The sequence below is a fragment of the Pseudomonas guariconensis genome (assembly GCF_040822035.1).
Lineage (GTDB): Bacteria > Pseudomonadota > Gammaproteobacteria > Pseudomonadales > Pseudomonadaceae > Aquipseudomonas > Aquipseudomonas guariconensis.
This window is the reverse complement of record NZ_CP162012.1, coordinates 2028749-2078138: the sequence shown is the minus strand read 5'-3', so window position 1 is coordinate 2078138 and position 49390 is coordinate 2028749. Positions and strand designations below refer to the sequence as shown.

Sequence of the window (49390 nt, the reverse complement as noted above, 5' to 3'; positions counted from 1 at the left end):
CCTGTCGCCGATGTTGCCCAGCGTCTGGGCATGTCCGTTCACAGTCTCTACGCTTGGATCAAGCTCTACAGCAAACCCCAAGATCAGCGTCAGCAAGACGATGACCAGCAAGCCGAACTGCGCAAGCTGCGTGCTGAACTCAAGCGCGTGACGGAAGAGCGAGACATCTTAAAGAAGGCCGCCGCGTACTTTGCCAAGGAGTGCGGCTGAAGTACGCCTTCATCAAGAAGCACTCGACGGATTACCCGGTGCGGCGCCTTTGCCAAACCCTCAAGGTGCACCCCAGCGGCTACTACGCTTGGTTGGCCGAGCCTCAATCTGCCCGAGCAAAGGAAGATCAACGCCTGCTTGGCTTGATCAAGCATGCCTGGTTAGAAAGCGGAGGAGTGTATGGCTATCGCAAGATTCACGATGACCTGCGAGAGCTGGGAGAGATCTGTGGGCGAAATCGAGTCGGACGTTTGATGCAGGCAGAGGGGCTGCGTTCACAAACGGGTTATCGACGGCGCCCAGGGTTTTATGGCGGAAAGCCAACCGTCGCCTCGCCTAACCACCTTGCGCGGCAGTTCAAGGTCAGTGAGCCGAACAAGGTCTGGGTGACAGACATCACTTACATCCGCACCTATGAAGGATGGCTATACCTGGCAGTAGTGCTGGATCTGTTTTCTCGCCAAGTGATTGGCTGGTCAATGAAGCCCAGGATGGGCAGCGACCTGGCGATCGACGCGATGTTGATGGCCGTGTGGCGCCGCAAGCCACAGCAGCAAGTGATGATTCATTCAGATCAGGGCAGTCAATTCAGTAGCTCAGATTGGCAAAGCTTCTTGAAGGCAAACAACGTGATTAGCAGCATGAGTCGGCGAGGAAACTGCCATGATAACGCCGTAGCCGAGAGCTTTTTCCAGCTTTTGAAGCGGGAGCGAATCCGACGAAAGATCTACGCAACGCGTGACGAAGCCCGAAGTGATATTTTCGATTACATCGAGATGTTCTATAACCCAAAACGTCGACACAGCAGTGCTATGCAGCTGTCGCCAGTAGAGTATGAGAAACGCTATTTTCTGAGCTTGGAGAGTGTCTAGGAAAGCAGGGGCGATTCAGCTATCGGATGTAACAGGACATGGCGAAACGCCTGCCAAGGACCTTGTCTACACGATTGAAGCCTTCGAAAAGCTCTCTCCGACCAGAAACAAGATTGTGCATTGGCAGTGGGGTTTGAATGAAGGTGATGACGCCACGCTAACTGACCTAATCAAGCCAAAATCCCCCGATAAATCCAATGCAGTCATGTCTTTGGCTGATATTCGCGACAACTGCATGATGCTGATGCGCATTTATCAGGCTCTAGTGTTTGGCATTGAGGTGGTGACAGGGCGGATGACCAGAGAGCAGATTCTTGCATTCCGCGAAGGCACATCTCCCGAAAAGCTCTTTCGACCGTAAGTCGTGAAATGGGTCGGTCATCCGTTTCCTCTAAAACGGCGAGACCGGCCTCAATCATCGCTTTCGAGACGACAATGTCCTCAGGCTGAAACCCCATCCCTGTCGAAGTGAGAAAGACTCGCTCCATACGCCTCTCCTGCGGCCTGGCCGCATCAGTCGTTGCTGTTCTGCTCCGCCCAGTTGGTGCGGAACTCTTCATCCAGGGCGAACACCACGGCCTCGAGCTCGTCGCGATCGATAGCGGTCGGGTGCCGGGCCAGGTACTCGCTCACCATGCCTGCGGTGATCGGTGCTGGCGCGGCCATCATGCCGACGTACTGCCGTGACCTGCTGATCGCGTTGTAGGCGTCGAGCAGCTGGTCAGTGATCGGATCAATCTCCGGGGCTGGTGGAACCGCGGCTACGCCGCTTAGGCGCTCGCGTTTCCAGCGCTTTTTCTCGTTCTCTTCGCCCGCCCAGTCGCGGCCCCATCGGTAGACGGCGAGGGCTTTCCCACCGACTCCTTGATGCGCTCCTCGACGCGGTTGGCTATGTCGACTCCGGTGCGCAGAGCCAGGAAGTAGACGCTGGGCATCTGCTCGATCAAGGCTTTGCCGAGCTCAGGGGTGTATGGCGCCGGCTCGCCAGGGCGATCGGCCACGTCCACGCCCTGCCAGTCCTTGATCAGATGGTGCGCCACCAGGTCCATGTAGAGCTCGTCATCGACCTCGATCTCAGCCTGGGGGATCTGCGCAACGCTGAACTGCTTGGTGCCGACGCCGGCTTGAGAGTCGATCGCCGCCAGGTGTCGGTTGATCAGCGCGCGGTGCGATCGGTACACCGGGTCGGCGGCGGAGCCAACCAGGATCTTAGCGCCCGGGGCGAACTCCACCCAGCGCTGGCCGTGGAGGTCCAGCTCGGGCTTGCGAGCAATGGTGAATCCCATGTTCTTCCTCTGCGGTAAAAGGCCCGACACGCACCGTATGGCGTGCCGGGCAATGATTACGCCGTGACGGTGATCGCCGCTGTGCCTTTCTTGGTGCCATCCACGGTGCTGGTGGCGGTGATGGTCGCAGTGCCGGCGGCCACACCGGTCACGACGCCGGAGGCGCTGACAGTGGCCTTGCTCACATCGGAGCTGGACCAGGTAACGGTCTGGGTCGCGCCGACCGGAGCCACGGTGGCGGCCAGGTTGGTGTTCGCGGCCACTGCCACGCTGGCGGTCGATGGGGCCACGGTCACACCAGTAGGCGCCGGCGGTGCCGGACGGCGGGTGATGGTCGGCGACACGCGGCGGGCGGTGTAGGTCAGCTCCACCTGGATGATGTCGGTGGCTCCGCCATCCGGCCAGGAGCCGCTGATTTCCATCTCCGGGATTAGGAAGTCGTAGGCGCCGTCGGCATTGCCCAGGGTGAACTCGAAGCTGATCGCGTCGCCGGTCTGCTGCTTCTTCCACAGTTCGTAGGCCGTCTTGGCCCAGCTCAGGGTGATGCTGCCCGACGGCGTGAAGGTGGTCGGGATGATATTGCCGGCAAAGGGGTTTCCGTTGCCGATACAGCGCTGGGTCTGGACGGCATTGTCGAACTGCAGGTTGAAGGTGTCGACGCAAACGTTGTTGTCGCCGACCTGCACCCCGTTCAGCTTGAGGCCGGAGACGTCCTTGAAGCCGTAGCGCCGCTGGAAGGCCTCGGCCACCGGCGTCAGGATGAAGTTGGTGTCGTCGTCCTTGTCCTGCCAGCCGGTCGCAGCGAAGGTAGTGGTCACCTCGATCTCGCCGTCGTTCGGCACCTGGATGTTCATGGTGGCGACCTGGGCGCCGGTGGCCTTGCCGGCGATGCCGACGTCCGCGGCGTAGTAGCCCAGGCTAAAGCTGATGCGGTCGTTACCCATGGTCAGGACGTTGTTGTCCCAGTCCTTGCCGAAGCAGGAGGCCATGAACTCATCCAGCGCGCCGAAGCGCATCTTGGTGCCGACATCGCCGGCCACGTCCACGGTGGTCTGCGCGGTACCCTGCGACATGCGGTCTTCGCCGATCTCGTTGTTCTCGGCAGTGTTGTAGGTGGGCCCGACACCGAAGCTGGTACGCGTCAGCACGTTCCAGGGGCCCGGCGGTGTGGTGCCTGGCGTGACTTCACGAATCCAGGCGGTTGCAACCTTGGCACCACTCGACATGGCGTGTTTCTCCTATCAATAGGCGTAAAAAAACCGCCATGTGGCGGTGCGGGATGGTTGTTTGGCTCAGTAGGCCCGGTATGGGACGCTGACGTTGACCTGGTACCAGCCGTGGCCGTCATCGCCGACGACCCTCGGGGATGCCTCGAAGAAGTCGAACGGCCCTTCGGGAGCGCTGTAGTACTGGAACTGGGTAACCAGCGTGTCCACGGCCCTGGTGATTGCCAGGGTGCCGCTGTAGCTGGGTACGAACAGCTGGATGACGACGATGCCGGTCTGGCGCACGCATGGGCCGATTCCGACCTCTGGCGTACTGCCCAGGCCGGGGATATCCGCCAGGCGAGCCCAGATACTGCGCCCAGAAGGATCAAATGGCTTAGGCGGGTTCGGGTAATCCACTGCATCCGCAGGAATCCCGGCCCATTGCGCCATGCGCCCGATGATGATGGCGCGGATTTGTTCGAAGGTCATGAATAGGCCTGCGAGACGCCATTGAACGACACCGCATAGACGCCGCCAGGCGCCTGGGTCGAATGGCCGTCCTCTAGTTTCTCGGCATAGGGTAAGTTCGTCTGGATGTAGATGACCGTGAAAGGCTCAAGACCAGATAGCTGACGCTGCCCTTCTGCTATCGTTTCCGATCCAACCTTGTCGATTTTGGTCGTCTGGGTGTAGACAGGCGCCCCGATGCTGACGATGTGACTACCCCTGAACCTGCCTCCAGAGTATCCGGGTGGCGGTGGGCTCTTCCAGAGATCAGGATTGCCCACAGGCGAACGCAGAACGATCTCTCCAAGCATCGCCATGGCTATCGCCCTTGATCGCTGTGTCAGCGCATCCTCAACCACGCCGGCAAATGCACTTGGTGGCGTGCTCCACCCTCTCCCCTTGGCCATGGGTCACTTCCTCAGCTGGATCTCGTAATGCGCCTTGGCCGGGTCTATGCCTGGGCTGACGATGCGGTACGTCGACGGCAGGCCGGTGATCAGGTCGGTAACGGTGATCTGGTGGCCCACTGCAGGCTTGTCGGTGACCTCGCTGGCCAGGCAGATCAGCAGCACATCACCCACCAGGATGTTCAGGCCGTCGATGCGCCGGCTGTCGTAGCTGTCGAGCACGCCGCGCCCGGTGTAGGTCACTGGCTGGGCCGTGGTGGTCTCGTTTACCGGGTCCCAGACGCCGTGCCCCATGTAGGTGCCGGTGAACGTCGATACCGCATCGGCCAGGTCCTCGTCGAAGGCCTCGGCCAGGTCTGCCTGGATTTCGTCGCGCAAGCCCATGGCTATCCCCTTTTCACAGCAAAGGCGAACGGATTGCTGCGCCAGGGCGTCAGCAGCGCCAACGCCAGCTGCACACAGGCCGGCTGGGCGACGGTGCTGGTCTTGTCGATCGAGCCGAAGGTCTTGCTGGTCGATACCGATCCGGCCTTGACCGTCTTCGCCTCGAGCGAGCCCTCGGTCTGCTGCTGGTAAAGCTTTCCTTGGGAGGCGCATTTGGCCAGCCGCGCGCCTGCCTGCTTCACATCGTCAGGGATGTTGTCCATGTCGATGCCAACCAGGTTGAGCGCAGTCAGGTAGGCATTCGCCTCGAAGACCGCATCGTCCTTCAGCTCTGGGGCTGCCCAGTCAGGCCCAAGGATGGCGTCTACGTCGGCCACAGTGATGTAGGTAGCCATCCGGCCTCCGCTGAAATGAGAGGGGCCAAGGCCCCGGGATTACTGCTGGCCGAGTTCGTCTACCAGCTTCTGCAGCGACTCTTTCGAGGCGTTGGCGCGGTAGGTGACGCCGGCCTCTGTCAGTTTGGCTTTGAGCTGCTCCACCTCTGGGTCACTGGCCGCAGCCTGCTTCAAGGCAGCGATTTCAGCGCGGAGATGCTCGTTCTCCTCCTGCAACTTGCCGGCCTTCTCAACCTCGCCATCGCGCTCACGTTGCAGGCTGGAGACGCCGGCATTAACTGCTTCGAGCACTTCAAAGAGGCGCGATGCGGTCTCGCCCAGGTCACCCGAAGGGCGCTCCAAGCTCTGGACCGCGAATGATTCGACGATCACGCCGATGGAGTCGAGCTCAGCGGTCAAGCGATCGACAACGTCCTGGCTCAAACTGCCGGCCTCGACGACCACTGCCAGGGCCTGAAGCTCGGGGCGGATGGTTACCTCGGGAACGTCCTTGGCAGCGCCTTTGCGACCCTCCGCCACGTTGGCGTCGACAATGACCAGGCCGTTCTCTCGGGCCAGTTCCTTGACGTTCTCCTGGTACTGGTGGAACGGACCAGGCAGGTACCAGATGTTGTTTCTGCTCATGCACATATCCTCAGCAGGCCAGGCCATAGGCCCAGCCCGCCATCAGGGTTTACTTGGAAGCGTCACCGATCAGAGCAACACCGGCGGTGTGCTTGATGCTGGTGGCGGTCTTGTCCCAGTTGGTGCCGGTGGCAATCTCGGCATCGGTCGGGGATTTGCCGCCGTTGGTTTGATCCCAGGTGTAGCCCTTGAGGCCCAGGCCGAAGTCGTAGTCCACCTGCAAGGTGGTTTCGATGCGCTCCTTGCCGTTGGTGGTCGACACGTTGCTGACCATGTTGCGGCCGTCGTGCACCAGCGCGGCGCCCTGAACCAGGGACAGGATGATTTCCTTGTTCGGGGTGCCGGCCTGCATCAGCGCCGGGGCATCGGTGACCACCGAGACCTTGCCGAGGATGTCGACAACGCGGACATTGCCGGCCTGGAACAGCTGCTCGGAGTTGGTCAGGGCCTGGCCGATCAGCTTGTGGTAGGTGGTGCCCTGCATCACCTGGGTTACCAGGTTCTGGCTGGCGTCACCGAACTTGGCGTGGGCGTTGTTCAGACCGACCTGAGTGATGCCGGCGGTTGCCGAAACATCGTTGACGGCGGCGGCCTGGGCAGTGATCGCAGCAACCAGCGCGGCGATTGCGGTGTTCAGCTGGTCCTTCAGCAGGATCTCAGCGAACGCACGGGATGCCACCTCGACACCCTGGGCGGTCGGGCGCTCCAGCCAGGTCATCTGCGACGGCTCGTAGCGAACGGGGCCGAAGCCGCCGGCCACCTTCACCGAGGTGTTTTTCAGCTCGGTCAGGTCGGTGATCGGCGCCGCGCCGTTGGCTGCGTAACGATCCACGCGGCGCTGGGCTGCAGCCAGGGTTTGGAAGAACGACTCTTGGAGGAAGTCGCCGGTGAAGCCGTCCGGGGACAGCACGATGGCGCCGCGGCTGGCGGCGTTGAACGCAACGAGCATCTGATCCAGCGTCTCGATGGTCGCCGGCATGATGTACTCGTTGAAAACCTGCATTTGCGACAGGGACATAGGTGTTTTTCCTTACGATTGAGGGAGGTCTGGGAACCGGCTGGCGATTGCCGCCGTGCGTTCCGCTTTGTTACCGCCGAAATTGCCTTTTGCGGCCCCGCCGCCCTTTCCAGCACCCCCGGCCCCGCCGCCAGATGCCTTGCTACCAGCGATCAGCGGGCCGAAGGCCGGATCGTTGGTGAATTCTGCTTTCAGCTCATCCAGCGTTGCCGCCGAGAGCTTGCCGGCAGCGTCCAGCACGACAACGGTGGGTTTGCCGTCGCGCTGTTCAACGCTCAGCCGGCGTTCGATGTGAGGAAGCAATGCCTTGGCGCTGCCTGGCACGGCCAGAGCAGTCGCGATCTCGGTGGCGGTGCGGCCCACGGTCAGATCCCGGATCTGAGCTTGAAGGTTGGCGCGTTCGCTTTCGAGAGTGCCGGTCAGTTCAGCTTCGCGGCGGTTGTACTTCTCGGACCAGGACTTTTCGAGCTCCTCGACGTTGCCCGACTTGCGGGCAGCCTCTTCGGCCTCGGAACGCGCCTTTTCTTCGGCCTCACGGCGGGCTTTCTCGGCAGCCTTCTTCTCGCCCAAGAGCTCCTCCACCTTGGCCTTCAGGCCGGTGACATCCTCTTGCTGCGGCAGCCCCTCGATGCCCAGGACGAACTTGCCGTCCTTCTCGACGTACAGGCCCTGGATGGATTCTTCGACGCCTTCGAGGCTGTCCAGTTGGAATTTCAAGGTCATTGCTGTCTCCCAGAGACGTTGAGCAGGCCCTGCCCGCACAAATAAAACTTGATTTATATGTACGTCGTAGCTATATTGCAGTCACAACAAAGCACTACAGGGGGTTGATTGATGAGTTCTGTACAGTTCATTCATGGCGATAACGGAGAGGCTGTTTTTGCTGTGCTGCCTATCGAGATGTACCGCTCTCTCCTCGCAGGCGGTGTGGCATCAGAGGCTTCTGCCTCATCACATCCGCTATTGAATGAGGATCAAACGATGATCAAATTGCCTTACGGTGGCCCAGACGGTTACCTCCACATTCCGGACCTTCTGAAATACTTGAAGGATCATGGAATCAAGCACCTAGCCATCAACCAACGTGCTCAGACCCTGGATAAATTTCCGCCTGAACAAGCGATGACGCTCGACCCAATCATCCGCCGCCAATTTCTTGGGGACCTTCGCTACAGAAACACGATGCAAGCAACTACCGAGGTGGTAGATGCTCTAGTCGCATCGGGGCACTTCCGGCGCGTTAAGAAGCGCTATGAAGGCGTGTTTGGCCGCTCTGTGAATGCACTGGAAGTAGTCGAGTAAGAAGTACGTACGCCGGCCTCAATCGAGGCCGGCTCTTTGGAATGCCATCGGCTCCCGCTCTCGCAGCTGCTTGAGGGTCAGGGTCCGGCCGTCGTCATCGACAAACCGGTCGATGGTGAGCTCGCCCTTGCTGAACAGCTTGTAGCGAGCTGGGCCGAGCACATCCTCTTGGAACGCTGCCGGCTGGCGTGCAAGCCATTCGCCGTAGGTGGTCTTGCTGCTGACCTGCTCGGCGCCGTCAGGGCCTACCGCTGGGCGAGTCGATCCGGGAATATCCCGGGCAAACTCGTCGTTGAGCACCGGTATCTCGGTGGTCCGGCAGTTCCAGTGGAATGGCGGCGACGGCGCGGACATGGGCACCACCGTACCATCCAGCGCACGACAGAGCGGCGTGGTTCTGCCGTCCAGGGTGGCAACCCGGCGCTTTCCTTTCAGGATGTCTTCGTTGTCGGCCATGACTTGCGACCTCGCCGAACTGGCGATGTGGTTGGTCATGGTCCGCACCAGTGCACCAGCCTGGTCGCGCTGCTGCACACCGAGCGATGTGAGCCGGCGGGTGATCTGGCCAGTTGTCTCTCCCAGCGCCGAGCCCATGCGAATCTCGCTAATGATCTCGGCGCTCTTCTTGGTGCCGTACTGGTCGAGCGCGCCGGCGATGCTGATGCGCTGTCGCCCCTTGCCGACCTCCAGATCAAGCGGATCGGCCAGCGCTGCGGCGGACACCTGCTCGATGCTGGGCTTGTTCAGCTGCACCACGGTCTTCACGACCTTGCCCAGCAGGGTCATGTTGAACTCGGCCTCGTACCCAGCGAATTCCGTCAGGTCGAGCACGGCCTGCTGCTTCATTTCGCCGTATACACCCGCCAGCTCGCCCTGTAGCTCCTGAATCTGCTTCTCGTACCGTTGGGTGCCGTAACGGCTCAATCCCTCTGATACTCGCGATTTGGCGGTGCTTATGGCCTTCGTGATGAACTTGGCCAGGCGCTTGAGGCTTCCCCCGGCGTAGCGCTGCACGTGCGCCTGGTGGCGAGTCGCTGCGTCGGAAAGGTAGCCGTCACTGCTCATCCTCACCGCCTCCGGTATCGTTGCCGGTCACTGGCGGCTGCTCGGCCAGCTCATCGTCGATCAGCTCGTCGGTTCGGTCAGCCTCAAGCACGCCGCCCTGGCGCAGATTGGTGCGCAGGTCGGACTTCGCGATGATGCCCTGCTGCCAGAGCTGGACCTGGGCCAGGATGTCCTGAGCGGTCATCGTCTCATCGAAGAACGACTGATTGAGCCAGAAGACCGTCCCGGCCTCATCCGGCTCACCCATCATGAAGCGCTCTGCGTCGAGGATGGCCCGCTTCAGGGCCTCGGACACGTTGCCGGCGATGGTGCCCAGCACGCTGTTGTCCGAACTGTAGCGGATGCGCACCGCCTCGGCCGTCTCGGCGCCGCCGGCCTTCTGGACGATGCGCGCGCCGATCATCAGCATCTGCTCTTCCTTGTCCTTCAGCAGCGTGCGAGCCAGTTGGCTTTCGGCCGCTTGGACAAGCTTTGCGTCACCGGACTTGCCGAGGTTGAACCCGCGGGTAGAGCCGATGTGGATGCCGTTGGGGTTCAGCTTGGCGAAATCGTCCGCGTTGATATCGGTGGTGATGAACAGCGTTGGCTGGCTGCTGATGAAACCGCTCTCCTCCACCGTGGCACTGTTGCCGTAGTGCAGGATGTTCACATCGGCCAGGTCTTCCAGGGGCGACTTGTCGACGCTGGCGTCGTTGTCCTCAGCCCCGTAGAAGCTGAACAGGATGTGATCGAAGGGCTTGCCGTTTTTGTCGAGTGGCTGCGTCTCGGTGTAGGTCTTGCCGTCCTTGGCGTAGAGGCGCTGGACGTACTTTCCATCTACCAGCAGCAGCACCCGGTACTGCTCTTCCTTGATGCGGCCGAGGTTCTCCTGACTGAACTCGGACACGCATTCCAGCAGACAGACGTAGACCAGGCGCAGCACGCCATCAATGACTTGCTCTTCCCAGTCGATGATCGAGGTCGCGCCGTAGTGGTGGATCAGTGCACGCCGGCCCTGCATGTCAGCCATGGAGGACACACCTTCAACTGGCGGGAAGTCCACCAGGAAGCCGCCACGCCCAGTGTCCAGGCACTCACCCACGGAACGCTTGGAAAGCTGCTCCAGGCTCGTGCCGTCGCCACTGGCGTTCTCCTTCAGGTACGCCACGCCGGCGGGCAGTTGCAGTTCGGCTGTCTTGCGGAACACCGCACCCAGCAGGCCGGTACGCGTACGCCCGGTGATGTTCAGGAACATCGCTCGCTTCTTGTACTGCTTGTACCGCGCCAGGTTCTCCGGTGATTTGTTCTCCGGGTCCGGCATCGGCAGGTATTCGTCGTGCTTTCGCACCTCGCGGGCGCCGGCCACGCAGCGCTTGACCAGCTGCCAGCCGGGCAAGGCCTCCGAGTACTCTGCCCGGGGAATGAAGTTCGGCATGGGTGGCCTCAGAAAGTGAACGTGATTGGTACGTGGGTAACCGGCCTGCTGATCGGGTAGTCGTGGTGGATGAAGTAGCCACCCGCGTCGTTCGCGTGGTCCACACCGGATTTCTTGTCGGGCTCTCCGTTGGCAGCCCATACCTGCTGCTCCAGGCCGTCTGCATAGGTTGGGCAGCGTAGCGGGTTGATCAGGTAACGCCGCTCGCCATTCGCGTTGCAGAACATCGCGTTCATGGCGTTGATGCGGTCTTTCACTGGCGGGTTGGCGTCGGGCGCTATCACGGCAAAGCCAGCCTGCCGCAGGATGGCGATGTCCGTCTCACTGGCGTTCACTGACTTGCGCGACCCTCCCGAGGCGTCGGGGTAGATCCTGATTTCGCAGGTCTTCTCGTAGTCCCGGCCGTTGTGCCGCCAGTAGCGCTCCTTGATGCGCCGGATCATGTCCGGGGTATCAAAGCCGTCGATCAGCTCATCCACGGCCCTGGGCTTTCCGTCAGCCCGTTTGACATGGACGATCGCCGCCATCTTGCCGACGTTGAAGTCCATGCCGATGAACAGGGGCTCTCCAGGCTCTACGGTGTCGAAGCAGGAATTCAGCTTCCGATCGTAGGCGTGGTAGATCGACCCGGAGTTCAGGTTGACGAACTGGCCGTTTAGGTAGGCCAGGATCAGCTGAGCCGGGTACGACTCCATCAGCGACGGGATGTAGTCTGGCGGCAGGTTCAGCTCGTTGTCGAACGTGCTGGCTTGCACCAGGCCGTACATGCCCTGCAGGGCCGGCTTCTCGCGCAACTGTTTCACGAACTGCTGGTAGACGAACTTGAACCCCTCAGGGGTCGTCGTCACATCCACGCCGTTCTTCAACCCGGCCACGTTGTAGCGCATCCGGGCAATGATCTTGCGCCAGGCGTGCTCAGCCTTCAGCGCGGGCAGAACATCGAGCTCGTCGACCAGGGCGTGGCCGATCTTGAAGCCCACAATCGTCTGCGGCTTCTCCATCGAGCGGCAGATAGTCGTGCTGCGGTACTGGCCGCCGCTGTAGAACTCGACCTCCTTGTCGCTCTCCTTCGTCTTAACCTTCAGGCCCCAGTCGAAGGCGACCTCCTCGATGGTCGGAAAGAAGATGTCGCGGATCTGCGGGTACGTCGGGGCGAAGTAGCCGGAGTCGATCCGGGGCCACTCCCACACGTGCTTGCACAGCGCCGCGCAGCCTACCCAGGTCTTGCCTGAGCCAAATCCGGCAACGAATCCGCGGAACTTGTTCTCCATCCGGAGGAAGCTGGCCTGGGGCACGTTAAGTGACGGCATCAGGCTTCCTCGCATCCACCACATCAACCTGCACCCGGGTGGGCGGCACGTTGTCGTGTGGATTCTCGTTCTTGGTCTGGCGGTTCACGTAGACATCGCCGACCTCTTTGGCCGCCTGCTCGAGTAGCTGCGCAGTCAGGGCCATGTTCTTCATGTTCTCGGCCTTCTCGGCCATCCGCCCAAGCACGCGCAGCCGGAATGCCCGGTTGGCAATGGGAATCTCGGCCGTCTCCTCGCGGAAACGCTTGCGGGTGTCTTCGAACAGGGTCACCCAGCGCTTGGCCAGGTCACGCCCCGCGCGCTTGGTCGGGTCGTGCGCCTCACACTTCTGCCGGGTAACCTCAAGGCCGAATTCTTCTCGGACGGCTGCCGCGACTTGCGAGGGGGTATCGAAACAGGCCAGGGCCTGAACGATGAAGGCTTTCACCTCGTTGCTCAGGGCCGCCATAGGTTTTCATCCGTCGTGGGTCTGTCAGGGGTCAGGCAGACTTGAGCAGACAGGTTCCGCAGGCCCTCGAAATGTTGATCTTGGCCACCTCAGGCGGCCGGCTTGCAGCGTCGATTAGCTGCTGTACGTCATGCCCGGCACCGTAGCGCCTCACCACGCCGACGAACTCTTCGACGTCATGGCCGCGCAGGTAGAGCTTGGGCAGCCCCTCCTGGGTGAACTTGGGTGCGCCGTGCTGATCTGTCGCCTGGGCGATGTGGTAAAGCTCATGCTCAACCAAGGCGCAGAACTCTGCGTCGGTGCACTCGGCGCAGTAGTCAGCGGCCAGGGTGATCAGGTAGGCCGGCTCCTCACCGAACCACTCCCGCATCTGCTGCTCTTGACGGGCCTTCTGCCACCCACCGGCGCGGATCATCAGCTGTTCGGCCTGGCCCAACACCGAGCGGCCCTTCTTGTTGAAGGCAGACGAGGCCCACATCACACCGATGTTGGCGTCGATGAGGTGGGAGTGCTCGGGGTTGTGAATGCTGCCAGTGTCGGCGAGGATCTCGCTCTGGACCCAATCCCACAGTTCGGGAGCAGGCTTGAGGATCAGGAATGGCGATTCGAGCAGGTCGGCCGGAGGCATTGGCCTTTTCAAAATGATCACCTGCAACTTGAATTGGATAAGACCTACCAGTACTTGAGCAAAAGCCCCGAGGAGGTTTCGACATGAAGCAGCGGTTTACAGTCGTCAATTCCAGGCCACTGGAGGGCATCAAATCGCGTGATCCCTCCGAGCCACCGCACTGGAAAGTTCGTGGCTATCGAATCCTAGACACGCGAACTGACAAGAGACTGCCAGAGCTATATCCCAATCGTGCTGATGCCCAGGAGGAATGCGACAGGCGGAATTCCAAATAAGGTCACTCCCGCGCCACGAAACGGCGCATCTCGAATTTGTGGCGCCCTACCCGGGCTGGAACACGTGACCGCGCCGGGCGACCGCATACAGGACGATCCCCAGCTTGAGGATCACGCCGTACAGGGTGGGAACATGGCCGTTCATGGCCAGGACGAAGGCGCCGAACGCGCCGATGGCCACCAGGTAGAACGCGACGGCGAGCAGCGGGTGATCCATCGGGCGAATCCGCCGCAGGTAGTCGCACGCTGCGATCACCACCAGCACGCTGAGGAAGGCATTGGCGCCAATCAGGACTTGAATCAGGGTTGAGCTCATTAGGTAGCCCCCTTGGCTCCGAACTGACTCACCACCGACTTCAGGACTGGGATGATGTTCATTGCCAGTAGGCCTATGAGGAAGGCCACGCCGTATTGGGTTTCTCCGCTTGTGCCAAGGCCGAAGTAGCTGATGGCTAGCGGGGTGCAGAAGACTGCCGATGCGAAGCCGGTGAAGAAGGCGGCGACCGCCTGGCCCCGGGTAAGGCCTCGCAGGAAGGTCAGCGAGAGGATTGCTCCTGCGAAGCCGCCAATGATCACGCCGTACTTCACCAGCAGGACGCCGGCAGTCGTGCTTGCTGGTTCGGCCATGAGTGGTTCCTAAAAAATGACCCGATTTAGACCCTTATTAGGGCGCGGGCAAGTAAAAACGGTACACAGAGAGTCAGTTACATGGCCAACAGGCTCTATGCCAGGCATCGGCCGGTATGATTACCTAGGCACAAAAAAGCCCGCACAGGGCGGGCAAAGAGGGATCGTGCTTTTTTAAATCTGGTGGCTGTAGAACAGCGAGTATGACTCGATACCGTCGTTGGGCTGCTTAATGCCAGCGTTGGAGTAGTGAATCGCTCGGATACCAACCTTCTGCGTCTCGCCGATCTTCAAGCCCGCACCGATGCGGTCTTCGAAGTTGAAGGCCGAACCAAAGTCCTGGTCACCCGCGGAGGTGCCGGAAAACACCGCAACGCCAATACCCGCCTCAACAAATGGCTTCACATTGCCGCTACCGAACTCATAGACGAACACAGGAGCGAATGAGAGCGAGTGAGCGCCGCCGGAAGCATCTCCGGCCTCCCAATAGGTATACCCAGCATCCCAGTAACCGGTTAGACGGCCCGCGCTGGACTCAAACCAGCTTCTGTCCCAGTTAAAGCCAACGCCTACGCGCGCTGTAATGCCACCTTGACTTGTCGCGCCCAGCGCCCCGGAAAGCTCAGCTGCTCCGGCGGACGCAGCGACAAGGGACAGGGCTGCAGCAGCTAGAACGGTTTTCATAATCACGGTCTTCCATGTTTGTTTAGTTAGCAACCTATCAGAATCATAGTGCTATCAAAACGTTCCGTGTTACAAAAAAAATTTCTATCCGACCTCGCTCGGCGGGTTCCGCCAGGACTCTTGAGGCCCTCTTCGGGCAATAAAAAACCCGGCACGATGGCCGGGTTCTGTTCGTCAATCCTCAATACACGCAGGAATGACAGGATGAGCAAATAATGTTGCATCGTTGCACGGGTGTCAAGCGGCATCTGCCATCAAAACGCCTTCCTCCTGAAGTATCTTACTAGACGCGGCCAATGCCTCGACCACCATCTCGTCCAGCACCTTCTCGATACCCTTCTTCCAGCGCCAGTACGTGGTCCGGTTCAGGCCCTGGCCATCCCAGGTGTTGATGTCGTAGAACTCGGCCGGCAGCACGATCATGTCGGTGGAGCGCTTCACGTACTGCTCGCGGCGCGCCTGCCCGGCGTCCTCCGGCATCTCGCCGCCAGCCAGGCGCTGGACCACGCCAGCGTGCAGCGAATCGAACTCTGCGCGTTCCCGCGCTGCCCGGCTGGCCACCTCATGCCCCGACTTGGCCTGCACGCCCTTCACCGGCGGAATGGCCCAGGCGGTGACCGCCTTGTACCGGAACAGGTTCGGCGCCTGGGTCGCAATCAGCGGTACCAGCTTGCCGATCGCATCCACCTTCTTGGCCTTGTGGGTCGAGAACCTGGCCGTCAGGGCATTCCAGTGCCGCGGGATCAGCTTGCTGTGCAGCCGGGCGTGCACCCAGCAGTCCACCAGCATCGCCGCATCCTTCCCGGTGATCTCGCCCTTCAGCTTCGAAGCCTGGACCTTCGGCTCGAAGTCGCCGCCACCCACAACGCTCATGGTCTCTGTCGAAAGGGCGCGAACCACTGCCGCCAACACGCTCTGGTACTTCATGGTTTACCCCCTGCCCGCTTGGCCTTTCTCAAAATGAATTCTTCGTAGTACCGCTTGCGGCGAACCGAGGCCGCCCAGGACAACGCCACGCCACCCACCACCATCAGGGCGGCCAAAATCAGGAATCCCCATGCTGGTGTCATGCTGCGACCCTCCGTAGGTCTTTGAGCTTCTGCCTGTACAGGGCCTTGATGGCCTGCAGGTCTTCGATTGTCAGGCGCTGGGGCTTATGAGGCCCTTCGAGCCATTCCACCTGGTCGGCGCCGATGCGCTTCACCAGGCGAATGCGGTACTCGACCGCGTTACCCGACAGGTTTCGGTTGCACTTCACGCACTGCCGGTGGACGTTGAGCGGCTCGAACCGCAGCTCCGGGCAGGCACCAACCGACCGGTAATGGCCGGCATCCCAGCGGCTGCCGGTGATGAGGTCGTGGTCACTCGGCAGCGAGTCGCAACTGATACACGGCAGGCCGGCGTCACGCTCGCGGATGTAGGCGTTGAACGCGGTCTGGGCCTCGGCCATGTGCTCACGGCGTGTCTTCAGCTTCTCCCGGCGATCCTGAAGCTCCTGGCGCTTCTGCTTGGTGATGGCCTTGGCCGCGACCTTCTGCAGCTTCGGATCCTTGGCCATGGCCTTGGCGCAGGCGATGCTGCACACCTTCTGCGTGGTCATGGTCGGTTTGAAGGGCTTACCGCAACCTGGCGCCTTGCACTTCTTCGGCTTGATCTCCTTGGCCAGGGTCATGCCGCCACCTCGTTCAGCAGGTCACTGAACTCGACACCCTGCGGCGCGTAGTCCCAGACCATGCCGCCAGCCGTCTTTTGCTTTTTCCTGGCCGCCGCGCAAATGCAAGGTTTGCTCACGCCCGTGTGGCGCACCGCAGACTCCAGCGAAGGGAACCACATGCCCATCCCATGCTTTGCTGACTGAACCGGCACAGCACAGTCGCTGAGCCCTGTAGCCGCCGCGTGCGCCATGTTTTCCTGATGGGTGCACCACTCGAGGTTGTCTGGATGCGGATTGCTCTTGTCTCCATCCTTGTGATTGATGCAGGGCAAGTCGTCCGGGTTTGGAACAAACACCTCGGCAACCAGACGATGGATCAGGTAAGCCTTTGCCTTGCCGTCTACCTTGAGGATGATCCTCGGATAGTCATTGGACTTGGCACGCTGAATCAGGCGCTCTGGATAGCTTTTAGCAACACCGGAGCGAGTCGAGGACACATGGGCCATTCGCTTAACTCTGCCGAGTGAAGACACCATGTAGCGCCCTGCCAGGGTTTTACTCTCCAGCCAAATCTCACTCATGCCGCGGCCTCCCACTGCTCAGGCATTTGCCCCTCCGGCTCACTCCAGCGAACACCGCGCTCGGAGCCAAACACGTACATGCACTCGATCACATCGCCCAGTTCGGCGACGGTCATCCGACGGGTGCTGATACCCAGCATGACGACGCCTCCGTTGATGCCGGAGGCCATTCGCACCTCCTGCCGGGCAGCAGCAGTCATCAGTGCCTTCCAATCCTCGCTGTCGAGCTTCTGCATGACACCGTTCACCGGCCATTCGACCTGGTGAGAGATGTCGGCCAACATTGCCCATAGCTTGGCGTTCTGCTCCAGGGTTCGGCGGGACTTGACCGGGCGGACGATGATCTCAACGGCGCCCGACGTGGAAAGCTCAGTGGCAAAGAGGTAGGCCAATCGGCACACATCACGCACACGCGCCGGGCCGGAGGACCAGAAGTGGCGAGGCTTGGTCACGGCCTCGGATAGCTTGGCTTGGCTGTTGACGCTGATCTTCTCCGTCATGCCGGCACCTCCTGCAGTTGCTTCTCCGCGGCGCGCAACCTGGCGGTGAGCTGGCTGATCTCGTCCAGCAGCCCCAGTGCAACCTCCTCTACCGTCGTTTCGCCGAGGAACTCGTCCAGGTCATCCGTGTGACGCTCGAGGGCATCACTGCCGGCGCGCCAGTAGGCGACTACGGACCACAGCAGGGGCTGGAGCTTTTTCTTGTCGATGGTCATGGCGCCACCTTCAGGCCGGCTTTCTCCAGCGCATGGATCGTGTAAGAAGGGGTTTTCGAGCACATTGGGTCGGTCACCTTGGCTGCCTTTTCGGCATCGAACACGGTCATGCCGCCACCACAGGCTGCGTAGTCGGCAACCCAGTGCGATGGCGCACCCAGTTCCACCACCACGGCCTCGCGGCTGACCTGCCAGAACAGCCAGTAGCACTGAGCGGCATAGTTCAGGTACTCGCCATCCTCGCCTTTGGCCAGATGACCGGGGAACAGACCACCCTCAGAGCTGAGCGCAAACTTCTCGAACTGCTCGCGCACGCTGTCGCGCATCTTGCTGGTGTCCATCAGTTCTTCTCCCTGGCTTCGAGCATGGCGTCCGCAAAGTTGTAAGCCGCTGCGGAGTACTGCGGCATGGTTGTGTGGTTATGGCGATTGCCTTGGGCATCGGTGTAACCCCAGCCGCCGGAGATGATCATGGCGTTCAGTGCGGTCATCGCGATCTCATCACGCAGGCGCACCAGGTCATCTGGTGTACCGGCCGCGATTGCTTTTGCTGGTCTGGACATCACACCCCCTCCCCGGCCGGCTGCCCGGCGCGCTTGAATTCAACGTGATACCCGCGCTTCTGGCTGCCATCGGCCATCACGACCCGGCGGTCGGCGCCCTTAGTCATGCGGACAATTTCCCGGCCTTCCACAACCTGTGCAAAGCCCTCGCTCTTGAGCTGGGCGACTGTGATTTCTTGTGCAGGGGTCATTTGCACTCCTCCAGCGCCGCTTCCAGTCCGCGCTGCTCGCCAACGATCCGCACGCAGACCAGGGCAAAGGTTCGGCCCATATCCGTTGCGAACCAGTAGCCAGCCAGAAGAGCCGAGACCATGGCCGCCGCCCAGATGAACTCCTTGAGAGCGCGCATCAGATGGCCTCCTTGCCACGGTGCGATTCCCACTCGAACGGGACAACGATCATTCCGCCCTCGCGCAGGCGATCGACGCAGCGCTCGCCCATAGCAACCGGCAACTGCTCGGGGCCCAGGTTGGAAATGACCACCGTGGGCTTCACCTGCTCGTAGCGGCCGTTGATGATCGCGAACAGGGTCGTCAGCTCGAAGTCGCTCGGCTGCTCCTTGCTCACGCCGACTTCGTCCAGCACCAGCAGGGAAGGCTCGATCAGGCTGGCCAGGATGCTCGCCTCGGTCGCCTCGCTGGAGCGGTCGTAGGTCGCGCGGATGGCTTGCAGGATCGACCCGACCGTCCGGTACACCGCCGAGTGCGACGTGTTTCGCATCAGGTCGTTGGCCATGGCGGCTCCCAGGTGGGTCTTGCCGGTTCCAGGCTTACCCAGCAGCACCATGCAGCGCCCGTTCTCGGCGATCTGGTCGAAGGTCTTCACGTAGTGTCGGCAGAAGCGCAGCGCCTCGGCCTGGCCCTTGTGCTCGGCCTTGTAGTTCGCCAGAGAGCGATCAGCGAAGCGTTTCGGGATCAGCGAGTCGCCCAGCTTGCGGGAGATCGCCAGGCGCACGTTAAGGGCCTGCTCGGCCTCGGCGCGAGCCTCACGCCCCTCCTTGGCAATGCGAGCGCATTCAGGGCAGTGGCTGCGCAGAGCCTTGCCCAACAGCATGGTGACCTTCTGCTCGAAGGGGCCATGCTTCTCGCACTCGGCTGGCTGGATGCGGGCAACGACTGCGCCCTGATCGATCTGGACGACTTTTTCAGAGCGCATAGCTTCCGTCCTCCCGCTGTTTCAGGCCTGAGGTGTAGTCGCGATCAGCGAAGCCGTGGTGACGACTGGTTGGCAGGTGGTGGACGTTGTCAGCAGGAACCTCGACCTCGTCCTCCCAGCGCTTCCCGTTGAGCCAGGTGGCCGCGTGGGGGATGAACTGGCCGTTGTCCTTCGTCCAGCCGGGCAACTGCCGGTGCTTGGCCAGGGCGGTGACGATGGTGTCGAACAGCTCCGCAGTGAGCTTGAGCTTTGCCCAGGCCTTCTCGGCCTTGTCCTTCCCAACCTTGCGCGGATACAGCTTCCAGAAGCGCGCGAACAGCTCGGCGGAATCGACCGGCGCGGGCGACGGGGTGAGGGAATCAGGAATCAGGAATCCGGAATCAAGAGAGAGGGAATCAGCAGGGAAAGAACTGTGCGAGTCTGGTGCTTGCACGGTGCTTTCCTCATGCTTTCCCTGGCATGCGTCTACTACGGGCATTTCAGGGATGGTGCTCTTGGCTTCCTTGACGTGTGGGTTCTGGTGCTTCGACCAGTTGATGACCTGAATAGCCTTCACGTCTCCCACGGTGTAGCGCTTGATGAACCCCAAATGATCCAGGTCATCGAGCATGCGGTCGATGTCGACATTGTCAGCAGGGAACAGGGCCATCTTCAGGCGGCGCGGGCGATCTTCCAGGCGCCCCTCACGATCTGCCTCGGTCCACAGACCGATGAACAGCAGGCGAGTGGCAAAGTCCAACTCTGCCAGGTGTTCGTTCGAGAAGAACCCTGGCTTGATGTTTCTTGAGCGGGCCATCATTGGGCCTCCAGGTTGTACTGTGCCCATAGGCCGGCCACCCAGGTGACGCCCTTGGGGGTAAATTTGGCTTGATTGAAGGCATGGCCGCTGTCGCTGGTACCGGTCTTGACACTGAACCGGCCAGCATCGATGTGCTGCTGATAGGCCTGCCACTCTCCACCCATGCGGTACATGATCTTTTTGTCGATCAGGAACTCGCGGAAGCGGGCCTCATTAGCCCTCAGCAGCTTGGCGGTTTGGCGGAAGCCCTTGAGACCAGTCGACTGGACGTACTTGTCGACGAACTCAGCCTTGGGCGCGGCGATGGCCAGGGCCTGCTGGGCAAGCTGCTTCTGCTCCATTTCGTCGGCCCAGGCTCGGGCGGCGGCTACTGGGTCGGCGAAGTTTGGTAGCGTGGCAATCACGCGCGGCGACTCGGCAGCATTGAGCCGATCAAGCACGTTGCGGCGGACGGCCTTCGACTCGCGCATCGAGATCAGCATGCACTGATCCTTGGTCAGCATCAGGCCCTCGGACGCCGGGCCGCGGGCATTCCTTACTACGAAAGTTTCGTAGTATTCGCCGTCGAGCTCATCCTTGCAGCGAGCGGTGAAGTCGGCGCGCCGAACCTCAGTTTCGCCGTTCTGCTTCCTGGCCTCGTTGACCAGTACGAGCAGATCGAAGCTGCTCATCGTGCGCGCCACGAAATCGTGGTTCGCATTTTGTGGCGCGAGGGCCACGGTATTGCTTTGGATGGTCTGGTGCATATATGATGACCTCACACAAGCGTTACGAATGCAGTACAAGAAACCGGGCGGCCACCCGGTTTTTTTGCGCCTGCGTTTTAGGTGTCACTTTTGAGGCCCTCTTTCGGGACCAATTGGACTACCTGTGCTTTGGGCCTGCCGAGACGAGCAGGTCCACCCATGGCCAGGAACTCGATTGCTAAAGCCTCGAGCGCCTGGTCAATGCTCAAGCCCTTCTTCAGGGCAAAAGCACTAATCTTTCTCTTCGCACCATCACTCAGGTGCTCGTAGTCAATTTCAGCCACGTGACCTCCATAGGGCCTCTAGGCCGCGCTAGACTGCTTATCGTCCTTGCTGAGAGCCTCGATCGCGCCGTTCTCTACCGCCCACTCGATCATCAGGTACAGGTAGGTGGCGTGCTGTTCTTCGGCACGCTCTGCCGCCCTGGCCAGGATGCGGTCCAGGGTCTTGTTGAAACGGACCTTCCGAGGCGTATCACGCTTATGGGACTGGTCTGCGTACATTCGGGCACTGCTCCTTGCGGTTGAAATTGGTTAGGCGGCGGTCTTAGTTGTCTTGGAGTTGCGGAGATAGGCCCAGTCGATATCTGGCCGCATCTCTTCGCAGATCACTTCCCCAGCGGTTTCACGCTCGATGCTGATGGCGAGGGCGGCCCCTGGACGTCGATACCCGTAAGCAACCTGCTTGAGCTGCCCCACGGTGGTTCCGCAGTGGGCTGCAAAGCTCTCCAGTTCGCGCTTTTCGAGAGGCTTGATGTAGTCGTGCAGATTCATGGTGCACCTCCTATTGCCACCAGATTAGCAACTGCTAATGAGGCAATCAATAGCAAACCGTAATTTACTGATTGCTAACAGAAGGCGATGATTGCGGGATGGATATCAATAAGCTCAGGGTTGCAGCTCTGAAGGCCGTAATGGCTGGGGCCAGCCAGAAAGAATTCGCCGATCAGTACGGTCTCGATGCCTCGTACCTTTCCCAGATTCTCAATGGGCACAGGAACCTAGGCGAGAAGGCCGCGCTTAAGCTCGAGGAAAAGATTGGGCTGGATTCCGGGACGCTTGTGTCCCCTGCGCCGACAATCGATATGGATCCTGTTGCTCCGCAAGATCACCCTACTGCACCAACGTCTGCAGCCGACCTGGTCAAGCAAATGCTGGCCAAAAGCGGGAAAGGGATCTCAGAGGAAACTCGCCAGCGCTTGCTGGCGGCGGCTGAGGATCCGGCGCCGTCAAATGTGATTACCGCAGACTTTTCTCGCCGTGGCTTGGTTGGCGATGAAATACGGATAGCCCACTACGACGTGAGTGGCGCTATGGGTGATGGCGAGGTAGCTCACGACTTCCCGGAGATGCTGAAGGATATTCGTGTGAGCCCCACCCATCTGAGAGAGCTGGGCGTCGAGTTCAAAGAGCCCTACCACCTGAAGCTCATCACCGGCCGAGGCCAGTCGATGGCCCCAACGATCAGAAACCGCGACCCGTTGATCGTCGATGTGAGTATTCGAGAATTCGTGGGGGACGGGATCTACTTCTTCTCCTACCAGGGTCACCAGTACATCAAGCGCCTGCAAAAAAAGGGTCGCGACCATTTCAAGATGGTTTCAGACAATACGAATCATCCGCCAGAAGATATTCGCGTTGATGAGACCTACATCCAGGCCCGTGTACTACTGGTCTGGAACGCGCACCTGGTATAGCCATGCTCCTCACCAAGCCAAACCAAGACCTCCACCGCGACCTCCAAGGCCTTGCCTCAGACCTGAAATGGTCGGCTGTCGAGCTGATGCGGATTGCTGTGCGCCTGAGCGAGGCCGGGAACGAGGCCGACGCCCAGGCAGTGATCAGGATCTGCCAGGTGATGCAGGCTGGGGAGGATCGGTTGGTGGGGTATGGGGATGAGGTGATGGCGGGAAGGATTGAGCGGAAACCATTGCCCTAGATGGCTTTGAGGCGCCATTAGCTTCCTTCGTTGACCCGATAGCTACCGCTCGTTCGAACCAGTGGCGCCTTCAGCTGCCTAACCTATAGTCACTGTGCGCGCCACAAAATCGTTAGCTATGGTTTCGTGGCGCGGATTTCAGTTGACTTAGGTGGCGCTGGGTAGATAATCACCGTCCGGGTTCTATGCTAGAAGCATGGTGCCGCCTTCGGTGGCATTTTTGGCCTAGGAAAGGGCCGAACCATTGGAATCTTAGGAGGAGACTATGTCTGCAAGAAATACGAACTTGTTCGAGGCGTACATTTCGTCCAGCAAGCGATCGTTGACTGCCGATCAATTCATTGACTTGGCTCGGCGCGATCGGGACGAGATTAAGTCAGTAAAATTTGTCCCGCCAAAAATCGGTTCCGAAGGGTTTGGAAGATTCGACGTAGAGCTTTCGTCTACCAGTTATGAGGTGGCGTTTGACTGACCAAGAGCAGGAGCTCATTGCTCCCGACAAGGCTCAGCAAGCAAAAGAGCTTATGCAGGCTCTTACCAAAATGGCTGAGGCGAACACCAAGGAACAAGAGGTCAAGCAGGCAGAGCTTGGCGTCAAACAGCAAGAAATCGAGTCGAATGAAAGGATCGCTCTTGCAGCCATTGAGGCTCAGAAATCCTTTCATTCCGACCGTTGGAATAAATTCAATAGCCACCTAATCCACAGATACATTTTCATCTGCGTGATTGCTGTGATCATGGCTGCGTTCGCCGGATTTGCCATCAATATTGGGGCAAAAGATCTAGTGATGGACATGGCCAAACTGGTTGGCTCTATGGCAGTGGGCACCTTTGGTGGCTACCACTGGGGCAAGTCCAAGTCCAAAAGTGGTAGCCAGGACCAATCAGATTAGCGCTTCAGAAATGCTTAAGCCCGCCTCGGCGGTTTTTTTCATGCCTAGCAAGCCGTCATCATCTGCCCTACAATCCGACCAAGCTGAAGGATCAGCCCCCATCGCAGAGAGCCCGCCACTGAGCGGGCTTTTTGTTGGTGAGGCCTTCCTCCGCCCAGGTTGTAACCGGGGACCTAAAGCTTGAAGTCGGCTGGCCGAAACAGCCGATAGCATTTAGCCACACTCAAGGAAAAGAGTAATGAAGACCCCGCTCCTACTGCTCCTTGCAATCGGCCTTACCGGTTGCGCGAGTACAAAGATCGATGTCCGCAACGAGGCCGAGGCCGCCAAATTCAATCCGACCGACACGGCTCGCATCCGCCTATTCACTGGCGATAGCATTCGTGGGGGATTCGCTGTCGGACATAGCTGTGAATCCTTTTTCAACAAGGCCAATGAGGACGCGTCCAAAGCGTCAATCGGATGGAAAGACGCCCATGTCGACACCCCCGGCCTTTATCCTTGGCGCGAGTCTGATTCCCGCAATTTTGTAATTGGCATTCCACCGTCCAAGGCATCCCGCAGGATCAACGACACCACGCAGCAGTACGATGAACACGTAGTTCCGGCCAACAAGCCCATTATCATCGATCTCTACTACTGGAACAGCGCTGCCTCTTGCAGAGCCAAGCCGGTCACTTTCACCCCGGAGCCTGGGCGCGACTACGAATTCAATGTGGAGATGTACAAAATCAGCACCTTCAGTGCCGGTTGCGTTATCAAAGCCCGCAGACTTGAGGTCATCGACGGAGCCACCATGGAGCTGCCGCTGCTCCCCAACTTCTGTGTCTTCGGCCCCACTGGTGGTCGCACGGTGAGCTTGCAAGATCAGCTGGAGCAGACGCTCAAAAACGCTGAAGCGAGCAAGTGAAGTAAGCCCGCCATGAGCGGGCTTTTTCATGCCTTCACGCTTTTTTCACGACCAACCTTGCACAGTAAAGGCTCATCCGATTTCCCTTTAGCCCGCATAGCAGTGCGGGCTTTTCTTTGGGCGCCATACGCTCTCACCCGTACATCCGTAGCGCATCATTCGCCGTTCGGATCAGCACCAACCACTCTTGAAAGTCGATCAGGCCCCGATGCCTGAGGTCAGCAGCTGCGTTAATGGCTGTGGAGTAACGCTCTTCGCTTAGCGGGACCCCTGCATAGGTTTCTTTCCATGCTTCTAGAGCATTCGGTCTTTCCTGCTGCTCCTGCTTACTCAGCGACTCGAAATCCTGCTTCATCAACGCGCCCTAACCTTTAGATTAATCGTTTCAGCAATTATACCTATGGCTAGGATGGAAAGATTCAACTACGCGACGAGCGTGACTTACAGCAGGTATTTTTTATGCGTCCGTGATGGCTGATGGCCAGAGTGGTAGGATGGCGGCTTTCTTTCGGAGGGATCCAAGTGAAAATCGCCGTTCATACTCTCGCACTCACCCTGGCGCTAGTGATAGCAAATACTGCTTTAGCAGACGTACCAGAAAAAGACGTGATGAAGTGCGCAGCCCTTGCTAACCCTGTTGAGCGCCTGTCGTGTTTCGACGCGCTAGCGGAGAGCAAAGGGCTCACCACAAAGACAGTGGAGACCCCTGCTGCAGGCAAGGGCAAATGGTCTACCTCCACTACCACCGACCCCTTAACAGACAAGTCGATCTATATCGCTATGCTTGATGCGAGTAGTGGCAGGGGGCGCCTCGGCGAACAGATAGGCCTAGTCGTTCGGTGCGCAAAAAACAAAACCGAGCTATACATCAATTGGAATTCGTTCCTGGGTACCGACTCGGCACGAGTTACACATCGAGTTGGCAAATTGAAGGCAGAGACGCACACTTGGGATGTATCCACAGACCACACCTCGTCCTTCTACCCAGGATCACCAGTCGCCACGCTCAAGGAAATGACCAAAAACACTTCCTTCGTAGCAAACGTGACGCCCTACAGCGAGAGCCCTGTTACCGCAACCTTCGACGTTTCAGGTGCCGAGGCAGCATTCTCCGACATCAGGAAAGGTTGTTCTTGGTAATGCATCTAGCTTCCGAAGAGCCGCATCGCAAGGCCCAGCCCTGACGAGCGATTCAGAAGAGTCTATGAAGCCCGCCGTTGAGCGGGCTTTTTTGTGCCCTTCAGAATGGCGGATCCTCAGCGCTCGCCTCGCCTTCCTCACCGCCCTCATCCCGCTCAATCACCTGGTCGCCATCTTCCGGCCTCTCCCATTGCAGGATCACCGATCCGTCATCGCAGAAGGTCATGTCCAGGCCGTCCGTTTCGGATAGCAGTTCCATGATCGCATCCCAGTCCTGATCGCTGTCCGTGTCCAGGCGGTGGATCAGCACCCTCCTCCCCAGCTGCGCCAGCGGCGAGTTGATCATTGCTGATACGCGCAGGCCCAGGCGCTCCAGGCTTGTGAGTTCTACGCGCGCTCCGCTCTGCCGGTCCTCGAGTACTGCAGCCATTTCCTACCTCCATTACTGTATATCCGTACAGCCTCAAGCGAAGCATAGCCAAGCGATTACAAAAATGTAACCCCAATTTGAACGCCGCCAGCTGCGAACAAGATGACTGCCGAGAAAGAAATTTAGCATTTGCTATTGACGTGTAATTTAGCGATTGCTAATTTTACACCCATCGAGGCGCTACACAGCCCCTCGGGAGGCCCTCAAGCCTCACCGCTCTTTATCACTGATGGGAACCTCGCGGATCGATCCCCGGTAACGGGAAGCCCCATGCGGGCATCGCTGAAAGGCGAACAGCGCGAGCAATAAATTCGATCCCCATGCCAGCTCTGGAACTGGCCAGCTCGAAGTCAGGCGGAACGTCAGCACGGCAGGAACATAGGCCGGGCCACGGAAAGCGGATGGAGGGTTGAGCTGCAAACGCTCCCTGCCAGGTAGCCCTCAGAACGGGCTGATGCACTGGTACAGCGGGCCACGCCGGGGAACCGGTGGAGGCTGCAGCAATCAAGCAATCGCCCAGGCAACCGTGGCGAGTAACGGAGCCAGCAGGATTTCCTCGATGCCCTTCTCACGAGGGGTATCAGGGAAATCAACCGCCCTGGAGGGCAAGGCAATGAGTAGGCCACACTATTTGTTCGAGCTGGATGATCCAGAAGCAACTGACGCTGATTACGAGGATGGAACAGGTCCAGGCAAATACAAGGTGTATGGATGGCGAGGCGAAGTTATCGACGTGGTGGACACGGTTGATGAGGCGGAAGCTCTTGTTGCTGCGAATTGCTGAACACCAGCGCCCCGTCCGCATGACGTTAACTGCCCGATGCCCTGCTCCCCATCTCAGGATTCATCGGGAGCAACTCTGAACCACAGTTGATCGCGTGGAATTGACGCGATAGGTCCGAGAGCGTGCGCAACACGCCACGTCTATCGCCCCGGTTTGCCCCGGAGAGTTGCTCCCGATGCACCCCGCATCCCCTTCTTGAGTGCCGCTGCGATTCCAGCGTGCGATCACCGGAGGATTGAGCCATGAAGTAAGCCAACGCCACACCTCGTGAGGCGCAGTAAGCCTGAAGGCTGCGCCCAATACCTGACAGGCAGCGGCAAGCAGGGCCGACGATGTGACCGCGCATCAGCCTCCGGGCAGGCCCAACCGAAACGACGACATGTACCGCAGGCGAGTCCGAGGGCATCAGCTGGCCAGACTCGACGCATCCCGGGCAGCGCCGGGCGCCTGCATCCCCTTCCCTCACTTCGACCGCATTGGCAGGCGCCAGGCCACCTTTCACGGTGGGTTTGGTCACCCGCGCCTGGCTCCTGGCCAATGCGGCCGCACAACCAATCTGGAGGACGCTATGGGCGCACTTCGAGCAGCACAATGGCGGTATGACCATGCTGAGCCGGATGACGACTCGGCGCATCAGGAAGCGGCGCAGAACTGGATCGAGAGCAAGGCCGAGGAGCTGGTAGGCGGCTGCGACGTTCTGATCCCGCAGCGCTTTGGTGGCCCGGTAGGGGTGCGCCAAGAGCAGTTCGTGGCCAAGGTCGCCGAGCACCTTCGGTCGCTGCAGGAAGCCGAGCAGGACGACATCACCGCCCTTGCCCAGCTTCTTCTACAGGCCCTGACCGGCGGCCCGGTGAAAAGCATGGTCGAGGACATCGTCGGCCAGAGCAATCACGTCAACGGCAAGCTGTACGAGATCGCGGAGGCGATGCTTGAGCAATACGTCGACCAGGGCCTGAGCTACGACGCCGACGAGGCAACGCTATGAACCCTCACAGCATCGCTACCAGCGCCATCGAGGCCGCGATCGAAACGATGCTTCTGCCGGGTTCTGGCCCAGTGGAGGATGCCAAGGCAGAGACACTGGTCGTCGCCTACTTCTCCATCCTCGTCATCAACTCCGACGAGTTCAAACACTACTGCGAGCGCATCCGGCGAATTGCCGATCGGCGCAAGGAGGCTGCATGACCACACCGATCTACCCGTCGCTCATCGACGACCAAGTGGCCGAAGTTCAGGAATCCATGGCTCTGCCAGAGGGGCGAATCCTGATGCTGTTCAAAGGGCCAACCCTGTGGGATGCCAAGCAGGCTGCCAAAGATTCGTTCATCGAAAACCCTGAGGCGTGGCATTGCCGCTCGTACCTCTGCGGTGAATGGACTGTCGGCTATCAGGTGCGCACATGAGAGACATTGAACGCACCGTAGAAATCGGCTGGCAGGCTGAAAGCGCTGAGCGTCGAGCCAAGAACCGCCAAGGCAGCGCCGAGATCCTCGCCGAGCGTGGCGTCCATTTCGAAACCAAGAACATGGGCGCACACCTGATCGTTTCGCACGAAGGCAAGGTCGCTGACTTCTGGCCAGGCACCGGCAAGTACATCCCGCGCGGCGGCGGCAGGCCGGGTCGCGGCGTTTTCAATCTGTTGAAGCTGCTGGGCGTCAAGCCATGACTACCCGCCAGCAAGCCCGCCGCTGGGCATTCTGGCGCGGCAGCTTCACCACCCTATTCATCTGCACCGCCTGGATGCTTGCGAGCGCCTGGGCTGGCTCCATCACTTCCTGAATCACACGCACCCGAGCACGGCGGGCCTTCGGGATAACCGTACCCCTTCGGGAGCGTAAGCGGCGAGAGCGCGCAACCCATCCACCGCAGCCAGGGCCTGGAGCGTACCTCCGTGCCTGGGTGACCTGGCGATTCTCCCCTTTCAACTGACGGCGCCGGCCTGGCGCGAGGTTTTCTAATGTCCGCAGAACAGAAACTGATCGCGATCGAAGAGATCAGCGAGGCGAACGCCCCGGCCATCTACGTGGCCGGCGGCCTGAAGCAATTCATCGACCTGGTGAAGGCCGAGGTCGAAGGCGAAGTGCCCGACCTGACCACCCGCAAGGGCCGCGAACGCATTGCCAGCCTGGCCGCCAAGGTCAGCAAGTCGAAGACCGCCGTCGAGAAGCCTGGCCGCGACTACCTGCGCCGGCTGAAGGAAATGCCGAAGGTGGTCGAGGCTGAGCTGCGCGAGTTCGTGACCACGATGGACGCGCTGCGGGACGAGACGCGCCGGCCGCTCACCGAATGGGAGGCCGCCGAGGACGCCCGCATTGATCGCCACAACGACGCCATCAACCACATGAAGGACCTGGGCACCGAGCTGGGCTTGCTGGATGCCGAGCAGCTGCAGGCACGAATCACCGAGCTGTCAGCATTCCAATTGGGCGAAGCTTGGGAGGAATTCGAGGCTGAGGCCGCCCGGGCCAAAGAGTCGTCAATGAACGCCCTACAGGCAGCGCTGGCTGCCCGGCAGAAGTACGACGCCGAGCAAGCCGAACTTGCCCGCCTGCGCCGCGAAGCAGAAGAGCGCGCCGAGCAAGACCGCATCAGGCTGGCACAAGAGGCTGCGGTTGAAGCCGAGCGCCAGCGCGTGGCCCAGCAGCAGCAAGCAGAACGCGAAGCCGCAGCCCGCCGAGAGCAGGAACTACTTGACCAGGCCGCTGCGCAAGAGCGCGAAGCTGAAAACCAGCGCCTCCAGCTCAAGTTGCAGGCCGAGCAAGCCGAGCGCGCCAGGCTTCAGGCCGAGGCCGACCGTGTTGCCGCCGAGCAGCGTGCTGAGCAAGAGCGCCAGGCTGCCGTCCGGCGGGCTGAAGAAGCTGCCGAGCAGGCTCGACAGGAGGAACGGCGCCGGGCCGATGCAGCAGCAGCCGAGATCGTGCGCCAGCAGGAAGCTCGCGAACGAGACGAAGCTCACCGCCGAGCCATCAACCGTGCCGCCCTGGACGCCTTTGTGGCTGGCGGCATGACCGAAGAGTGCGCCAAGCAGGCGATCACCCTGATCGCACAGCGCAAGATCCCGAACATCGCCATTTCCTACTGAGGTCGCCATGAACCAAGCAGTAGCCATCATCTCGCAGGACATTTACGCGCAGCGGAATCAGTTCGCCAACGTGCTGACTGACCGTTCGCTGAACTTCGAGCGCGAGGCCGAATTCGCCATCCAGGTGATCACCTCGAGCGAGTACGCCACCAAGGTCGCCATGCAGAACCGGCAGTCGGTGGCCAATGCGATCACCAACATCGCCGCCATCGGTATCAGCTTGAACCCGGCCAAGAAGCAGGCGTACTTGGTCCCGCGAGACGGCCGCATCTGCTTGGACATCAGCTACATCGGCTTGATGGACCTGGCCATGTCGACCGGCGCCATACGCTGGGCCCAGGCTGAACTGGTCTACGCCGCCGACGCTTTCAGCCTGAACGGCTTCGACAAGCCGCCGACCCATTCCTACAACCCGTTCGCAAAGGATCGCGGCGAGGTGATCGGCGTGTACGTGGTGGTCAAGACCGCCGACGGCGATTACCTGACCGAAACGATGAGCATCGAGGATGTGAACGCCATCCGAGACAGGTCAAGCGCCTGGAAAGCCTGGGTCAGCAAGAACAAATCCTGCCCGTGGGTCACCGACCCGGGCGAGATGGCTAAGAAGACCGTGGTGAAACGCGGTTACAAGTACTGGCCGAAGACTGAGCGACTGGAGCAGGCGATTCACCACTTGAACACGGATGGCGGTGAGGGGCTGGCCAGCGTGACCGGATCGGCACCCACTGACCCGGAGATGGTGAACAACTGGATCGCCTTGGCACAGAAGGCCGGCAGCCTGGAAGCGCTGACCGATGTGTACCAGCAGGGAACCGCGGCCATGAAACAGGCGAAGGATGCGACCGGCCACGCCCGCTTTAAGGCCGAGGTCACCAAGCGCGCCGACGCCATCAAGGCAGAGGCGGCGCCCATCGAGGGCGAATCTGAGGAGGTGTTAGATGGAGCAGCGTAGCGCTGAATGGTTCGCAGCACGCCTTGGCTGCGTCACCGCGAGTCGAGTGAAGGATGTGATGGCCAGCGGCCGGGGCGGCGCACCATCTGCCACCCGGAAAAACTACATGATGGAGCTTCTGTGCGAGCGCCTCACCGGCCAGTCTGGCGGCGCCGACCTTTCCCGCAATGCTGCCGTGCAGCGCGGCGTCGAGCTTGAACCGTTTGCCTGTATGGCCTACGAGGCCGACAAAGGCCTGATGGTGGTCGAAACCGGCCTGGTCATGCATCCGACAATTGCTGGCTTTGGTGCGTCACCGGATGGTTTGGTAGGCGACGATGGCGTGCTGGAGATCAAGTGCCCAAACACTGCGACCCACATCGCCACCATGCAATCTGAGCGTCACGACCCGCAGTACGAGTGGCAAATGCTGGCCCAGATGGCCTGCACCGGCAGGGCCTGGGCAGACTTCGTCAGCTACGACGACCGCTTGCCAGAACCGCTTCAGTACGTTTGCCACCGCTTTGAGCGCGACTTCAAGCGCATCCGCGAGATGGAGTCAGAGATCAAGGCGTTTCTGGAAGAGCTCAGCGACCTGGAAAAGGAGATGCGCGAGCGAATGAAGGAGGCAGCATGAACCAATCAATCGATCTGGAGGCCGCAAAAGCGGCCTTCTTCGCATCTGGCGGTCAGCTGGTTGTGCTGGAGGGCTTCGAATACGTGCCATTTCGGCAGCGCAAGCACCCCGAACCAAAGCCAAAGCGGGCCAAGCCAATCAAGCAGGAGCGCGGCGGCGAGCGCAAAAGCCGCGCCAAGGCCCGCACAGCCAAGATCGAAGAGCTCGCCAAGACCATGACCTGTGGTGAGGTCGCAGAGCTCCTGGGCGAAGCCAAGACCGCTCTATGGGGCGTAGCGGCGCGGGGAGGATTCAGATTCTTCAACCCGCCTAAGTCAGCCAGACCGGCGAAGGTAAATTCCGAACCGAGCCAGGAGGATCGCGACCTGGCCGACAAGATCATTGCCCTGCGTGATGCTGGCAAGTCCAGATGCCGGACCACGGTTGAGCTGGGTATTGGCAACTGTCGGCTCGTGCGGATCCTGGATGAGTTTGGCATTGATTTCCCGCTACAGCGGAATCGGGGGTAGGCATGATCGCCACCATGTCTCAGCCTGTGCCAGCCGTGAAGTACGCGGCGGCCATGGCCAGGTCCACTGGTCAGCCTTGGGGCGTATACCGAGGAAACAAGCGTCTACTGGTGGTCATGCCGTCTGGCACGACGAAAAAAACGCCCATTGAGGTGTGCCACCCATGAGACGCATCCAGAAACTCACGCAGCAGCGTCGCCGCCAGCTGCACATACACATCCCGCCCAGCGGAATCATGGAGGTGCCGTATGGCGATGTCACCGCAAGAGCGCGACCGGCGCCGGCGCGAGAAGGCCGAGCGCCTACAGGAAGAAGACCTGCGCTTGAAGGTTCGACCAGGGACTAAGCAGGCCCTGCTGGAACTGATGGAATGGGCCGGGATCGAGGAACAGGGCGAGGCGATGACGCTGATGATTCATCACCTGCACGGGCTGGGCCCAAGCGGCGCGCTGCCGCTGCTGACACCTCCGCGCCACGAAATCACGGTGTCACCATCTGTGGCGCGAAGACTTGAATTGGCCTACCAGCGAGAGTCACTCAAACTGACTCAAGACGGCTGACCGACTTCCTTGGTCTTGAGCCAGAAACGATCACCGCTACGGCTGTATTCCCTGCTCCATTCATCTTTGCAAACTCGGCATTTGAGCCGTAACTTTTCACCGATTGCATCCCGCCCAGCTAGCACCTCAAAGCTTCCAAGATCATCGCTAGAGTCATAGGACTCCATTGATTTTCCACAGCAGCTGTTTGGAAAGGCCATTTTCACTCCTTGTGTCCGGCCCCATGCCGGTCACCCGTAATACCCCAACCCAAACCAAATTGCCACTAGGCCAATCTCGCCCTGCCTCGGTGAGCACAAACAAAAAAGGCACCTGCAATGCAGATGCCTTCGTGCCGGATTATGAGGGGAGAGGGCCCCTCTCCGACTCGGTGATTTAACACCAAACAATCCTAAATTGCCACCATGCCGCCATCAGCACGGAGGGCGGCGCATGCATGGAGAAAGCCATGAGCTACTTCTACAAGACCGAATCGCCGAAAGTCCTGGCCGCTGTGCGCGCCTGGGACGAGAAGAAAGCGGCCTGGAATGCCCAGCGCGAGAAGCTGGGCCAAGCCTTCGGCGCCGATGCATCGCCGATGTACAGCGGCTCCCGCAACTACGTCGGCGGCATCAAGCTGAGCGCCAGCCGCGACCTGGATGTGCACTGGTGCCGGCCTGATGAATACGGATATCGCTCTCTGCGCAGGGCGCCCAAGCATGCCAAGGGCACGGACAAAGAGGTGCGTGCTGCCGAAAAAGCTGAGCACCAGCGCCTAGAAGACCTCTGGAAAGCACATTGCCCGGACGATATCGACCGGGACGAAATGTGGGAGGCTATCGGCGTCGAGCGCGGCGGCATCTGGCTCAGTGGAGGGGTGTGCTTCACCTATGGCGATACCGTGTACCTGAACCTGGGCAGCAAGGCGGCTGACGGCGATGTCGACGGCCTGGTTGAGATTGTCAGCAGTGAGTACGAGGCGGCACGCCAGCGTGTACTCAACGCTCGCAAGGCGGCCTAACCAAGGAGGAAGTCATGATCGAAGCCACCGAGAAGCAGCTCAACCTGCTCTGGCACACCTTGGGCCTGGTCGCCGAGCGCTCTGACCGCCGCAGTATCAGCCGTAACTACTTCCTGACCAGCCCTGGCTACGACGACGCGAACAACCTGGATGTGCTGGTGACTGCCGGCTTGATGACTTGCGGCAAGCCACCGGCCTTCTGCTCTCAGGACGAGGTGGTGTATAGCGCCACGGAAGAGGGCAAACAGTTCGCCCTGGACAAGCTGCCACCGCCCCCTCCACCGGCCAAGCGAACCAGGTTCGACGAGTACTTGGACGAGTGCGAGTGCTATGACGGCTTCGCTCATTTCCTCGGCATCAACCTACCGCTCTATCAGCAGCGCGGCGAGTGGCGAGATCGCGAATACCGGATGGTCCGATACCCCCGTGGGAGCGTGTACCGCCAGTACCGGCGCCATTACAGCTTCGTTCAGTGGTCGCCCTACGAGACGCTTGAGGTTGCCGGCGAGTGGGCTCCGACGATGAAGGAAGCCAAAGCGAGCTACAAGGCGGCACTCAAGGAGTTCCGCGCCAAGCCCAAGATGCCGCTCAACGACTTCGATCGCCTCTACTCCGCCTGACCCTCCCGCTCTGGCCGCCAGCGCCTTCCCCTATTCAACGATAACGCCGACCCGGCGAGGAACACATGACAACAGCAATCGACCTGTTCGCCGGCCTCGGCGGATGGAGCACCGGCGCGCGCGCCGCAGGCGTCCAGGTTCTCTGGGCGGCAAACCACTGGCCCGTGGCCGTTGAATGGCACAGCGCCAACCACCCTGAAACACAGCACGTCTGCCAGGACCTGCACCAGGCCCGCTGGGAGCAGGTTCCGGCACACGACATCCTGCTGGCTTCGCCCTGCTGCCAGGGCCACGCCAAAGCCCGAGGCAAGAAGTCGGGCAACCCTGAGCATGACGCCTCACGCTCGACGGCCTGGGCGCCGGTAGCGGCCCTTGAGTTCCACCGGCCGCAAGCAGCAATTATCGAGAACGTACCGGAGTTCACCGACTGGGTGCTCTACCCGGCTTGGCTGCAAGCCATCCAGGCGCTGGGGTATCAGGCAGCACCGCACATCGTGGACTGCGCCGACCTGGGCGTGCCACAGCACCGGGTGCGCCTGTTCATGGTGCTGACGCGCAGCAAAGCGCCGCTAATGCTGCAGCTACCGCGCGAGCGGCATGTGCCGGCCGCCAGTTTCCTCGACTTCAACGCCGGGCGCTGGTCGCAGATCGAGAAGCCTGGCCGGGCCCAGGCCACGCTCGACCGGGTGCGCAACGGCCGCCAGCGCTTCGGCGACCGCTTCATCATGCCTTACTACGGCAAGGGCTCCGGTACCACCGGCCGCGACATCAACCGGCCGATCGGCACCATCACCACCTTGGACCGCTGGGCCCTGGTCGACGGTGACCGAATGCGAATGCTCAGCGCCGACGAGGCCTTGGCCGCGATGTCGTTCCCTGCTGACACCCTGCGCCCGGACAACCACCGACTGACCATGCACATGGCCGGCAACGCGGTACCACCACTGGCAGGCCAGCGAGTCATCGAGGCCCTGCTGAAAGCTGCCTAGTGTTTTCGGCTCTTGCCGAGACCAAAAGCCCCACCGCCGACCGTGTAGACACTGCGGCGCTTTTTCTTCTTCTGCGGTCCTTCGAAGAGGATCTTGATGCGCCGGGCGCGCGCCGCTCCAGTCAGCTCGCACACACGCTTGCCTTCTGGCCCCATGCATTTCTCAAGGTGCTTCTTCAACGACTTCGATGTGAATAGGCCTTTGCAGTACCTACACACCTGGTCAATCGGCCGTCCCTTTGAGTCAACTGATATCGCCATGGCTCCCCTCCACCGAAGCCATGAGCATAGGCGCGAGGTATCCCCATGCCCACAGAAAACCGATCCAGCAACACCGAACTCCAGCAAATTGAAGCCGCCGGCGCAGCGATGACGCAGATCCGCACCATGCTTGGCCGCGAGCAACGACCAGATCAGGTAGCGGCAGCGCTTGAAGCTTGCGACTGGAGTGGCACGCCGATTGGGAACAAGGCCATCATCCTCAGCGCTATCCGAGCGCTACGCGCCCCTCAGCACCAGGGCGAGCCGGTGGCGCTGCCTGCGCGCAAGGTGCACCACCTCGACCCGTCATTCCTTCATGATGGTGATAAGGGATGGAACGCCTGCCTCGACGAAATCGCCAAGCTGGGGCAGCTCTACACCCACGCAGATCCTGGCGAGGTTGAGCGGCTGCGCGCTGCATTGAAGTTCTATGCCGACCGCGAGCATTACCACTTCGAGAGTGGGAAATGGGACACAGTGAGCGGCGAGCCATTGAACATACTTTGGTGCGGCGACGAACCGGACTTCATCGAAGATGGCGCCGTTGCCCGCGCAGTCCTGGAGGACAAGCCTTCCTGACAGCTGGAGTACAAAAGTACTCCTCTCAGCTGTAGCCCCTGTCCCCTCTATTTCGAGCAGGCGACTTTATCGAATTTCGGCTGGGTATCGGTGGCGATCCGGCGAGCCCGCCCCACTCCCCAGGCCAGCGCCCTGGTCATTGACTCGCCAGGTCGGGAATCGAAAGCCTCTTCGTGAAGGGCCATGCCACTCGCGGCATATACCCCAATGAACATCTGCGTGTTACCCGTTCGCGACAGGCGCACCTGAACATCAATGACCGTTCCATCCTCGAGTTCTTCGTTATGAGTTCGGTGGTGAAGCGTTGGATCAGCCCACTCCCAGAAAACTTCACCGCGAATCCTCATGTCGGCCTCCTACGATTTTAGTTGTATGCCACGGGTGAACTCTCACCATAGCCAAAGCGAGGCGAGACGCAATCTCGGTATCGCAGCTTGAGAACTGAATCGGACCACCGGCCGATTTTCTTGTACCGAACCCAACCACTTGTACAACTTACTGCCGCGATATGGCGGCCAAGGAGCACCCGTGCGCCTGAAGAAAGCTGAGCGTGAGCAGATCCGCCTGAAATACGGCGGCCGCTGCGCCTACTGCGGCAACGCCTTGGGCGAGCGCTGGCACGCCGACCATTTCGAGCCAGTCGTCCGCAACACTGGCGAAGCGGCGAAGACGGTCCCGGCCCTCCGGCCAGCCAACCACAACCTGGCCAACATGATGCCGGCCTGCGTGCCCTGCAACCTGAGCAAGCACCGCATGCAGCTTGAGGACTGGCGCCGCTGGCTGGCAGGACACGTCAACAGCCTCAACCAGTACCACCCCATCTACCGCCTGGCCAAGGCCTACGGCTTGATCGCCGAGACAGGGGCCGAGGTCGTCTTCCACTTCGAAAAGGTGCAGCAGCCATGACCCGCCTCGCCCTCTGCCTCCTGCTGCTGGCCACCGGCGCCAGCGCAGAACAATTGACCTGGAACGTTGAGGTGATCCGAGATCAGAAGCGTTCCGTAACCTGCTGGATTTACAGCGAGAACATCTACAAGGGCGGAATCAGCTGCATCCCCGACAGCCAGCTGCAGGCCGGCAACGAGCGCCAGCTCTCCCCGCACGAAACACAACCCGAACCTACACCCGCTATGGCGCCTGGGCGCTGGATTGATGAGAGGTATCAGCTGTGAGCGAAATCAATGATGCTGCCGTCGAGGTCGCGTGCGGCTACTCAATAGGCGACTGGGAATGCAGGCCAGGCGGTTACCTATTCGATGCAGGTACTGGTGAGGGCTACGACCCTCAAGACTGCACCTACCTGTGCCCGCACTGCCGAACGCATGATTATCTGGAATCGGCCAAAGAAGAGGCCGAATCAGTCTCCAGCTATGGTGGAACCGGAGGAAGCGGAACTGGCCTGACCATTTGGATGGCGGCCGAGCGACGGGCTCTCGAGGCAAACCGCGCCGCTGCGCTCGAAGCCCTGGCCAGTCTTGGCCCTGTGCAGGCTTTGGATGACGACGAAGTCGTGCTATGCAACACACAGCAGGTGCAGCCATGATCGCCCTCGCCTACATGGCCTACCTGATCTACAGGGGGCCGCGATGAGAAAGATAACCCGCACAGTCGACGACACCGCCGCCAAGTGGGGCTTCCGCGTGGTACCGGCTACCTACGAGGAGGCCGAGAAGATCACCGGCTTCCGTTTGGACCGCCGCCACAACTACGCCATCACCCGCGAAGGCGAAGTCGAGGTGCTGGGCGTCTGCTCTGTGGATTGCTCAGGCTGCAGCTGCGACTGCTCAAGCTGCAGCTATGGCTACAACGCCCACCCACCAGCCGGCTGCCGTGAGTGCGGCTACACCGGACGCAGCCGAGTGCACTTCGGCTATCCGCCGAGCCCGCCAAAGCTAAAGAAAGCCGCCTAACCCTCCCCCTACTACTCAAGCCCGCCGACATGCGCGGGCATGGAGAGCTACGCCATGACGAAACACAAGCCAGGCCCTTGGATCATCGACGAAAAAGGCCATGAAGCAGACCCCGGGAAACTCAGCATCGTCGTTGGTGACGGCGAGTACTTCATCTGCCAGGTAGATGGGGGAATGCATCAGATGGCAAATGCAAAGCTGATCGCGGCCTCTCCTCTGCTGCTGGATGACCTGATCGACGCTGCTGCACAGCTGCGAGCATACGAGACCCTTCACCGCGCCAAAGGCACCGCCGACAGCCTGGCCAAGGCTGAGGTCAACGCCAACCTGGCAGCGCGCTTCGAGCAGACCATCGCCAAGGCTACGGCCTGACCACCAACCTGCCGCCACCGGCGGCGTGGAGACCATCCATGAACCTGATCGACTGCTACGTCACGAAGATCCTCGGCGAGCCGTACCGCAAGTTCGGCCACTGGTGGGTCGATGTCGAGTACGACAGCTGGGGGAGAACCAGCAAAACCCAGCTCATGTTCCGCACCGAGGAAGCCGCCCGCGCGGCGAAGGTCGGGCACCACTTCTTGGCCTGATCGGCCGCAGGAGAACCAAATGGCAAACGCCAGTGCGGCACCGGCCGCCCGCATTCAGCCGCGCATCATCCGCGCTGGCGATGCACCCCATTACCTCGGCATGTGCCGATCGGAATTCAACAAGACCGTCAGACCGCATGTGAGCGAGTTCCCAATCGGGGAGCGCGGCATCGGCTTTGACCGAGAAGAACTGGACGCCTGGGTGAACGACTACATCCAGGCCATGGCAATTGCGAAAGAAGGCGCTCAGGGACGACAATCATCCGGCAGCGAGCGCCCATCAGGAGATAAGGGATGGCGCGAAAGACAATCACAGGCCTTTCCCAAAGGAACGGCATCTGGCACATCGACAAGAGGATCAACGGCGAGAGACTTTACGAAAGCACTGGAACTTGTGACCGGGCGGAAGCAGAAAAGTACCTGATCCACCGCCTGGAGCAGATCCGCCAACGCAAAGTGTATGGTGTTCGGCAGGTTCGGACGTTCCGTGAGGCGGCTACCAGGTACCTGCTCGAGCACAAGGATCAGCCGTCAATCAAACTGACTGCCCTGTGCCTACAGCAACTTGATCCATACCTGGGCGACCTGCCCCTGACGCACATCGACGACCAGGCACTGGCCCCATTCATTCGGGACCGGCAGACGGATGAAGATTTGCCGAATGGGAAGGTGAGGAAGGCGGTCAGCAACCGGACGGTGAACATCGCGATCGAGCGGGTGATTCGCGTTCTGTCGCTGGCTTGCCGGAAGTGGCGGGATGAAGAGCGCAGGCCCTGGCTCGACAGCATTCCGCTGCTGGCCAAGCTGGAAGAGAAGAGATCCAGTCGAAAGCCCTATCCGATGTCTTGGGATGAGCAGTCGATTCTCTTCGGGGAGTTGCCGGACCATCTGCAGCGCATGGCCCTGTTCAAGGTGAACACAGGCTGCCGAGAGCAGGAAGTCTGCAAACTGAGGTGGGATTGGGAGATCTCGGTGCCCGAGCTAGGCACCAGCGTTTTCTTGATACCTGCCGACTTCGGCGGCCGGCACGAGAACTCAGGCGTGAAGAACCGAGATGAGCGCCTGGTGGTCCTGAACAGCGTGGCCAAGTCGATCATAGACGGGCAGCGCGGTATCAGTCGGGAATGGGTTTTCCCATACAACGGCACCGGCATGCACAGGATGAACGACTCGGCCTGGAAGAAAGCGAGGGTACGCGCGGCAAAGCTCTGGCAGGAGCAACACTTGCGGCCGGCGCACCCAGGGTTCGCTTCGATCAGGGTTCACGACTTGAAGCACACTTTCGGCAGGCGCCTGAAAGCAGCTGGTGTAACAGAGGAAGATCGGAAGTCGCTACTTGGCCACAAGAACGGCAGCGTGACCAGCCACTATTCTGGCGCGGAGCTGGGACAGTTGATAGAGGCGGCAAACAAAGTTTCAGCGACGGACTCGCGTGGGCCGGTGCTGACAATTCTGAAGAGGAGGCAGGCGTAAAAACCTGAGAAGTCACGCAAAAGTCACGCAAAGGAAAAAGGCCACCCCTTTCGGAAATGGCCTAAGTCCTTGGGATTATTGGTCGGGACGGAGTGATTCGAACACTCGACCCCTTGCACCCCATGCAAGTGCGCTACCGGGCTGCGCTACGCCCCGACATCATTCTCGATATTGCTGAGAACGGTGAAGAATCTACCCTAACCTTTTGAATAATGGAAGCTTTTTTTCAAAAAACTTTCCATTCATCGGGTTCGGTTCACTTCTTCAACACCACCAACACATCCTCCAACTCGGCAATCATCTGCCGGATCAGTTGCTTGTACTGGGTAGTGTCATCCTTGGCCTCGTCACTGGAGAGGCGCAGTCGCGCCCCGCCGATGGTGAAGCCCTGGTCATACAGCAGCGCGCGGATCTGGCGGATCATCAGCACGTCTTGGCGCTGGTAATACCGTCGGTTGCCGCGGCGCTTGACCGGGTTGAGTTGCGGGAACTCCTGTTCCCAATAACGCAGCACGTGCGGTTTTACCGCACAGAGCTCACTGACCTCACCGATGGTGAAGTAGCGCTTGCCCGGAATGGGGGGCAGCTCGTCGTTATGGCTTGGTTCCAGCATAGGCCTCAACCCGGGCTTTCAGTTTCTGCCCTGGACGAAAGGTGACGACGCGGCGAGCGGTGATCGGGATCTCTTCCCCTGTCTTGGGGTTGCGGCCCGGCCGCTGACGTTTGTCGCGAAGGTCGAAGTTGCCGAAACCGGACAGCTTGACCTGCTCGTTCTCTTCAAGTGCGTGCCGAATTTCTTCGAAAAACAGCTCGACCAGCTCCTTGGCCTCTCTCTTGTTGAGCCCCAGCTCCTCGTACAGCCTTTCGGCCATCTCAGCTTTCGTCAGAGCACCCATACGCTATTTCCTTAACGTGGTGTTCAACCTTTGTTCAAGCGAGGTGAGGATGTTTTGCAGGGTAGTGTTCACCTCATCGTCGTTAAGAGTGCGCGATGGATGCTGCCAGGTCAAGCCGACGGCCAGGCTTTTTCTATCAGGATCAATGCCTTTACCCTGGTAGACGTCAAACAGCCTTAGGTCTGTGAGCCATTCGCCCGCATTGTCACGAATTACTTCAAGCACGGAGCTAGAAGCAACATCACGTCCTGCGATCAAAGCCAGGTCACGCCTCACTTCTGGGAACTTGGACAGTTCGCTGAATTTCGGCAGGCGGCCTTCGACCACCTCACCCAGTACCAGCTCGAAGACGAACACCGGACGCTCCAGGCCCAGGGTCTTGGCGAGCTCTGGGTGGATAGCGCCGATGTAGCCGACTTCCTTGCGGTCGCGCTCGATGCGGGCGGTCTGGCCAGGGTGCAGGGCTGGGTGCTTGCCGGCGACGAACGTGAAGTCGTCCAGGGCGCCCGAGTAGCCCAGCAGGGCTTCCACGTCGGCTTTCACGTCGAAGAAGTCGAGGCTGTCACGGCCGTTCGCCCAGCCTTCCGGCAGGCGGCTGCCCGTGGCGACGCCGGCGATCATCGGCTGCTGCTTGAGGTCGCCCAGCTGGCCGACGAAGCGCAGGCCGCTTTCGAACAGGCGTACGCGGTCCTGCTGGCGGTTGAGGTTGTGCTGCAGCGCCTTGACCAGGCCCGGCCACAGGGACGCGCGCATGGCGGCCATGTCGCTGGAGATAGGGTTAGCCAGCAGCAGCGGCTCGACGCCCGGGGTGAACAGCTCGAACAGTTTCGGGTCGATGAAGCTGTAGGTGATGGCTTCCTGATAGCCGCGGGCGACCAGCAGGCGGCGCAGGGTCGGCAGCTCGCCACGGGCTTCCGGGCGGGTCTGCGGAGCCAGGCGGGCTTGCGGGTAGCGGACCGGCAGGTTGTTGTAGCCGTACAGGCGGGCCAGCTCTTCGATCAGGTCGACTTCGAGGCTGATGTCGAAGCGGTGGCTTGGGACTTCGACAGTCCACTGCCCTGCCCCATCAGCGCTGGTTTTCAGCTCCAGGGCGTTGAGCAGTTGCTCGACCTGGGCAGCGTCCATGTCCATGCCAAGCATCTGGTTGATACGCTCGGCACGCAGGGTGACTGGCGCGACCTTCGGCAGGTGCTGCTCGCTCACGGCCTCGACGATGGGGCCGGCTTCGCCGCCGACGATTTCGAGGACCAGGGCAGTGGCGCGCTCCATGGCTTCACGGGCCAGTTGCGAATCGACGCCGCGCTCGTAGCGGTGCGAGGCATCGGTGTGCAGACCGTAGGAACGGGCCTTGCCTGCGACGGAAATCGGCTCGAAGAAGGCGCTTTCCAAGAACAGATCGCGGGTCTTCTCGGTATTCACGCCGCTGTGTTCGCCACCCATGACGCCGGCGATGGCCAGGGCGCGGGTGTGGTCGGCGATGACCAAGGTGTCGGCACGCAGGGCGACTTCCTGGCCGTCCAGCAGGACGAGCTTCTCGCCCTCCTCGGCCATGCGTACGCGGATGCCGCCGTTGATTTCGGCGAGGTCGAAGGCGTGCATCGGCTGGCCGAGTTCGAGCATCACGTAGTTGGTGATGTCGACAGCGGCGTCGATGCTGCGCACGTCGCTACGGCGCAGGCGCTCGACCATCCACAGCGGGGTCGGCTTGCTCAGGTCGACGTTGCGGATGACGCGGCCCAGGTACCGTGGGCAGGCCGCCGGCGCGCAGACTTCAACCGGGCGCACTTCGTCGTGGGCCGGGGCAACGGCTGGCACTTGAGGACGGGTGACCGGCACGTCGTACAGGGCGCTGACGTCGCGGGCCAGGCCTGCGATGGACAGGCAGTCGCCGCGGTTCGGGGTCAGGCCGATTTCGATGCTGGCGTCGTCCAGGTTCAGGTACTGGCGAATGTCTTCGCCGACCGGGGCGTCAGCCGCCAGTTCCAGCAGGCCGTCGTTCTCTTCGCTGATCTGCAGCTCGGCGGCCGAGCACAGCATGCCGAAGGACTCGACGCCGCGCAGCTTGGCCTTCTTGATCTTGAAGTCGCCCGGCAGTTCGGCGCCGATCATGGCGAACGGGATCTTGATGCCTGGGCGCGCGTTCGGAGCGCCGCAGACGACCTGGAAGGTTTCCTGGCCGTTGCTCACCTGGCACACGCGCAGCTTGTCGGCGTCCGGGTGTTGTTCGGTGGCGAGGATCTCGCCCACCACGATGCCGCTGAACTGGCCGGCAGCGGGGGTCACGCTGTCGACTTCAAGGCCGGCCATGGACAGGCGGGCGACCAGTTCGTCACGGGAGACTTGCGGGTTTACCCAACCGCGCAGCCACTGTTCACTGAATTTCATGCTGTTCTCCTAGAAAGTGCGTCGATTGGGCCTAGCGGAATTGGGCGAGGAACCGCAGGTCGTTGTCGAAGAACAGACGCAAATCGTTGACGCCATAGCGCAGCATGGCCAGGCGCTCGGCGCCCATGCCGAAGGCGAAGCCCTGGAACTCTTCCGGGTCGATGCCGGACATGCGCAGCACGTTCGGGTGGACCATGCCGCACCCCATGACTTCGAGCCAGCCGGTCTGCTTGCACACGCGGCAGCCATTGCCGGAGCACATCACGCACTGGATGTCGACTTCAGCCGAAGGCTCGGTGAAGGGGAAGAACGACGGACGGAAGCGTACCGCCAGCTCTTTTTCGAAGAACACGCGCAGGAACTCTTCGATGGTGCCCTTGAGGTCGGCGAAGTTGATGCCGCGATCGACCAGCAGGCCTTCGACCTGGTGGAACATCGGCGAGTGGGTAATGTCCGAATCGCAGCGATAGACGCGGCCCGGGCAGACAATGCGGATCGGCGGCTGGCTGGACTCCATGGTCCGCACCTGCACAGGCGAAGTGTGGGTGCGCAGCAGCATGTTGGCATTGAAGTAGAAGGTGTCGTGCATCGCCCGGGCCGGATGGTGGCCGGGGATGTTGAGCGCTTCGAAGTTGTGGTAGTCGTCTTCGACCTCAGGGCCTTCGGCGATGCCGTAGCCGATGTGGGTGAAGAACTGCTCGATGCGCTCGAGGGTACGGGTGATCGGGTGCAGCCCGCCGGTGGTCTGGCCACGGCCTGGCAGGGTCACGTCGATGCATTCGGCGGCCAGGCGAGCGTTGAGCTCGGCTTCTTCGAAGGCAGCCTTGCGTGCGTTGAGCACGTCGGTGACGCGCTCTTTGGCGTCGTTGATCAGCGCGCCGACTTTCGGGCGCTCTTCGGCTGGCAGGTTGCCCAGGGTCTTCATCACCTGGGTCAGCTCGCCTTTCTTGCCGAGGTATTGGACCCGGATCTGTTCCAGGGTAGTGATGTCTTCAGCGCGTTCCACGGCCTCGAGGGCTTGGGCAACCAGCGCGTCCAGGTTTTCCATGTACAGACTCCAGATACGAAAATAGGGGAAGAGCTTTTGAAGGCTCTTCCCCTATCGATGACGTTTTACACCCGACGACGCAAAGCGCCGCCGGATGATTGTCGTGGGTACTTAAGCCAGGACGGCTTTAGCTTTCTCGACAATCGCAGCAAACGCCGCTTTTTCGTTCACTGCCAGGTCGGCCAGAACCTTGCGGTCGATTTCGATCGACGCTTTCTTCAGGCCAGCGATCAGACGGCTGTAGGACAGACCGTTGGTGCGGGCACCGGCGTTGATACGAGCGATCCACAGAGCGCGGAACTGACGCTTCTTCTGGCGACGGTCACGGTAGGCGTATTGGCCAGCCTTGATGACAGCCTGCTTGGCAACGCGGAATACGCGCGAGCGTGCACCGTAGTAGCCTTTAGCCAGTTTCAGAATTTTCTTGTGACGCTTACGAGCGATGACGCCACGCTTTACACGAGCCATGAGTAACTTCCTCTATCGTTGACCAGAATTAACGTACGCGCAGCATGCGCTCGACTTTTGCCACGTCAGACGGGTGCAGCAGGCTGGCACCGCGCAGTTGACGCTTACGCTTGGTCGACATTTTGGTCAGGATGTGGCTCTTGAAAGCGTGCTTGTGCTTGAAGCCGGAAGCGGTTTTCAGGAAACGCTTCGCAGCACCGCTCTTGGTTTTCATTTTTGGCATGTTGGAACTCCGCATTCGATAAAATTACACATAATCATCAGGCCTGCCGTGCCCGGGAGATTACTTCTTCTTTTTGGGGGCGATGACCATCATAAGCTGGCGTCCTTCCATCTTCGGATGCTGCTCAACGGTGCCGTATTCGGCGAGGTCAGCTTCGACCCGCTTCAACAGCTCCATGCCCAGCTCCTGGTGGGCCATCTCACGGCCGCGGAATCTCAGAGAGATCTTGGCCTTGTCCCCATCGCTAAGGAAACGTACCAGGTTGCGTAGTTTTACCTGGTAATCCCCTTCTTCCGTCCCTGGACGAAACTTGATTTCTTTGATCTGGATCTGCTTCTGGTTTTTCTTGGCTTCGTTGGCCTGCTTCTTCTTTTCGAAGAGGTGCTTGCCGTAGTCCATGACCTTGCAGACAGGCGGTTGCGCGTCTGCAGAGATCTCCACCAGATCCAGCTTCGCTTCATCAGCGATACGCAGCGCTTCATCAATCGAGACGATGCCAATCTGCTCGCCGTCAGCGCCAATTAACCGAACCTCGCGTGCCGAGATATTCTCGTTGATCGGGGCTTTCGGTGCAGTTCGTTTATCGTTTCTCATTTCACGCTTAATAGTCATTACTCCGATTCTAGGCGACCGCGCTGAGCCACGGCGTCAGCGAGCAGTTGGGTGAATTGGGAGACGGGCATGGAGCCCAGGTCTTTGCCATCACGGGTACGCACTGCAACGGTCTGCGTTTCGACTTCGCGGTCCCCTATAACCAGAAGGTATGGGACCTTGAGCAAAGTATGCTCGCGGATTTTAAAGCCGATCTTCTCATTTCTCAAGTCAGACTTGGCACGGAAACCAGCCCCATTGAGGGATTTTTCCACTTCGAGTGCGAAATCGGCCTGCTTGTCGGTGATGTTCATGATCACCGCCTGGGTCGGGGCCAGCCACGCCGGGAATACGCCCGCGTAGTGCTCGATCAGCATGCCGATGAAACGCTCGAAGGAACCGAGGATCGCACGGTGCAGCATGACTGGGCGCTTACGGTTGTTATCTTCGGCGATATAGCTAGCATCCAGACGCTCCGGCAGGTTCGGATCGTACTGCAGGGTGCCGCACTGCCAGTTACGGCCCAGGCAGTCACGCAGGGTGAATTCGATCTTCGGACCGTAGAAAGCGCCCTCGCCCGGCTGGTATTCCCACTCCAGGCCCGACTCGTTCAGCGCATCGGCCAGGGCGCCTTCGGCGCGGTCCCACAGCTCTTCGGAGCCCACACGCTTGGCGGGACGGGTCGAGAGCTTCATGGCGATGTCGGTGAAACCGAAGTCCTTGTAGACATCCAGGGTGAGCTTGATGAAGTCGGCCGCTTCTTTCTTCACCTGATCTTCGGTGCAGAAGATGTGGGCGTCGTCCTGGGTGAAGCCACGCACACGCATGATGCCGTGCAGGGCGCCGGACGGCTCGTTACGGTGGCAGGCACCGAACTCGGCCAGGCGCAGCGGCAGGTCACGGTAGGACTTCAGGCCTTGGTTGAACACCTGTACGTGGCACGGGCAGTTCATCGGTTTTACCGCGAAATCGCGACTTTCCGACGAAGTGGTGAACATGTTCTCGGCGTAGTTGGACCAGTGGCCGGAACGCTCCCAGAGGATGCGGTCGACGACCTGCGGAGTCTTGATCTCCAGGTAGCCGTTTTCGCGCTGCACGCCGCGCATGTACTGCTCGAGCACCTGATAGACGGTCCAACCGGCCGGGTGCCAGAAGACCATGCCCGGGGCTTCTTCCTGCAGGTGGAAGAGATCCAGCTGCTTGCCGATCTTGCGGTGGTCGCGCTTTTCGGCTTCTTCGATGCGCTGGATGTAGGCAGCCAGTTGCTTCTTGTCAGCCCAGGCGGTGCCGTACACGCGCTGCAGCTGCTCGTTCTTGGCATCGCCGCGCCAGTAGGCGCCAGACAGCTTGGTCAGCTTGAAGGCCTTGAGGAAACGGGTGTTCGGCACGTGCGGGCCACGGCACATGTCGACATATTCTTCGTGGTAGTACAGGCCCATGGCCTGTTCGTCCGGCATGTCCTCGACCAGGCGCAGCTTGTAGTCTTCGCCACGGCTCTTGAACACGTCGATGACTTCGGCGCGCGGGGCCATCTTCTTGATGACGTCGTAGTCCTTGTCGATCAGCTGTTGCATGCGCTGTTCGATGGCGGCCATGTCTTCTGGGGTGAAGGGGCGCTCGTAGGCGATGTCGTAGTAGAAGCCTTCGTCGATCACCGGGCCGATCACCATCTTGGCGGTCGGGTACAGCTGTTTCACTGCGTGGCCGACCAAGTGGGCGCACGAGTGACGGATGATCTCCAGTCCCTCTTCATCTTTAGGGGTGATGATCTGCAGCGTGGCGTCGTTCTCGATCAGGTCGCAGGCGTCGACCAGCTTGCCATCGACCTTGCCGGCCAGCGTGGCCTTGGCGAGGCCTGCGCCAATGGAGGCGGCGACTTCGGCAACGGTGACGGCCTTGTCGAACGTACGTTGACTGCCATCGGGAAGAGTAATTACGGGCATGGCGCCTCCTCTCCTAGTGGTGACCCCTACCAAAGGTCACATGGGTTGGGATGAGCCAGTACAAGATCCGACCTGCCTTTCCCGCGGGAAAGCCTGCCTCACAGTGGCAGGAGCCTTTCGGCCAACCAGGGACGAACCAGAGTGACTGGAAAGAAAAATGGAAAACAGCTGCCAGGGTGCAGCTGCAAGCCGAGCATGCTAGCACGCGGCTTGGGCGGCAGGCAGAAATATTTGGAAATTAAGCCGTCTGGGTGAACTTGTTCGGAAAATTCCACCTCAGAGTTTCTGAAGCATCCTACTCTTGATGAGATCCAACCCAAGGAGTGTGTGGTTATGCGACTTCAGTCTCTTCTGGCCCTGACCGCCGCCAGCGCCCTGCTGCTGCCCCTGGCGGCACATGCCGAGTGGCCTGCCGGCAAGAAAGGCGCCTACATGGAGCAGTGCGTCCAGGTGGCGTCGGCTCAAGGTGTCGATGCGAAAACGGCGGACCAGCACTGCAAGTGCGGCGCTGATGCGATCGAGAAGAACTTCACCAAGGCGGAAATCGAAGACCTGGACAGCAAGGACGGTGTCGACGCCAAGCTGATGCAGCGGGCGCAAACCGTGGTACGTCAGGCCTGCGCACCTAAGAGCTGAGCCTTTTTGCGGGGCGATGCACGCATTATTTGCCGTGGATCAGTATCCTGCGAAGGTAACAGGCGCTAGATACGCAGAATTAGACTATGATGTCGCCGGTGCTGCGTAGCCTCGGCAACATCGCACCTCGAAAAAAAACCATGTTTCTGGAGATTCACCCCATGTCCAATCGCCAAAACGGCACCGTCAAATGGTTCAATGATGAAAAAGGCTACGGCTTCATCACCCCAGCAGGCGGCGGCGACGACCTGTTCGTACACTTCAAGGCCATCGAAACCGACGGCTTCAAGAGCCTGAAAGAAGGCCAGTCCGTTTCCTTCGTTGCCGAACGCGGTCAGAAGGGCATGCAGGCTGCGCAGGTTCGTCCGGAGTAATTCGGATACGAATACAAAAAACCCGCCTTCATGGCGGGTTTTTTGTGGGTGTTCGCTTTTGTCGCAGGCGAAACCTCAACCGCAGTTAACGCGGGTCACCACGCCTTTGTCATCGACGTTCAGGTTCAGCCGCTCGGAGCGGTATTCCAGGGTGATTACATCGTGGGGCTTGAGGATACGTGCCAGTTGCGAACCGCTGGCCTTGCGTGCCTGCTCCAGCAGCGCCGGGGTGGCCTGTTTGCCGATGGTGAAGTCGGCACCGCTGGCCTCGCAGCGACCGCCGTTATCGGCCGAGGTGCCTGGGGCCTTGTCGCCACCGCTGGAAGAACCGCCTGTGCTGCAACCTGCCAGGACTGCAGCCGCCAGCAAGATCGCCAGGTAAGCACGGGTACGGAACATGAATCCTCCTAATCATCATGGGAACTGTCTCATGCGACAGCTCCGCTCAACTTTTGTTGCAAAACCGGGCAAGTCTGCCTGAACCGGCCCCTGATGGCGAAAGGGAATCGTGACTGGATTTTGCGCCGTACGCCTGGCGGTTTATTCGCCAGCGGTCGTGCGACGAATGCAAAGGCATGATTTACTGCAACAACCGGAGCGCAGCACGCCTCCCTTCGAACGCCAGGGTCCGGTGTTCGACCCTTAGCCCAGGCTTGCCACGAGAGCCTCCCATGAGCAGCCACAGCATCGACGCCGACATCAAGGTCAAATGGGCCGA

79 protein-coding genes and 1 tRNA gene (2 of these 80 cut by a window edge) are annotated in these 49390 nt (G+C 60.4%); 33 read left to right on the top strand and 47 right to left on the bottom strand.

The features are described from left to right. Together AB1N67_RS09585 and AB1N67_RS09580 are read left to right on the top strand one after the other, a co-directional pair. A protein-coding gene (locus AB1N67_RS09585) for an IS3 family transposase (protein ID WP_088136181.1) occupies positions 1 to 1082 on the top strand; the annotation gives its coding sequence in 2 pieces (ribosomal slippage) (positions 1 to 175 and positions 175 to 1082; 1152 coding nt in all) (it extends 69 nt beyond the left edge of the window). Continuing rightward, positions 1075 to 1443: a hypothetical protein gene (locus AB1N67_RS09580; protein WP_367863743.1), complete on the top strand. Its 369-nt coding sequence runs from the start codon at positions 1075 to 1077 to the stop codon at positions 1441 to 1443. The genes AB1N67_RS09585 and AB1N67_RS09580 overlap by 8 nt, the downstream gene beginning before the upstream one ends. 152 nt (positions 1444 to 1595) lie before the next feature. Here AB1N67_RS09580 and AB1N67_RS09575 read toward each other — a convergent pair whose 3' ends face one another. From AB1N67_RS09575 to AB1N67_RS09530, 10 genes are all read right to left on the bottom strand, one after another. Next, positions 1596 to 1751 carry a hypothetical protein gene (locus AB1N67_RS09575; RefSeq protein ID WP_230015774.1) on the bottom strand — a complete coding sequence of 52 codons (156 nt, stop codon included), beginning with the start codon at positions 1749 to 1751 and terminating at the stop codon, positions 1596 to 1598. Positions 1752 to 1852: 101 nt separating this feature from the next. Continuing rightward, the gene (locus AB1N67_RS09570) at positions 1853 to 2368 is read right to left on the bottom strand and encodes a hypothetical protein (protein WP_367863742.1); all 516 of its coding nucleotides are present in this window, start codon (positions 2366 to 2368) and stop codon (positions 1853 to 1855) included. Positions 2369 to 2424: 56 nt separating this feature from the next. After that, complete coding sequence (locus AB1N67_RS09565; protein WP_367863741.1) at positions 2425 to 3594, bottom strand: phage tail tube protein; 1170 nt, start codon at positions 3592 to 3594, stop codon at positions 2425 to 2427. A gap of 66 nt (positions 3595 to 3660) precedes the next feature. Beyond that, complete coding sequence (locus AB1N67_RS09560; RefSeq protein WP_084854819.1) at positions 3661 to 4065, bottom strand: phage tail terminator-like protein; 405 nt, start codon at positions 4063 to 4065, stop codon at positions 3661 to 3663. Next, positions 4062 to 4490: a hypothetical protein gene (locus tag AB1N67_RS09555; protein ID WP_061203083.1), complete on the bottom strand. Its 429-nt coding sequence runs from the start codon at positions 4488 to 4490 to the stop codon at positions 4062 to 4064. Before AB1N67_RS09555 ends, AB1N67_RS09560 begins: the two co-directional genes overlap by 4 nt. Positions 4491 to 4493: 3 nt before the next feature. After that, complete coding sequence (locus AB1N67_RS09550) at positions 4494 to 4874, bottom strand: glutamate 5-kinase (RefSeq protein ID WP_367863740.1); 381 nt, start codon at positions 4872 to 4874, stop codon at positions 4494 to 4496. Positions 4875 to 4876: 2 nt separating this feature from the next. Beyond that, positions 4877 to 5269 (bottom strand): protein singed, encoded by a 393-nt coding sequence (locus AB1N67_RS09545; protein ID WP_367863739.1) that lies wholly within the window; start codon positions 5267 to 5269, stop codon positions 4877 to 4879. 39 nt (positions 5270 to 5308) lie between these two features. Beyond that, a complete protein-coding gene (locus AB1N67_RS09540; RefSeq protein WP_367863738.1) occupies positions 5309 to 5893 on the bottom strand; it encodes a hypothetical protein in 585 nt (194 codons plus the stop codon). A 49-nt stretch (positions 5894 to 5942) separates the two neighbouring features. Then, positions 5943 to 6911, bottom strand: coding sequence for a major capsid protein (locus AB1N67_RS09535; RefSeq protein ID WP_200929288.1), 969 nt, complete (start codon positions 6909 to 6911; stop codon positions 5943 to 5945). 12 nt (positions 6912 to 6923) lie between these two features. Continuing rightward, the gene (locus AB1N67_RS09530; protein ID WP_367863737.1) at positions 6924 to 7634 is read right to left on the bottom strand and encodes a hypothetical protein; all 711 of its coding nucleotides are present in this window, start codon (positions 7632 to 7634) and stop codon (positions 6924 to 6926) included. Between the two features lie 111 nt (positions 7635 to 7745). On the opposite strand from AB1N67_RS09530, the gene AB1N67_RS09525 reads away from it, so the two are divergent. Further along, complete coding sequence (locus AB1N67_RS09525) at positions 7746 to 8213, top strand: hypothetical protein (protein WP_197853542.1); 468 nt, start codon at positions 7746 to 7748, stop codon at positions 8211 to 8213. Between the two features lie 18 nt (positions 8214 to 8231). Here the strand turns inward: AB1N67_RS09525 and AB1N67_RS09520 are convergent, their stop codons facing one another. The 24 genes from AB1N67_RS09520 to AB1N67_RS09405 form a co-directional block, all read right to left on the bottom strand. Then, positions 8232 to 9278: a minor capsid protein gene (locus AB1N67_RS09520; RefSeq protein WP_367863736.1), complete on the bottom strand. Its 1047-nt coding sequence runs from the start codon at positions 9276 to 9278 to the stop codon at positions 8232 to 8234. Beyond that, entirely contained in the window at positions 9268 to 10692 is a 1425-nt protein-coding gene (locus tag AB1N67_RS09515) for a DUF4055 domain-containing protein (protein ID WP_367863735.1), read from the bottom strand. The genes AB1N67_RS09520 and AB1N67_RS09515 overlap by 11 nt, the downstream gene beginning before the upstream one ends. Positions 10693 to 10700: 8 nt before the next feature. Continuing rightward, the gene (locus AB1N67_RS09510) at positions 10701 to 12002 is read right to left on the bottom strand and encodes a terminase large subunit domain-containing protein (RefSeq protein ID WP_367863734.1); all 1302 of its coding nucleotides are present in this window, start codon (positions 12000 to 12002) and stop codon (positions 10701 to 10703) included. After that, a complete protein-coding gene (locus tag AB1N67_RS09505) occupies positions 11989 to 12450 on the bottom strand; it encodes a DUF2280 domain-containing protein (RefSeq protein WP_063912507.1) in 462 nt (153 codons plus the stop codon). The genes AB1N67_RS09510 and AB1N67_RS09505 overlap by 14 nt, the downstream gene beginning before the upstream one ends. Positions 12451 to 12481: 31 nt before the next feature. Then, a complete protein-coding gene (locus AB1N67_RS09500; protein WP_367863733.1) occupies positions 12482 to 13078 on the bottom strand; it encodes a putative metallopeptidase in 597 nt (198 codons plus the stop codon). Between the two features lie 321 nt (positions 13079 to 13399). After that, entirely contained in the window at positions 13400 to 13669 is a 270-nt protein-coding gene (locus AB1N67_RS09495) for a hypothetical protein (RefSeq protein WP_367863732.1), read from the bottom strand. After that, positions 13669 to 13980: a hypothetical protein gene (locus AB1N67_RS09490; protein WP_013972406.1), complete on the bottom strand. Its 312-nt coding sequence runs from the start codon at positions 13978 to 13980 to the stop codon at positions 13669 to 13671. Before AB1N67_RS09490 ends, AB1N67_RS09495 begins: the two co-directional genes overlap by 1 nt. Positions 13981 to 14154: 174 nt before the next feature. Beyond that, positions 14155 to 14664, bottom strand: coding sequence for an acyloxyacyl hydrolase (locus AB1N67_RS09485; protein WP_044047015.1), 510 nt, complete (start codon positions 14662 to 14664; stop codon positions 14155 to 14157). A gap of 237 nt (positions 14665 to 14901) precedes the next feature. Then, positions 14902 to 15591, bottom strand: coding sequence for a hypothetical protein (locus AB1N67_RS09480; protein ID WP_367863731.1), 690 nt, complete (start codon positions 15589 to 15591; stop codon positions 14902 to 14904). Further along, positions 15588 to 15734: a hypothetical protein gene (locus tag AB1N67_RS09475; RefSeq protein WP_367863730.1), complete on the bottom strand. Its 147-nt coding sequence runs from the start codon at positions 15732 to 15734 to the stop codon at positions 15588 to 15590. Before AB1N67_RS09475 ends, AB1N67_RS09480 begins: the two co-directional genes overlap by 4 nt. Continuing rightward, positions 15731 to 16336 carry a recombination protein NinG gene (locus AB1N67_RS09470; protein WP_367863729.1) on the bottom strand — a complete coding sequence of 202 codons (606 nt, stop codon included), beginning with the start codon at positions 16334 to 16336 and terminating at the stop codon, positions 15731 to 15733. Before AB1N67_RS09470 ends, AB1N67_RS09475 begins: the two co-directional genes overlap by 4 nt. Further along, positions 16333 to 16899, bottom strand: a complete 567-nt coding sequence (locus AB1N67_RS09465; RefSeq protein ID WP_190977118.1) for an NUMOD4 motif-containing HNH endonuclease — start codon at positions 16897 to 16899, stop codon at positions 16333 to 16335. The genes AB1N67_RS09470 and AB1N67_RS09465 overlap by 4 nt, the downstream gene beginning before the upstream one ends. Continuing rightward, a complete protein-coding gene (locus AB1N67_RS09460; protein WP_367863728.1) occupies positions 16896 to 17399 on the bottom strand; it encodes a recombination protein NinB in 504 nt (167 codons plus the stop codon). The genes AB1N67_RS09465 and AB1N67_RS09460 overlap by 4 nt, the downstream gene beginning before the upstream one ends. Next, positions 17396 to 17614 (bottom strand): hypothetical protein, encoded by a 219-nt coding sequence (locus AB1N67_RS09455; protein WP_367863727.1) that lies wholly within the window; start codon positions 17612 to 17614, stop codon positions 17396 to 17398. Before AB1N67_RS09455 ends, AB1N67_RS09460 begins: the two co-directional genes overlap by 4 nt. Beyond that, positions 17611 to 17955: a hypothetical protein gene (locus AB1N67_RS09450; RefSeq protein ID WP_367863726.1), complete on the bottom strand. Its 345-nt coding sequence runs from the start codon at positions 17953 to 17955 to the stop codon at positions 17611 to 17613. The genes AB1N67_RS09455 and AB1N67_RS09450 overlap by 4 nt, the downstream gene beginning before the upstream one ends. After that, on the bottom strand, positions 17955 to 18176 hold the full coding sequence (locus AB1N67_RS09445) for a hypothetical protein (protein WP_367863725.1): 222 nt from the start codon (positions 18174 to 18176) through the stop codon (positions 17955 to 17957). Before AB1N67_RS09445 ends, AB1N67_RS09450 begins: the two co-directional genes overlap by 1 nt. Then, positions 18176 to 18367: a hypothetical protein gene (locus tag AB1N67_RS09440; RefSeq protein ID WP_367863724.1), complete on the bottom strand. Its 192-nt coding sequence runs from the start codon at positions 18365 to 18367 to the stop codon at positions 18176 to 18178. Before AB1N67_RS09440 ends, AB1N67_RS09445 begins: the two co-directional genes overlap by 1 nt. Beyond that, positions 18364 to 18525: a hypothetical protein gene (locus tag AB1N67_RS09435; protein ID WP_156342104.1), complete on the bottom strand. Its 162-nt coding sequence runs from the start codon at positions 18523 to 18525 to the stop codon at positions 18364 to 18366. Before AB1N67_RS09435 ends, AB1N67_RS09440 begins: the two co-directional genes overlap by 4 nt. Continuing rightward, positions 18525 to 19331: an ATP-binding protein gene (locus AB1N67_RS09430; RefSeq protein WP_367863723.1), complete on the bottom strand. Its 807-nt coding sequence runs from the start codon at positions 19329 to 19331 to the stop codon at positions 18525 to 18527. Before AB1N67_RS09430 ends, AB1N67_RS09435 begins: the two co-directional genes overlap by 1 nt. Continuing rightward, on the bottom strand, positions 19321 to 20127 hold the full coding sequence (locus tag AB1N67_RS09425) for a hypothetical protein (RefSeq protein WP_261240394.1): 807 nt from the start codon (positions 20125 to 20127) through the stop codon (positions 19321 to 19323). The genes AB1N67_RS09430 and AB1N67_RS09425 overlap by 11 nt, the downstream gene beginning before the upstream one ends. After that, a complete protein-coding gene (locus AB1N67_RS09420; protein WP_367863722.1) occupies positions 20127 to 20876 on the bottom strand; it encodes a phage antirepressor KilAC domain-containing protein in 750 nt (249 codons plus the stop codon). Before AB1N67_RS09420 ends, AB1N67_RS09425 begins: the two co-directional genes overlap by 1 nt. 77 nt (positions 20877 to 20953) lie before the next feature. Then, on the bottom strand, positions 20954 to 21160 hold the full coding sequence (locus AB1N67_RS09415) for a hypothetical protein (RefSeq protein ID WP_367863721.1): 207 nt from the start codon (positions 21158 to 21160) through the stop codon (positions 20954 to 20956). A gap of 18 nt (positions 21161 to 21178) precedes the next feature. Next, a complete protein-coding gene (locus tag AB1N67_RS09410) occupies positions 21179 to 21379 on the bottom strand; it encodes a hypothetical protein (RefSeq protein WP_103444649.1) in 201 nt (66 codons plus the stop codon). A 30-nt stretch (positions 21380 to 21409) separates the two neighbouring features. Continuing rightward, positions 21410 to 21649 carry a YdaS family helix-turn-helix protein gene (locus AB1N67_RS09405; protein WP_367863720.1) on the bottom strand — a complete coding sequence of 80 codons (240 nt, stop codon included), beginning with the start codon at positions 21647 to 21649 and terminating at the stop codon, positions 21410 to 21412. Between the two features lie 98 nt (positions 21650 to 21747). On the opposite strand from AB1N67_RS09405, the gene AB1N67_RS09400 reads away from it, so the two are divergent. From AB1N67_RS09400 to AB1N67_RS09385, 4 genes are all read left to right on the top strand, one after another. Then, positions 21748 to 22572 carry an XRE family transcriptional regulator gene (locus AB1N67_RS09400; RefSeq protein ID WP_367863719.1) on the top strand — a complete coding sequence of 275 codons (825 nt, stop codon included), beginning with the start codon at positions 21748 to 21750 and terminating at the stop codon, positions 22570 to 22572. 2 nt (positions 22573 to 22574) lie between these two features. Further along, the gene (locus AB1N67_RS09395) at positions 22575 to 22814 is read left to right on the top strand and encodes a hypothetical protein (RefSeq protein WP_367863718.1); all 240 of its coding nucleotides are present in this window, start codon (positions 22575 to 22577) and stop codon (positions 22812 to 22814) included. A 464-nt stretch (positions 22815 to 23278) separates the two neighbouring features. Next, positions 23279 to 23707 (top strand): hypothetical protein, encoded by a 429-nt coding sequence (locus AB1N67_RS09390; RefSeq protein ID WP_367863717.1) that lies wholly within the window; start codon positions 23279 to 23281, stop codon positions 23705 to 23707. Between the two features lie 238 nt (positions 23708 to 23945). Beyond that, positions 23946 to 24617: a hypothetical protein gene (locus AB1N67_RS09385; RefSeq protein ID WP_367863716.1), complete on the top strand. Its 672-nt coding sequence runs from the start codon at positions 23946 to 23948 to the stop codon at positions 24615 to 24617. 133 nt (positions 24618 to 24750) lie between these two features. On the opposite strand, the gene AB1N67_RS09380 is transcribed toward AB1N67_RS09385, so the two are convergent. Next, positions 24751 to 24972: a hypothetical protein gene (locus AB1N67_RS09380; RefSeq protein ID WP_367863715.1), complete on the bottom strand. Its 222-nt coding sequence runs from the start codon at positions 24970 to 24972 to the stop codon at positions 24751 to 24753. A gap of 167 nt (positions 24973 to 25139) precedes the next feature. Here AB1N67_RS09380 and AB1N67_RS09375 point away from each other — a divergent pair, with 167 nt between their 5' ends. Beyond that, positions 25140 to 25757, top strand: coding sequence for a type VI secretion system-associated protein TagO (locus AB1N67_RS09375; protein ID WP_367863714.1), 618 nt, complete (start codon positions 25140 to 25142; stop codon positions 25755 to 25757). Between the two features lie 100 nt (positions 25758 to 25857). On the opposite strand, the gene AB1N67_RS09370 is transcribed toward AB1N67_RS09375, so the two are convergent. Then, positions 25858 to 26187 (bottom strand): DUF1654 domain-containing protein, encoded by a 330-nt coding sequence (locus AB1N67_RS09370; RefSeq protein ID WP_367863713.1) that lies wholly within the window; start codon positions 26185 to 26187, stop codon positions 25858 to 25860. A 559-nt stretch (positions 26188 to 26746) separates the two neighbouring features. Between AB1N67_RS09370 and AB1N67_RS09365 the strand changes: the two genes are divergently transcribed. The 14 genes from AB1N67_RS09365 to AB1N67_RS09300 all read left to right on the top strand — a co-directional run bounded on the left by AB1N67_RS09365 (position 26747) and on the right by AB1N67_RS09300 (position 36138). Continuing rightward, entirely contained in the window at positions 26747 to 26971 is a 225-nt protein-coding gene (locus AB1N67_RS09365; protein WP_367863712.1) for a hypothetical protein, read from the top strand. Between the two features lie 568 nt (positions 26972 to 27539). Beyond that, a complete protein-coding gene (locus tag AB1N67_RS09360) occupies positions 27540 to 27956 on the top strand; it encodes a hypothetical protein (RefSeq protein ID WP_367863711.1) in 417 nt (138 codons plus the stop codon). Continuing rightward, positions 27953 to 28156: a hypothetical protein gene (locus tag AB1N67_RS09355; RefSeq protein WP_367863710.1), complete on the top strand. Its 204-nt coding sequence runs from the start codon at positions 27953 to 27955 to the stop codon at positions 28154 to 28156. The genes AB1N67_RS09360 and AB1N67_RS09355 overlap by 4 nt, the downstream gene beginning before the upstream one ends. Continuing rightward, positions 28153 to 28374 (top strand): hypothetical protein, encoded by a 222-nt coding sequence (locus AB1N67_RS09350; protein WP_367863709.1) that lies wholly within the window; start codon positions 28153 to 28155, stop codon positions 28372 to 28374. The genes AB1N67_RS09355 and AB1N67_RS09350 overlap by 4 nt, the downstream gene beginning before the upstream one ends. Continuing rightward, the gene (locus AB1N67_RS09345) at positions 28371 to 28637 is read left to right on the top strand and encodes a hypothetical protein (protein ID WP_208210780.1); all 267 of its coding nucleotides are present in this window, start codon (positions 28371 to 28373) and stop codon (positions 28635 to 28637) included. Before AB1N67_RS09350 ends, AB1N67_RS09345 begins: the two co-directional genes overlap by 4 nt. A 291-nt stretch (positions 28638 to 28928) precedes the next feature. Further along, complete coding sequence (locus AB1N67_RS09340) at positions 28929 to 30053, top strand: hypothetical protein (RefSeq protein WP_367863708.1); 1125 nt, start codon at positions 28929 to 28931, stop codon at positions 30051 to 30053. A 7-nt stretch (positions 30054 to 30060) separates the two neighbouring features. After that, positions 30061 to 31005, top strand: coding sequence for a recombinase RecT (locus AB1N67_RS09335; RefSeq protein WP_367863707.1), 945 nt, complete (start codon positions 30061 to 30063; stop codon positions 31003 to 31005). Next, the gene (locus AB1N67_RS09330; protein ID WP_367863706.1) at positions 30992 to 31621 is read left to right on the top strand and encodes a lambda exonuclease family protein; all 630 of its coding nucleotides are present in this window, start codon (positions 30992 to 30994) and stop codon (positions 31619 to 31621) included. Before AB1N67_RS09335 ends, AB1N67_RS09330 begins: the two co-directional genes overlap by 14 nt. Further along, a complete protein-coding gene (locus tag AB1N67_RS09325) occupies positions 31618 to 32130 on the top strand; it encodes a hypothetical protein (RefSeq protein WP_367863705.1) in 513 nt (170 codons plus the stop codon). The genes AB1N67_RS09330 and AB1N67_RS09325 overlap by 4 nt, the downstream gene beginning before the upstream one ends. Before the next feature lie 248 nt (positions 32131 to 32378). Next, on the top strand, positions 32379 to 32690 hold the full coding sequence (locus AB1N67_RS09320) for a hypothetical protein (RefSeq protein ID WP_367863704.1): 312 nt from the start codon (positions 32379 to 32381) through the stop codon (positions 32688 to 32690). 448 nt (positions 32691 to 33138) lie between these two features. Continuing rightward, positions 33139 to 33690 (top strand): hypothetical protein, encoded by a 552-nt coding sequence (locus AB1N67_RS09315; protein ID WP_367863703.1) that lies wholly within the window; start codon positions 33139 to 33141, stop codon positions 33688 to 33690. A 14-nt stretch (positions 33691 to 33704) separates the two neighbouring features. Beyond that, complete coding sequence (locus AB1N67_RS09310) at positions 33705 to 34310, top strand: hypothetical protein (protein ID WP_367863702.1); 606 nt, start codon at positions 33705 to 33707, stop codon at positions 34308 to 34310. A gap of 65 nt (positions 34311 to 34375) precedes the next feature. Then, positions 34376 to 35299 (top strand): DNA cytosine methyltransferase, encoded by a 924-nt coding sequence (locus tag AB1N67_RS09305; RefSeq protein ID WP_367863701.1) that lies wholly within the window; start codon positions 34376 to 34378, stop codon positions 35297 to 35299. A gap of 305 nt (positions 35300 to 35604) precedes the next feature. Beyond that, a complete protein-coding gene (locus AB1N67_RS09300) occupies positions 35605 to 36138 on the top strand; it encodes a hypothetical protein (RefSeq protein WP_367863700.1) in 534 nt (177 codons plus the stop codon). A 47-nt stretch (positions 36139 to 36185) separates the two neighbouring features. Here the strand turns inward: AB1N67_RS09300 and AB1N67_RS09295 are convergent, their stop codons facing one another. Then, positions 36186 to 36485, bottom strand: coding sequence for a hypothetical protein (locus AB1N67_RS09295; protein WP_367863699.1), 300 nt, complete (start codon positions 36483 to 36485; stop codon positions 36186 to 36188). Between the two features lie 181 nt (positions 36486 to 36666). Here AB1N67_RS09295 and AB1N67_RS09290 point away from each other — a divergent pair, with 181 nt between their 5' ends. From AB1N67_RS09290 to AB1N67_RS09255, 8 genes are read left to right on the top strand one after another with little or no spacing between them, the layout of a single operon-like run. After that, positions 36667 to 37044 (top strand): HNH endonuclease, encoded by a 378-nt coding sequence (locus tag AB1N67_RS09290; protein ID WP_038409477.1) that lies wholly within the window; start codon positions 36667 to 36669, stop codon positions 37042 to 37044. Then, the gene (locus tag AB1N67_RS09285; RefSeq protein WP_367863698.1) at positions 37041 to 37310 is read left to right on the top strand and encodes a hypothetical protein; all 270 of its coding nucleotides are present in this window, start codon (positions 37041 to 37043) and stop codon (positions 37308 to 37310) included. Before AB1N67_RS09290 ends, AB1N67_RS09285 begins: the two co-directional genes overlap by 4 nt. Continuing rightward, a complete protein-coding gene (locus AB1N67_RS09280; RefSeq protein ID WP_367863697.1) occupies positions 37307 to 37681 on the top strand; it encodes a hypothetical protein in 375 nt (124 codons plus the stop codon). Before AB1N67_RS09285 ends, AB1N67_RS09280 begins: the two co-directional genes overlap by 4 nt. A gap of 43 nt (positions 37682 to 37724) precedes the next feature. Further along, positions 37725 to 38048 (top strand): hypothetical protein, encoded by a 324-nt coding sequence (locus tag AB1N67_RS09275; RefSeq protein WP_367863696.1) that lies wholly within the window; start codon positions 37725 to 37727, stop codon positions 38046 to 38048. A 54-nt stretch (positions 38049 to 38102) separates the two neighbouring features. Beyond that, the gene (locus tag AB1N67_RS09270) at positions 38103 to 38420 is read left to right on the top strand and encodes a hypothetical protein (protein ID WP_367863695.1); all 318 of its coding nucleotides are present in this window, start codon (positions 38103 to 38105) and stop codon (positions 38418 to 38420) included. A gap of 38 nt (positions 38421 to 38458) precedes the next feature. Further along, entirely contained in the window at positions 38459 to 38635 is a 177-nt protein-coding gene (locus AB1N67_RS09265) for a hypothetical protein (RefSeq protein ID WP_367863694.1), read from the top strand. Between the two features lie 19 nt (positions 38636 to 38654). Then, complete coding sequence (locus AB1N67_RS09260; RefSeq protein WP_367863693.1) at positions 38655 to 39059, top strand: helix-turn-helix transcriptional regulator; 405 nt, start codon at positions 38655 to 38657, stop codon at positions 39057 to 39059. After that, positions 38945 to 40108 (top strand): tyrosine-type recombinase/integrase, encoded by a 1164-nt coding sequence (locus AB1N67_RS09255; RefSeq protein ID WP_241106813.1) that lies wholly within the window; start codon positions 38945 to 38947, stop codon positions 40106 to 40108. The genes AB1N67_RS09260 and AB1N67_RS09255 overlap by 115 nt, the downstream gene beginning before the upstream one ends. Before the next feature lie 79 nt (positions 40109 to 40187). Here the strand turns inward: AB1N67_RS09255 and AB1N67_RS09250 are convergent. From AB1N67_RS09250 to thrS, 9 genes are all read right to left on the bottom strand, one after another. Next, positions 40188 to 40264, bottom strand: a tRNA-Pro gene (locus tag AB1N67_RS09250). A 100-nt stretch (positions 40265 to 40364) separates the two neighbouring features. Continuing rightward, positions 40365 to 40721, bottom strand: a complete 357-nt coding sequence (locus tag AB1N67_RS09245) for a MerR family transcriptional regulator (RefSeq protein ID WP_043213594.1) — start codon at positions 40719 to 40721, stop codon at positions 40365 to 40367. Continuing rightward, positions 40702 to 41004: an integration host factor subunit alpha gene (ihfA, locus tag AB1N67_RS09240; RefSeq protein ID WP_003250679.1), complete on the bottom strand. Its 303-nt coding sequence runs from the start codon at positions 41002 to 41004 to the stop codon at positions 40702 to 40704. The genes AB1N67_RS09245 and ihfA overlap by 20 nt, the downstream gene beginning before the upstream one ends. Positions 41005 to 41007: 3 nt before the next feature. Further along, positions 41008 to 43389, bottom strand: a complete 2382-nt coding sequence (pheT, locus tag AB1N67_RS09235; protein ID WP_367863692.1) for a phenylalanine--tRNA ligase subunit beta — start codon at positions 43387 to 43389, stop codon at positions 41008 to 41010. A gap of 31 nt (positions 43390 to 43420) precedes the next feature. Then, entirely contained in the window at positions 43421 to 44437 is a 1017-nt protein-coding gene (gene pheS, locus AB1N67_RS09230; protein ID WP_043215859.1) for a phenylalanine--tRNA ligase subunit alpha, read from the bottom strand. A 111-nt stretch (positions 44438 to 44548) separates the two neighbouring features. Continuing rightward, positions 44549 to 44905 (bottom strand): 50S ribosomal protein L20, encoded by a 357-nt coding sequence (gene rplT / locus AB1N67_RS09225; RefSeq protein ID WP_003250671.1) that lies wholly within the window; start codon positions 44903 to 44905, stop codon positions 44549 to 44551. A 28-nt stretch (positions 44906 to 44933) separates the two neighbouring features. Beyond that, positions 44934 to 45128 (bottom strand): 50S ribosomal protein L35, encoded by a 195-nt coding sequence (gene rpmI / locus AB1N67_RS09220; protein ID WP_003250667.1) that lies wholly within the window; start codon positions 45126 to 45128, stop codon positions 44934 to 44936. Positions 45129 to 45188: 60 nt separating this feature from the next. Beyond that, positions 45189 to 45740 carry a translation initiation factor IF-3 gene (infC, locus tag AB1N67_RS09215; RefSeq protein WP_170831750.1) on the bottom strand — a complete coding sequence of 184 codons (552 nt, stop codon included), beginning with the start codon at positions 45738 to 45740 and terminating at the stop codon, positions 45189 to 45191. After that, on the bottom strand, positions 45740 to 47662 hold the full coding sequence (thrS, locus tag AB1N67_RS09210; protein WP_367863691.1) for a threonine--tRNA ligase: 1923 nt from the start codon (positions 47660 to 47662) through the stop codon (positions 45740 to 45742). Before thrS ends, infC begins: the two co-directional genes overlap by 1 nt. A 333-nt stretch (positions 47663 to 47995) precedes the next feature. Between thrS and AB1N67_RS09205 the strand changes: the two genes are divergently transcribed. Together AB1N67_RS09205 and AB1N67_RS09200 are read left to right on the top strand one after the other, a co-directional pair. Then, positions 47996 to 48298 carry a hypothetical protein gene (locus AB1N67_RS09205; RefSeq protein WP_043215857.1) on the top strand — a complete coding sequence of 101 codons (303 nt, stop codon included), beginning with the start codon at positions 47996 to 47998 and terminating at the stop codon, positions 48296 to 48298. Between the two features lie 161 nt (positions 48299 to 48459). Beyond that, positions 48460 to 48672, top strand: a complete 213-nt coding sequence (locus tag AB1N67_RS09200) for a cold-shock protein (RefSeq protein ID WP_070091905.1) — start codon at positions 48460 to 48462, stop codon at positions 48670 to 48672. Positions 48673 to 48747: 75 nt separating this feature from the next. Here the strand turns inward: AB1N67_RS09200 and AB1N67_RS09195 are convergent, their stop codons facing one another. Next, the gene (locus AB1N67_RS09195; protein ID WP_367863690.1) at positions 48748 to 49071 is read right to left on the bottom strand and encodes an I78 family peptidase inhibitor; all 324 of its coding nucleotides are present in this window, start codon (positions 49069 to 49071) and stop codon (positions 48748 to 48750) included. 272 nt (positions 49072 to 49343) lie between these two features. Between AB1N67_RS09195 and AB1N67_RS09190 the strand changes: the two genes are divergently transcribed. After that, on the top strand, positions 49344 to 49390 hold the start of the coding sequence (locus AB1N67_RS09190; protein WP_043214792.1) for a hypothetical protein. 166 nt of this gene lie beyond the right edge of the window; 47 of the gene's 213 nt are visible here — the first part of the coding sequence; it begins with the start codon at positions 49344 to 49346; the stop codon falls past the right edge of the window.

What these genes read in the sequence shown, in the direction of transcription:
- AB1N67_RS09575 (WP_230015774.1), bottom strand. Translation starts at nt 1,751, where the DNA reads ATGATGGCCGCGCCAGCACCGATCACCGCAGGCATGGTGAGCGAGTAC.
- AB1N67_RS09570 (WP_367863742.1), bottom strand. Translation starts at nt 2,368, where the DNA reads ATGGGATTCACCATTGCTCGCAAGCCCGAGCTGGACCTCCACGGCCAG.
- AB1N67_RS09565 (WP_367863741.1), bottom strand. Translation starts at nt 3,594, where the DNA reads ATGTCGAGTGGTGCCAAGGTTGCAACCGCCTGGATTCGTGAAGTCACG.
- AB1N67_RS09560 (WP_084854819.1), bottom strand. Translation starts at nt 4,065, where the DNA reads ATGACCTTCGAACAAATCCGCGCCATCATCATCGGGCGCATGGCGCAA.
- AB1N67_RS09555 (WP_061203083.1), bottom strand. Translation starts at nt 4,490, where the DNA reads ATGGCCAAGGGGAGAGGGTGGAGCACGCCACCAAGTGCATTTGCCGGC.
- AB1N67_RS09550 (WP_367863740.1), bottom strand. Translation starts at nt 4,874, where the DNA reads ATGGGCTTGCGCGACGAAATCCAGGCAGACCTGGCCGAGGCCTTCGAC.
- AB1N67_RS09545 (WP_367863739.1), bottom strand. Translation starts at nt 5,269, where the DNA reads ATGGCTACCTACATCACTGTGGCCGACGTAGACGCCATCCTTGGGCCT.
- AB1N67_RS09540 (WP_367863738.1), bottom strand. Translation starts at nt 5,893, where the DNA reads ATGAGCAGAAACAACATCTGGTACCTGCCTGGTCCGTTCCACCAGTAC.
- AB1N67_RS09535 (WP_200929288.1), bottom strand. Translation starts at nt 6,911, where the DNA reads ATGTCCCTGTCGCAAATGCAGGTTTTCAACGAGTACATCATGCCGGCG.
- AB1N67_RS09530 (WP_367863737.1), bottom strand. Translation starts at nt 7,634, where the DNA reads ATGACCTTGAAATTCCAACTGGACAGCCTCGAAGGCGTCGAAGAATCC.
- AB1N67_RS09525 (WP_197853542.1), top strand. Translation starts at nt 7,746, where the DNA reads ATGAGTTCTGTACAGTTCATTCATGGCGATAACGGAGAGGCTGTTTTT.
- AB1N67_RS09520 (WP_367863736.1), bottom strand. Translation starts at nt 9,278, where the DNA reads ATGAGCAGTGACGGCTACCTTTCCGACGCAGCGACTCGCCACCAGGCG.
- AB1N67_RS09515 (WP_367863735.1), bottom strand. Translation starts at nt 10,692, where the DNA reads ATGCCGAACTTCATTCCCCGGGCAGAGTACTCGGAGGCCTTGCCCGGC.
- AB1N67_RS09510 (WP_367863734.1), bottom strand. Translation starts at nt 12,002, where the DNA reads ATGCCGTCACTTAACGTGCCCCAGGCCAGCTTCCTCCGGATGGAGAAC.
- AB1N67_RS09505 (WP_063912507.1), bottom strand. Translation starts at nt 12,450, where the DNA reads ATGGCGGCCCTGAGCAACGAGGTGAAAGCCTTCATCGTTCAGGCCCTG.
- AB1N67_RS09500 (WP_367863733.1), bottom strand. Translation starts at nt 13,078, where the DNA reads ATGCCTCCGGCCGACCTGCTCGAATCGCCATTCCTGATCCTCAAGCCT.
- AB1N67_RS09495 (WP_367863732.1), bottom strand. Translation starts at nt 13,669, where the DNA reads ATGAGCTCAACCCTGATTCAAGTCCTGATTGGCGCCAATGCCTTCCTC.
- AB1N67_RS09490 (WP_013972406.1), bottom strand. Translation starts at nt 13,980, where the DNA reads ATGGCCGAACCAGCAAGCACGACTGCCGGCGTCCTGCTGGTGAAGTAC.
- AB1N67_RS09485 (WP_044047015.1), bottom strand. Translation starts at nt 14,664, where the DNA reads ATGAAAACCGTTCTAGCTGCTGCAGCCCTGTCCCTTGTCGCTGCGTCC.
- AB1N67_RS09480 (WP_367863731.1), bottom strand. Translation starts at nt 15,591, where the DNA reads ATGAAGTACCAGAGCGTGTTGGCGGCAGTGGTTCGCGCCCTTTCGACA.
- AB1N67_RS09475 (WP_367863730.1), bottom strand. Translation starts at nt 15,734, where the DNA reads ATGACACCAGCATGGGGATTCCTGATTTTGGCCGCCCTGATGGTGGTG.
- AB1N67_RS09470 (WP_367863729.1), bottom strand. Translation starts at nt 16,336, where the DNA reads ATGACCCTGGCCAAGGAGATCAAGCCGAAGAAGTGCAAGGCGCCAGGT.
- AB1N67_RS09465 (WP_190977118.1), bottom strand. Translation starts at nt 16,899, where the DNA reads ATGAGTGAGATTTGGCTGGAGAGTAAAACCCTGGCAGGGCGCTACATG.
- AB1N67_RS09460 (WP_367863728.1), bottom strand. Translation starts at nt 17,399, where the DNA reads ATGACGGAGAAGATCAGCGTCAACAGCCAAGCCAAGCTATCCGAGGCC.
- AB1N67_RS09455 (WP_367863727.1), bottom strand. Translation starts at nt 17,614, where the DNA reads ATGACCATCGACAAGAAAAAGCTCCAGCCCCTGCTGTGGTCCGTAGTC.
- AB1N67_RS09450 (WP_367863726.1), bottom strand. Translation starts at nt 17,955, where the DNA reads ATGGACACCAGCAAGATGCGCGACAGCGTGCGCGAGCAGTTCGAGAAG.
- AB1N67_RS09445 (WP_367863725.1), bottom strand. Translation starts at nt 18,176, where the DNA reads ATGTCCAGACCAGCAAAAGCAATCGCGGCCGGTACACCAGATGACCTG.
- AB1N67_RS09440 (WP_367863724.1), bottom strand. Translation starts at nt 18,367, where the DNA reads ATGACCCCTGCACAAGAAATCACAGTCGCCCAGCTCAAGAGCGAGGGC.
- AB1N67_RS09435 (WP_156342104.1), bottom strand. Translation starts at nt 18,525, where the DNA reads ATGCGCGCTCTCAAGGAGTTCATCTGGGCGGCGGCCATGGTCTCGGCT.
- AB1N67_RS09430 (WP_367863723.1), bottom strand. Translation starts at nt 19,331, where the DNA reads ATGCGCTCTGAAAAAGTCGTCCAGATCGATCAGGGCGCAGTCGTTGCC.
- AB1N67_RS09425 (WP_261240394.1), bottom strand. Translation starts at nt 20,127, where the DNA reads ATGGCCCGCTCAAGAAACATCAAGCCAGGGTTCTTCTCGAACGAACAC.
- AB1N67_RS09420 (WP_367863722.1), bottom strand. Translation starts at nt 20,876, where the DNA reads ATGCACCAGACCATCCAAAGCAATACCGTGGCCCTCGCGCCACAAAAT.
- AB1N67_RS09410 (WP_103444649.1), bottom strand. Translation starts at nt 21,379, where the DNA reads ATGTACGCAGACCAGTCCCATAAGCGTGATACGCCTCGGAAGGTCCGT.
- AB1N67_RS09405 (WP_367863720.1), bottom strand. Translation starts at nt 21,649, where the DNA reads ATGAATCTGCACGACTACATCAAGCCTCTCGAAAAGCGCGAACTGGAG.
- AB1N67_RS09400 (WP_367863719.1), top strand. Translation starts at nt 21,748, where the DNA reads ATGGATATCAATAAGCTCAGGGTTGCAGCTCTGAAGGCCGTAATGGCT.
- AB1N67_RS09395 (WP_367863718.1), top strand. Translation starts at nt 22,575, where the DNA reads ATGCTCCTCACCAAGCCAAACCAAGACCTCCACCGCGACCTCCAAGGC.
- AB1N67_RS09385 (WP_367863716.1), top strand. Translation starts at nt 23,946, where the DNA reads ATGAAGACCCCGCTCCTACTGCTCCTTGCAATCGGCCTTACCGGTTGC.
- AB1N67_RS09380 (WP_367863715.1), bottom strand. Translation starts at nt 24,972, where the DNA reads ATGAAGCAGGATTTCGAGTCGCTGAGTAAGCAGGAGCAGCAGGAAAGA.
- AB1N67_RS09370 (WP_367863713.1), bottom strand. Translation starts at nt 26,187, where the DNA reads ATGGCTGCAGTACTCGAGGACCGGCAGAGCGGAGCGCGCGTAGAACTC.
- AB1N67_RS09365 (WP_367863712.1), top strand. Translation starts at nt 26,747, where the DNA reads ATGCCCTTCTCACGAGGGGTATCAGGGAAATCAACCGCCCTGGAGGGC.
- AB1N67_RS09360 (WP_367863711.1), top strand. Translation starts at nt 27,540, where the DNA reads ATGGGCGCACTTCGAGCAGCACAATGGCGGTATGACCATGCTGAGCCG.
- AB1N67_RS09355 (WP_367863710.1), top strand. Translation starts at nt 27,953, where the DNA reads ATGAACCCTCACAGCATCGCTACCAGCGCCATCGAGGCCGCGATCGAA.
- AB1N67_RS09350 (WP_367863709.1), top strand. Translation starts at nt 28,153, where the DNA reads ATGACCACACCGATCTACCCGTCGCTCATCGACGACCAAGTGGCCGAA.
- AB1N67_RS09345 (WP_208210780.1), top strand. Translation starts at nt 28,371, where the DNA reads ATGAGAGACATTGAACGCACCGTAGAAATCGGCTGGCAGGCTGAAAGC.
- AB1N67_RS09340 (WP_367863708.1), top strand. Translation starts at nt 28,929, where the DNA reads ATGTCCGCAGAACAGAAACTGATCGCGATCGAAGAGATCAGCGAGGCG.
- AB1N67_RS09335 (WP_367863707.1), top strand. Translation starts at nt 30,061, where the DNA reads ATGAACCAAGCAGTAGCCATCATCTCGCAGGACATTTACGCGCAGCGG.
- AB1N67_RS09330 (WP_367863706.1), top strand. Translation starts at nt 30,992, where the DNA reads ATGGAGCAGCGTAGCGCTGAATGGTTCGCAGCACGCCTTGGCTGCGTC.
- AB1N67_RS09325 (WP_367863705.1), top strand. Translation starts at nt 31,618, where the DNA reads ATGAACCAATCAATCGATCTGGAGGCCGCAAAAGCGGCCTTCTTCGCA.
- AB1N67_RS09320 (WP_367863704.1), top strand. Translation starts at nt 32,379, where the DNA reads ATGGCGATGTCACCGCAAGAGCGCGACCGGCGCCGGCGCGAGAAGGCC.
- AB1N67_RS09315 (WP_367863703.1), top strand. Translation starts at nt 33,139, where the DNA reads ATGAGCTACTTCTACAAGACCGAATCGCCGAAAGTCCTGGCCGCTGTG.
- AB1N67_RS09310 (WP_367863702.1), top strand. Translation starts at nt 33,705, where the DNA reads ATGATCGAAGCCACCGAGAAGCAGCTCAACCTGCTCTGGCACACCTTG.
- AB1N67_RS09305 (WP_367863701.1), top strand. Translation starts at nt 34,376, where the DNA reads ATGACAACAGCAATCGACCTGTTCGCCGGCCTCGGCGGATGGAGCACC.
- AB1N67_RS09300 (WP_367863700.1), top strand. Translation starts at nt 35,605, where the DNA reads ATGCCCACAGAAAACCGATCCAGCAACACCGAACTCCAGCAAATTGAA.
- AB1N67_RS09295 (WP_367863699.1), bottom strand. Translation starts at nt 36,485, where the DNA reads ATGAGGATTCGCGGTGAAGTTTTCTGGGAGTGGGCTGATCCAACGCTT.
- AB1N67_RS09285 (WP_367863698.1), top strand. Translation starts at nt 37,041, where the DNA reads ATGACCCGCCTCGCCCTCTGCCTCCTGCTGCTGGCCACCGGCGCCAGC.
- AB1N67_RS09275 (WP_367863696.1), top strand. Translation starts at nt 37,725, where the DNA reads ATGAGAAAGATAACCCGCACAGTCGACGACACCGCCGCCAAGTGGGGC.
- AB1N67_RS09270 (WP_367863695.1), top strand. Translation starts at nt 38,103, where the DNA reads ATGACGAAACACAAGCCAGGCCCTTGGATCATCGACGAAAAAGGCCAT.
- AB1N67_RS09265 (WP_367863694.1), top strand. Translation starts at nt 38,459, where the DNA reads ATGAACCTGATCGACTGCTACGTCACGAAGATCCTCGGCGAGCCGTAC.
- AB1N67_RS09260 (WP_367863693.1), top strand. Translation starts at nt 38,655, where the DNA reads ATGGCAAACGCCAGTGCGGCACCGGCCGCCCGCATTCAGCCGCGCATC.
- AB1N67_RS09245 (WP_043213594.1), bottom strand. Translation starts at nt 40,721, where the DNA reads ATGCTGGAACCAAGCCATAACGACGAGCTGCCCCCCATTCCGGGCAAG.
- ihfA (WP_003250679.1), bottom strand. Translation starts at nt 41,004, where the DNA reads ATGGGTGCTCTGACGAAAGCTGAGATGGCCGAAAGGCTGTACGAGGAG.
- pheT (WP_367863692.1), bottom strand. Translation starts at nt 43,389, where the DNA reads ATGAAATTCAGTGAACAGTGGCTGCGCGGTTGGGTAAACCCGCAAGTC.
- pheS (WP_043215859.1), bottom strand. Translation starts at nt 44,437, where the DNA reads ATGGAAAACCTGGACGCGCTGGTTGCCCAAGCCCTCGAGGCCGTGGAA.
- rplT (WP_003250671.1), bottom strand. Translation starts at nt 44,905, where the DNA reads ATGGCTCGTGTAAAGCGTGGCGTCATCGCTCGTAAGCGTCACAAGAAA.
- rpmI (WP_003250667.1), bottom strand. Translation starts at nt 45,128, where the DNA reads ATGCCAAAAATGAAAACCAAGAGCGGTGCTGCGAAGCGTTTCCTGAAA.
- infC (WP_170831750.1), bottom strand. Translation starts at nt 45,740, where the DNA reads ATGACTATTAAGCGTGAAATGAGAAACGATAAACGAACTGCACCGAAA.
- thrS (WP_367863691.1), bottom strand. Translation starts at nt 47,662, where the DNA reads ATGCCCGTAATTACTCTTCCCGATGGCAGTCAACGTACGTTCGACAAG.
- AB1N67_RS09205 (WP_043215857.1), top strand. Translation starts at nt 47,996, where the DNA reads ATGCGACTTCAGTCTCTTCTGGCCCTGACCGCCGCCAGCGCCCTGCTG.
- AB1N67_RS09200 (WP_070091905.1), top strand. Translation starts at nt 48,460, where the DNA reads ATGTCCAATCGCCAAAACGGCACCGTCAAATGGTTCAATGATGAAAAA.
- AB1N67_RS09195 (WP_367863690.1), bottom strand. Translation starts at nt 49,071, where the DNA reads ATGTTCCGTACCCGTGCTTACCTGGCGATCTTGCTGGCGGCTGCAGTC.